29 protein-coding genes and 1 pseudogene are annotated in these 42090 nt (G+C 53.3%); 11 read left to right on the forward strand and 19 right to left on the reverse strand.

Annotated features, from left to right (window positions below):
* On the forward strand, positions 1 to 3380 hold a 3380-nt coding region (locus ACR0EN_RS20505), incomplete at its 5' end, for a PA14 domain-containing protein (protein ID WP_480588521.1).
* A 61-nt stretch (positions 3381 to 3441) separates the two neighbouring features.
* Here ACR0EN_RS20505 and ACR0EN_RS20510 read toward each other — a convergent pair.
* Positions 3442 to 4563 carry an acyltransferase family protein gene (locus ACR0EN_RS20510; RefSeq protein ID WP_170567819.1) on the reverse strand — a complete coding sequence of 374 codons (1122 nt, stop codon included), beginning with the start codon at positions 4561 to 4563 and terminating at the stop codon, positions 3442 to 3444.
* Positions 4564 to 5172: 609 nt separating this feature from the next.
* Here ACR0EN_RS20510 and ACR0EN_RS20515 point away from each other — a divergent pair.
* The 4 genes from ACR0EN_RS20515 to ACR0EN_RS20530 all read left to right on the forward strand — a co-directional run bounded on the left by ACR0EN_RS20515 (position 5173) and on the right by ACR0EN_RS20530 (position 11324).
* On the forward strand, positions 5173 to 7170 hold the full coding sequence (locus tag ACR0EN_RS20515) for an acyltransferase family protein (protein WP_480537304.1): 1998 nt from the start codon (positions 5173 to 5175) through the stop codon (positions 7168 to 7170).
* Between the two features lie 219 nt (positions 7171 to 7389).
* Complete coding sequence (locus ACR0EN_RS20520; protein WP_170819463.1) at positions 7390 to 8523, forward strand: glycosyltransferase family 61 protein; 1134 nt, start codon at positions 7390 to 7392, stop codon at positions 8521 to 8523.
* A 71-nt stretch (positions 8524 to 8594) separates the two neighbouring features.
* A complete protein-coding gene (locus ACR0EN_RS20525; protein ID WP_170819464.1) occupies positions 8595 to 9674 on the forward strand; it encodes a DegT/DnrJ/EryC1/StrS family aminotransferase in 1080 nt (359 codons plus the stop codon).
* A 3-nt stretch (positions 9675 to 9677) separates the two neighbouring features.
* Positions 9678 to 11324 carry a hypothetical protein gene (locus tag ACR0EN_RS20530; protein ID WP_170819465.1) on the forward strand — a complete coding sequence of 549 codons (1647 nt, stop codon included), beginning with the start codon at positions 9678 to 9680 and terminating at the stop codon, positions 11322 to 11324.
* Positions 11325 to 11391: 67 nt separating this feature from the next.
* Here ACR0EN_RS20530 and ACR0EN_RS20535 read toward each other — a convergent pair whose 3' ends face one another.
* Both ACR0EN_RS20535 and xrtD read right to left on the reverse strand, forming a co-directional pair.
* Positions 11392 to 12705 carry a glycosyltransferase gene (locus ACR0EN_RS20535; RefSeq protein WP_170819466.1) on the reverse strand — a complete coding sequence of 438 codons (1314 nt, stop codon included), beginning with the start codon at positions 12703 to 12705 and terminating at the stop codon, positions 11392 to 11394.
* A gap of 174 nt (positions 12706 to 12879) precedes the next feature.
* Positions 12880 to 14478 (reverse strand): VPLPA-CTERM-specific exosortase XrtD, encoded by a 1599-nt coding sequence (gene xrtD / locus ACR0EN_RS20540; protein WP_480588524.1) that lies wholly within the window; start codon positions 14476 to 14478, stop codon positions 12880 to 12882.
* Positions 14479 to 14927: 449 nt separating this feature from the next.
* Between xrtD and ACR0EN_RS20545 the strand changes: the two genes are divergently transcribed.
* Positions 14928 to 15854 carry a glycosyltransferase family 2 protein gene (locus ACR0EN_RS20545; protein ID WP_170399548.1) on the forward strand — a complete coding sequence of 309 codons (927 nt, stop codon included), beginning with the start codon at positions 14928 to 14930 and terminating at the stop codon, positions 15852 to 15854.
* Here the strand turns inward: ACR0EN_RS20545 and asnB are convergent.
* Positions 15851 to 17806, reverse strand: coding sequence for an asparagine synthase (glutamine-hydrolyzing) (gene asnB / locus ACR0EN_RS20550; protein WP_170627134.1), 1956 nt, complete (start codon positions 17804 to 17806; stop codon positions 15851 to 15853). The genes ACR0EN_RS20545 and asnB overlap by 4 nt on opposite strands.
* Before the next feature lie 104 nt (positions 17807 to 17910).
* The gene (locus tag ACR0EN_RS20555; protein ID WP_170819467.1) at positions 17911 to 19773 is read right to left on the reverse strand and encodes a PKD domain-containing protein; all 1863 of its coding nucleotides are present in this window, start codon (positions 19771 to 19773) and stop codon (positions 17911 to 17913) included.
* A gap of 272 nt (positions 19774 to 20045) precedes the next feature.
* Here ACR0EN_RS20555 and ACR0EN_RS20560 point away from each other — a divergent pair, with 272 nt between their 5' ends.
* The gene (locus ACR0EN_RS20560) at positions 20046 to 21560 is read left to right on the forward strand and encodes a hypothetical protein (RefSeq protein WP_170819468.1); all 1515 of its coding nucleotides are present in this window, start codon (positions 20046 to 20048) and stop codon (positions 21558 to 21560) included.
* Positions 21557 to 22522, forward strand: a complete 966-nt coding sequence (locus tag ACR0EN_RS20565) for a glycosyltransferase (RefSeq protein WP_170819469.1) — start codon at positions 21557 to 21559, stop codon at positions 22520 to 22522. The genes ACR0EN_RS20560 and ACR0EN_RS20565 overlap by 4 nt, the downstream gene beginning before the upstream one ends.
* A gap of 4 nt (positions 22523 to 22526) precedes the next feature.
* Here the strand turns inward: ACR0EN_RS20565 and ACR0EN_RS20570 are convergent, their stop codons facing one another.
* The 11 genes from ACR0EN_RS20570 to ACR0EN_RS20620 form a co-directional block, all read right to left on the reverse strand.
* Complete coding sequence (locus ACR0EN_RS20570; RefSeq protein WP_170819470.1) at positions 22527 to 23894, reverse strand: oligosaccharide flippase family protein; 1368 nt, start codon at positions 23892 to 23894, stop codon at positions 22527 to 22529.
* Between the two features lie 476 nt (positions 23895 to 24370).
* A complete protein-coding gene (locus ACR0EN_RS20575; protein WP_170819471.1) occupies positions 24371 to 25243 on the reverse strand; it encodes a class I SAM-dependent methyltransferase in 873 nt (290 codons plus the stop codon).
* On the reverse strand, positions 25240 to 26814 hold the full coding sequence (locus tag ACR0EN_RS20580) for a hypothetical protein (protein ID WP_170819472.1): 1575 nt from the start codon (positions 26812 to 26814) through the stop codon (positions 25240 to 25242). The genes ACR0EN_RS20575 and ACR0EN_RS20580 overlap by 4 nt, the downstream gene beginning before the upstream one ends.
* A gap of 75 nt (positions 26815 to 26889) precedes the next feature.
* The gene (locus ACR0EN_RS20585) at positions 26890 to 27864 is read right to left on the reverse strand and encodes a polysaccharide deacetylase family protein (RefSeq protein WP_170399591.1); all 975 of its coding nucleotides are present in this window, start codon (positions 27862 to 27864) and stop codon (positions 26890 to 26892) included.
* On the reverse strand, positions 27861 to 29066 hold the full coding sequence (locus tag ACR0EN_RS20590) for a glycosyltransferase family 4 protein (protein ID WP_170819474.1): 1206 nt from the start codon (positions 29064 to 29066) through the stop codon (positions 27861 to 27863). Before ACR0EN_RS20590 ends, ACR0EN_RS20585 begins: the two co-directional genes overlap by 4 nt.
* A gap of 198 nt (positions 29067 to 29264) precedes the next feature.
* The gene (locus ACR0EN_RS20595) at positions 29265 to 30002 is read right to left on the reverse strand and encodes an SDR family oxidoreductase (RefSeq protein WP_170399603.1); all 738 of its coding nucleotides are present in this window, start codon (positions 30000 to 30002) and stop codon (positions 29265 to 29267) included.
* Positions 29999 to 31222, reverse strand: a complete 1224-nt coding sequence (locus ACR0EN_RS20600; RefSeq protein ID WP_480588527.1) for an FAD-binding oxidoreductase — start codon at positions 31220 to 31222, stop codon at positions 29999 to 30001. Before ACR0EN_RS20600 ends, ACR0EN_RS20595 begins: the two co-directional genes overlap by 4 nt.
* A 98-nt stretch (positions 31223 to 31320) precedes the next feature.
* Positions 31321 to 31743, reverse strand: a complete 423-nt coding sequence (locus ACR0EN_RS20605; protein WP_170819476.1) for a GtrA family protein — start codon at positions 31741 to 31743, stop codon at positions 31321 to 31323.
* Positions 31740 to 33179 (reverse strand): UbiA family prenyltransferase, encoded by a 1440-nt coding sequence (locus ACR0EN_RS20610; protein WP_170399612.1) that lies wholly within the window; start codon positions 33177 to 33179, stop codon positions 31740 to 31742. Before ACR0EN_RS20610 ends, ACR0EN_RS20605 begins: the two co-directional genes overlap by 4 nt.
* Before the next feature lie 326 nt (positions 33180 to 33505).
* Entirely contained in the window at positions 33506 to 33832 is a 327-nt protein-coding gene (locus tag ACR0EN_RS20615; RefSeq protein WP_480562764.1) for an endonuclease/exonuclease/phosphatase family protein, read from the reverse strand.
* A 124-nt stretch (positions 33833 to 33956) separates the two neighbouring features.
* Positions 33957 to 34385 carry a hypothetical protein gene (locus ACR0EN_RS20620; RefSeq protein WP_170819478.1) on the reverse strand — a complete coding sequence of 143 codons (429 nt, stop codon included), beginning with the start codon at positions 34383 to 34385 and terminating at the stop codon, positions 33957 to 33959.
* A 241-nt stretch (positions 34386 to 34626) separates the two neighbouring features.
* Here ACR0EN_RS20620 and ACR0EN_RS20625 point away from each other — a divergent pair, with 241 nt between their 5' ends.
* Positions 34627 to 35340 carry a polysaccharide biosynthesis/export family protein gene (locus tag ACR0EN_RS20625; protein ID WP_170819479.1) on the forward strand — a complete coding sequence of 238 codons (714 nt, stop codon included), beginning with the start codon at positions 34627 to 34629 and terminating at the stop codon, positions 35338 to 35340.
* 674 nt (positions 35341 to 36014) lie between these two features.
* Positions 36015 to 37028, forward strand: a complete 1014-nt coding sequence (galE, locus tag ACR0EN_RS20630; protein ID WP_170819480.1) for a UDP-glucose 4-epimerase GalE — start codon at positions 36015 to 36017, stop codon at positions 37026 to 37028.
* A 390-nt stretch (positions 37029 to 37418) separates the two neighbouring features.
* Here the strand turns inward: galE and ACR0EN_RS20635 are convergent, their stop codons facing one another.
* From ACR0EN_RS20635 to ACR0EN_RS20645, 3 genes and pseudogenes are all read right to left on the reverse strand, one after another.
* Positions 37419 to 38831 carry a hypothetical protein gene (locus tag ACR0EN_RS20635; protein WP_480537309.1) on the reverse strand — a complete coding sequence of 471 codons (1413 nt, stop codon included), beginning with the start codon at positions 38829 to 38831 and terminating at the stop codon, positions 37419 to 37421.
* 20 nt (positions 38832 to 38851) lie between these two features.
* Positions 38852 to 39451, reverse strand: a complete 600-nt coding sequence (locus tag ACR0EN_RS20640; RefSeq protein ID WP_170819482.1) for a polysaccharide biosynthesis/export family protein — start codon at positions 39449 to 39451, stop codon at positions 38852 to 38854.
* 1106 nt (positions 39452 to 40557) lie between these two features.
* Positions 40558 to 40874: pseudogene (locus ACR0EN_RS20645) on the reverse strand (transposase); the annotation flags it as partial.
* Positions 40875 to 41108: 234 nt separating this feature from the next.
* Here ACR0EN_RS20645 and ACR0EN_RS20650 point away from each other — a divergent pair.
* Positions 41109 to 41762 carry a 4'-phosphopantetheinyl transferase superfamily protein gene (locus ACR0EN_RS20650; protein WP_170819483.1) on the forward strand — a complete coding sequence of 218 codons (654 nt, stop codon included), beginning with the start codon at positions 41109 to 41111 and terminating at the stop codon, positions 41760 to 41762.
* The last annotated feature ends 328 nt before the right edge of the window (positions 41763 to 42090 follow it).

A 42090-nucleotide genomic window follows, 5' to 3' on the forward strand; every position in this document is an offset into this window, starting at 1 on the left:
AGACGCCTGTCGATGAGACGCCGGTGAACGAAGATCCCGTTGAGGATGATCCTGTTGATCCGACACCAGGTGATCAGGATGACAACTCGGAAGGCTTCCGCATGGCCTTCTTCGCGCTTGATTTCAGGCCTTCGAGACTGTCGCAGATCGATTTTTCTGCCGCAGCGGATGAAACGACGCTCACCAATGCACTGAACTACGATGGAAGCACTCAGATCTGGGAGGGCGGCCGTGAGGACGTCTTTGCCGTGCGTGCCACGACCGATTTGCATATTGAGCAGGCGGGAAGTTACACGTTCTATTTGCTATCGGATGACGGTTCCAGCCTGCGGCTCAATGGTCAGGACCTGATCGACAACGACGGGCTGCATGCGACTGAGCTACAGACCGCCACGATCGAGCTGTCGGCGGGTACCCATAGCCTTGAGGCGCTCTACTTCGAGGCCTTTGGCGATGCGACCCTGATGCTCGAGTGGGCTGGCCCCGATACTGGTGGTAACCGCGTCCTGCTGACCGGGGATCATGTGGCAAGCCCTGGCGACGGAACCCCGCCCCCCGTCGATGAGACACCCGTTGATGAGACGCCTGTCGATGAGACGCCGGTGAACGAAGATCCCGTTGAGGATGATCCTGTTGATCCGACACCAGGTGATCAGGATGACAACTCGGATGGTGGCGGAATCCCACCCGTAGACGTGGATTCGGCCTTTTCCGTGGCCGGCGGTCGAGTGACAACGCTACAGGTGGAAAATAGCGAATCCGTTGAAAGTATTTCTATTCTGGAAGGCCCGGATCACGGGAACCTGACCGTGAACCCGGACAATACACTGGCGCTGGTGATGAGCCACGAGCAGGAGTTTTCGGGTCAGATAAACTTTACCTATGAAGTCACTTATGCAGGCGGTGCCACCGAAGTGCATGGTAGCACTGTGAACGTGCAGCCGACCACGCAGGGCGATGGCTGGGGAAAAGGTGACTTCTACATGCTCGAGCAGGATGAGAACGGGAATGTCGTTGTCGAGCATGGTGACAATCACCGTGAGGTCTATGTTTCGGGCAGCAATGATGCGCTGAGCATCTCGGATATCGCCGCCATTGAGGGGCTGCGTGCTGACCAGATTACGGCGCAATGGCTTGTCAACAATCCTGAATACGGCGGCAGTGAAGGTATGGCGCTGGACAGTCAGGCCGGGATGATGCTGTGGCGTCAGATCACGGGTTCCGGCTCCGAGCCGTCCTCGCACTGGCTCCTGTTTGAGCGCGGATATGAGTATGAGGGGCTGGGCGGCATTATCGATTGGGGCACTCAAGGTGAGAGCCCACTGCAGCCGATCCACATTACCGCTTATGGTGACGGAGCCCGCCCAACCCTTCATGACAACATCGCAATCATTGGCGAACAAACTGACTATATTGTCTTCTCCGATCTGGAGATGACGGGTGGGATCACGTCTCTAACTGGGTCTCACCTGTTGTTCGACAATATGGATATCAACAGCAATACTCTGATGGTTGACGGTGCCGTTGGATTTACCCTGAATAACTCAACAGTCACAGATGTTTATCGTACGTCACCATCGGAAGGCGGGTCTTGGACTGGCTATGAGGGCACGACAGGAATATTAATGAGCAATACTGATGGTCTGCTCATCCAGAATACCCTGTTTGATCAAAATGGGTTTGCTCCGGACTATGACCCGAATTTGTCGACCTCTGGTGGCCAACCACCGAGTGTGTTCAGTCACGGTGTCTACATCGATTATAACAATTTGGATGTCACATTCCGCGACAACATTTCAATGAATGCGGCAAACAATGCGATGATGATCCGCTCAGGCGGCTTCATCGAGGACAACGTCCTCGCAAACAGCAACGCCGCAGGCAACTTTGCCGGGGGCAATTGGAACGGTTCGGGCTTTATTGGAAATTACACGCTTTTTGCTGACAACGTCGTGACCTCTGCAGGCTATCACGTGGCAGAACATACTTCTGGACCATCTCTAGGGGTCAGCAACATCGGCCTGGATACAACGATGATAGACAACATCATCGCGCACTTGGCCAACCCCGACAATCCGGAAGAGATAGCTTATAAGGAATGGGCAGGCTATGCTGTTGGTCACACCCAGAACCCTTTCTATGACGACACCATCGTATATAACTGGGATGGTTCAAGAGAAGAGCAACCAGACCAGAATATTGATGGTCTCAACACGGACATTCTTAACGCGACCACGATTCAGAATTTCACCCAGCAACTTCTGGGCGATCCGAATGCAGATATTCCGGATCTGGTGGCGTTTCTGCGGGCTCAGGCCGACGGCGAACTTGATCACTATGTGGACGCCGACCTGATCATTGACTTCTTCCAGACCGGCTTTGGCTTGGCCGTCGAGGAGCGCGTCATCGCTGAAACCGTGCGGTTCGTGCCCAGCGATCTGGGGGATGGTATCCGCTGGGACAACAGGCTCAACTGGACGACCGAAGACCTGCCTGGCAGCGTTGCCGGCGACAGTGTCGATCTGGGCGGCAATTGGGTCAGTTACGGTGGCACAACTGTCATTGCGAACCTCGAGTTGGGCGACGGCGGTACGCTGACCGTTGGTAATGGCAAGCTGACTGTCACTGGCGACACCACGGTCGGCGAAGATGGCGGCACGATTCAGGTCTCCAATGTCGGCCAATTGTGGATGAATGGCTATGGCGACGACGATACACTCGTGCTCAATGTCGACGGCGGCCGTTTCGTCAATACCGGTGATATGAGCGGGAGTGCCCAGACCACCGTCACGGATGGTCAGGCGATTTTGGCCACAGATGGTGCCAATTACGATGTCGAGGCTGGTGCGATCCTTCATGTTGAAGGCAACGATGCCAAGGTCGGTTTCGATGGAGAAACAGGCGACACCGCCGTGCTGCGCCTTGCCGAAGATGGTACGTTGGCCTTCTCGGCCGAGGATGGCGACATCGGCGGGATCGGGGAGTTCCGCTCAGGTGCCTTCGGTGACGACCCGGACGTCGCTTCGGGCGCGAACCTTGGTCTGGGTACGCTTGATCTGGACCTCTCTGGCCTTTCCGTCGGCACATATGAGCTGTTGTCCGTCGATGAGATAATCGGGGAGTTCTCCGACGTGTATTTCAATGGTTTGGCAGGCAACCATGACGCCGATCTGGTGGTCGATTACACCAATGATACGATCACCCTGTCGGTGACAGAGGGCTCGGGCTCCGTGAATATGTCCTATGTTGGTGAAGAGGGTGATATGGACGACCATGGCGCTGCACTTTGGGCGGCCTTGACAGATGGTCATGATCCGCATTCCGATACCCTGCCGACGGAAATCTATAACGAAGCCGAATTGGTCTATATGATTGGCTGAACCGGCCACTCAGATCCTCAGGGCGGTTGAGCATTCCTCTACCGCCCTTTTTCTACAGAAATCAGGGCTTCTGTAGCAGGCCGAGGAATGGCTTTCGGCGCTTGAATGACAGGAAGTAGTTTTCATAGGTTCTGAAGCTTATTTCAGCGATTGCGATGGAGATCGGAATATAAGCCAGAGTGACCAGAAGCGACCAGCTTGGATCACCCGCGGAGACGCCCAGAAATGCCAGGCCGCGGGTTGTGAAATCCAACCCGATCAGATGATACAGGTAGACGCCGTAACTGATCGCACCTACCCGCGCGACGGGTGGTAGTGACAGAACAGGGGACAATGCGTTGTCCTCCCGCACGACCAAAGACCCCAGCAGGAGCGCCATGATCAGATGCACAACAAGCTGTGGCCAACCTGTCAGGTTTACGGGTAGAAATTCCAGAGCAACTATCAAGACACCGAGCCAGATCAGCGCGCTCCATCGACCACCAAGGCCGCGTGACAGTACCATGTAGCCACGACGATTATTCAACAATACAGCCAGAAATGAGCCCAACAAGATGGCCTCATAAGCTCCCCCCGGTAGTGCCCAGACCGCGTTCTCGGTACGCAGCGGGCCTGGCCACATCCCCCATTGTTGGGCATAGGCACAAAATACGATGGCCGCCGCCAAAAGCCAGCCGCGGATATGGCGCATATGCAGGGTCAAAAGCAGGACCAGCGGCCAGAGCAGGTAGTATTGTTCCTCGACCGAAAGTGACCAGGTTGGTGCTAGAAGCGGGATTTCTTCGGTCAGGAAATTGGCCATAAAAAAATAGTAGAACTTGACCAACGGCACATATTGGGTCTCGCCTTTCAACGCGATGTAATAGATCGATAAGGCTGTCACGATCAGGAAATAGACCGGCAGGATCCGCAGCGCCCGACGCCAGTAGAAGCCCGCAATAGAAAATTGCCCCTTACGGGCCTCTTCGCGCAGTAGAAGCGTCGTAATCAAGAACCCACTGAGCACGAAGAACAGGTCCACACCAAGGAAGCCGCGATCCAACAGGCGTAAAGGTTCCTGACCCGGATCAAAGAGCGGGCTGTGGTGCCACAGTACTGCGCCGATGCAAAGACACCTGAGCCCGTCAAGCGAGCCGAAATGCCTTCGTGCAAGATAGTCGTCGTATAGATCTTTGGCCTGCATACAAAATAACCGCTCAAATTGCGCCGCTAGTATTACGAAACACCCCAAAAGAACCAGTGCCGGATTTGGTTTTAGGCCAAATGTTTAGCGGCGGCCACGCTGAAGGCCGCAGAGGATGAGACATTTTTTTGCCGCTGGAGCAAGAATAATGATCCCGTGACGCTCTTGCTGCAATTGTGCGACGGTCGTTCAAAATCCAAAGCGCCTAATAGACACTGTTCTGTGTTGAGAACATTTGATCACTTCAGCCCGCATATCAAAGCGCATCCGGTGTTGCGAATGCTCGTTATGGTCGTCTCAGGGACTTCTGCAGGCAATTCATCGACACAGTGAGAACATCACCAGTCGAACACCCGCTGATGTCTGCGACGGCAGAACTGTGCAGAGTTTAAAAATGGAAGGAGATCAAGAAAAAGACACCCTAAAAACAACGCTTGCAGCCCTGATTTGCCGTCGCCTAAACTGAAACCGAACCAGATCGTACTGTACGAAATCACCGACGTGTTCTGAAAAGCTCTGATAACAGACGAACGCGGCTTGGGTTTATCTTGTGTCGAAAGGTTGGGTGTATCGGTAAATTTGATTATTGAGTACTTCTAGGGACAAAGGATGACGGTCTCATCATCTGACTACAGACGTGAAATCGATGGCTTGCGCGCCTTGGCGATCCTGCCGGTTGTGTTTTTCCATTTTTCGCTCCCCGGTCTGGGTGGCGGGTTTGTTGGCGTTGATATCTTCTTTGTCATCTCCGGTTTTCTGATTGGCGGGTTGCTTTGGTCGGAACTCACCCAGACGGGTGGAATCCGATGGGACCAGTTTTTTCTCCGCCGGATACGGCGACTGGCACCAGCCTATTTCACGATGGCGATCAGTTGCCTTGTGGTCGGCTGGTTTGTCCTTCTGCCGTTCGAGTTTCAAGAGCTGGGCAAAGAGTTGATCTCTTCTACGGTCTATTTGTCCAACGTTTATTTCTACCTGTCTGCGGGATATTTCGACACCGCAGCGGACGAGAAACTTTTGTTACATACGTGGTCATTGGCGGTCGAAGAGCAGTTTTACATCATATTGCCGCTTTTTCTTTTGCTTTTACGACGTGCCCAAAAATGGCTGCCAGTTATCCTGATTAGTCTTGGGCTGGTGTCATTGGTGGCATGTATTGGCTTCACCTTCCTGTCTCAGTCCGCGGCTTTCTATCTGTTCCCCTTCCGGGCCTGGGAGCTTCTTGCTGGTGTTTGTCTGGCGATCTTTGGGCATCGCTATGGCTGGCGATGGTCCATACATCCGCTTGTCAGCTGGATCGGCTTACTGCTGATTGTTGGGTCCGTGACGCTGATCCCGTCGGACGAGAGTTTCCCGGGGTTCTGGCCCCTTGCGCCGGTTCTGGGCGCAGTTCTGATCATCGGAAACGGTAAACATGACAATCCCGTCAATTGGGCATTGAACCATCCGGTGCTCGTCTTCATCGGGTTGATTTCCTATTCCCTCTACCTTTGGCACTGGCCGGTGATCGTGCTGGCCCAATACTATTCGGGTGAGGAATTGAGCCTGCTGGTACGAGTGATGTTGATCGGCGTCTCTGTGATATTGGCTTGGGCGTCCTTACGGTTCATTGAAAAACCTGTTCGTTTTGGCAATCTGAAACCTCAGGCGCTTATAGGAGGCGCCGCCGGAGCCTCGATAATCACCCTAGGCGCTGGCGCGGCGATCTATCTTGGGAATGGAATAATCGAACGATTCCCCTACGATGTACGTACCCACATTGAGGCTTCGCAGGATATGGAATGGGATACACCGACCTGCCGCCCATCAGAGAGTTACACGTTTCCAGGTAGCACAGTTTGCCATATTGGTCCGGAAGGCGCGCCTGAAGTGTTGATTTGGGGCGATAGCCATCTTGTTGCAGTATCGGCTGGATTAGAGGCGGCGGCAAGATCGGCTGGTGTGCCTGCATTGGTTGTTTGGCAATATGGCTGTGTGCCATTGTTTGGGGTTGGAAAGAACGAAAGCGGTCTGTCAGCATTGGCAAACAAGAAATGCGAAACAGCAAACATGTCACTCCAACAAGATTTGGCGAAAATACCTGATTTGAAAGCGACACTTTTGGTTAGCCGCTGGGCTTATTATGTGGAAGGGAAAGGTGTTGGCGTGGACGAAAGAACAACGGTCGAGTTGTTTTCAACAATTGGTGAGCTTTCTGGGGCCGATCAGCCACAGCAATTTGCAAACGCGCTTCACCGGACTCTCGACGAACTGGAAACTAAGTCGGACAGGATATTCATATTAGAGCATCCGCCGGAGATACCAAATTACCGGTCGTATTACTTGGCGCGAGATGCGGTTATACGTGGCATGGATGACAGCCAACTTATGGCCCGTACACTGGTTCAAAGCAAAGATTTGAAACAACGAATGCACAACACGAACCAAGTGCTCGAGCCAGTTCTGCGCCGCCCGAACGTCACACTTTTGGAAACCTGGCCGGAGTTTTGCGCCGGCGATATTTGTTCAGCGATGAAGGATGGAAGAGCCGCATACTACGACAACAACCACGTAACCAAAACCACAGCCCTGGGTTTGCAACACCTGTTCTCTCCTGTTTTTGAATAAGAATGGATTGGCGAGAGAAAGGTCTATTTTGAGAACCTTCTGGCCAGAAGGCAACAATCGCGGCATAAGCCCCAGATTTATGATGAAATATAATTTGGTATTACCAGACGCGGACCAAAATGCTCATTCCTCGTATACTGAAAGGGAAAAACCCTTCATTATAACAGCACTCGCTCGCGATCAGTTTTTTTTAGGGACTGAGCCCCGCCTGATCGCTGTATGTTTGATGACCATGCCAAGCCTTGTCTGGACAGCTGTAAAGTCGAGGATTCCCAACCAGAAAGGATCGCTTTTGTGGTGATCGACACTATCAAAATGCGTTGGATGGCCGCGCGCTTGATGCGGGGGCGCGGAGGCGACTTTCTGAGCAAGGCAGATCGTGTTCACGAACTGGCCCCAGGTGAGTGTTCCTCAAGCCAGCCTGCGGTGTATTCGGAAGCGGAACTTAAAAAAATACAAAAGATTGCCCCCTGGCGCAGCTGGGATATCGAACAGGTTTTGATCAAGGGCGCGCCAATGGACCACGGGCCGACCTTGTCTTACGAGATGTCAGATGTACTGGTTTCAGGCGCGTATCTTTATAAGGGTGCATTGCGGGGGCGCTATGGGGCGGGCAACGACAGATTGTTTGGGAAGCCCCAGAGAGAATGGCAGGAGTTGGACAGTGCACAACTTGTGACCTGCAGGGTCGGAAGTGAGCATTTCGGTCATTTCATGTGGGACAACCTGCCCATGGAGTTGTTGCCCGGGCCGAATGATCATCCAATCACCTTATGCGCGTTACCCCGCTGGCACGAAGAGGGATATCGTAAGGTCTTCGGTATGGCTGCACCGCCTGTGGTTATGCGTGGCCGTGTCAGGAATCTGACCGTTTACTCAGATGTCGGACAAAATGCATTCCGGGCAGCGAGGTATCAGGAGCTGCGGGCGCGGGCGCGTCGGTTTGTGTGTGCTGATGGACCTCTTCCGGACCGACGGGGCATTTATATCCTGCGTGGGCGCGGTGGCGAGCGTCGTGAATTGATTAATGAGGCTGAAATTGCCCAAGAACTGAAGGCCGAGGGCTTCGTGATCATCGACCCTGACAAAATGGATGGGGAGGAAATTACCCGACTGTCTATGGGGGCTCGTGTCGTTGCTGGTGTCGAAGGCAGCCATATCGCCCACGCGCTTTTTTCCGTTGCCGATGGTGGTGCCTTTTTGATCATACAGCCACCAGATCGTTTTTCGATGGTATATAAAGAGTTTACTGACAGGATGGGCTTGTCTTACGCTTTCCTTGTAGGAGACCCGGTCGACAACGGATTTCAAGTTGAACCGGATAGTTTGAAACGCCTACTGGAAAGGCTTTGAAGCAGATTCCTCGAGATGTACGAACAATTGAAGAGTGGTTAAGTTATAGTATTACCCTCAAGGGAATTGGGATGGAAAAAGCTGAAAAAAATGCCGGAAAATTCACCACGCCACACTTAGCCGTTAAATTCGTCGAGGCGAAAAATCCGGACATGCCCTTGGTCGCCAGCTTGTTGGAAACCTGCTCGGCCATGAACCAATGGGCCAACTTTGGACCTCTTTATGACCAGTTGGTCGCCGATTACTCCACGCATATGTCGCTGGGTTCTGAACTGACGCTGACGCCGTGTGCCAATGCTGGGATCGCGCTGGAGATGGCTGCACGAGCCCTGGCGGCTGACATAGGGGTGCCGAAACTGAGGTGGGTTGGGTCTGCCTTCAGCTTCAAGAACCTCGGGCGAGGATATTTCTCGGACATGTCTTTCGTCGATTGCGACGAACAGGGCGTCATGGACCTCGACGATATCCTGACGCTGGAGGTCGACAGCTATGATGGCATTATCGTTACCAACCCTTTTGGTCTGGTACGAGATTTTGACCGGTTCATCGCTTTTGCCAAGCAAACTGGCAAGCAGCTCATCATAGACAACGCTGCAGGGATGGCGCGCAACATTCCGCCTTGGCCGTGGCAGGTTTTCAGCCTGCACCACACGAAACCCTATGGATTGGGTGAAGGGGGGATGGTGCTGTCGCCAGCTTCGGCGGCCCAGTTTCTGCGCCTGCTGATCAACTACGACCGGATACCAGAGGCGCCAGAATACTGGCTAAACAACGGCAAAATCTCTGACATCTCATGTGCGTTTCTGATTGCGCGGCTTGCAAACGTCGCTAAGTGGAAACCCGGTTATCTCGAACAGCGTACCCGCATTGCCGCCCTCTTCACGGATGCGGGCGCCGCATCGCTTTTGCCAACGGATGGAGCCCCGGTCACCAACAGCATACCCGTATTGTTGCCACGTCCGATTGATCATGCACGTCTTGCCAATCTGAAGCTTGGTGTGGATATCGCCCGGCAGTACCCGCCGCTTGCACCGCTGCCACAGGTCAGTGCCATTTACGAGCGGCTGATCAATTTCCCGACCCATCCCGATTTGAGCATTCTGACGGATGCAGAGATTTCAAAGGATATCGAACTTTTGCTCGAGCATTGACATATGGCCTATTCTTCAAGTGCGGATCATGGACTGACGGCGCTGGTGGCGCTTCTGATCACCATGCTAGGTGCCGCTCTGGCATATTGGGTTCTGATGCCGACGGTTGGCATTGACGATGCCAACATCACGCAGGTTTATGGTCGCAACCTCGCGGCGGGGCATGGCTATGTCTACAATATCGGCGGCGAGCGGGTCGAAGGCTCAACCTCGCTTATCTGGACTCTGATCAACGCAGTGGCCTTCTGGATCTCAAGCACGCCTGAAATAGGCCTGGCAGCGCTTAGCGCCGTGTTTGCCTGGGTTACACTCTTTAGCGCCATGCGGATCACCCGGGAGTTGACAGCTGAAAGTGGGCCGATCCCCGCGCTTCTGACCGGGGCGGCCTTTCTGGCCTTCCCGGCGTTTTTCGGCTGGATGATCTGGTCGCTGATGGATGTCACGCTGTGGGTCATGGTGATCGCAGTGATGGTTTGGCTCTTATGCCGGATCGACAGGGCAGGGCCGCGCGGTAATCTAGTTTTGGGGGTAGCGGTGCTGGCCGCGCTGTTGCCTGTGACGCGACCTGAAGGGATCGCACTGACCATGGCGCTTGCGGGGTTTTACGTATTGCGCTGGCTACTTTTTGCTGTGCCAGGTCTGTTGACCGGGCTTGTGATCGGATTGGCAGGCGCGGGGAGTTTTGCCGCCGCCACAGCGTGGCGGCTGAGCTATTTTGGTTATCCGGTTCCCAACACCTTCTATGCCAAAACCTCGACTGATCTTCTGGCACAAGCTGAACTCGGCGCGCGCTATGTGTTGTCTTACTTACAAGAACCGCAGAATGTCTTGTTGTTCGTCAGTTTCTGTCTGTCTGGTGCGATGGTGCTGTCACGTGGGGGCTGGGCGCAAAGGGGGGCCTTCTGGCTTTCGGTCTATCTGATCGTAGGCGGTGTAATGGTCTATACCGTACTTGGCGGAGACCACTTCGGATCACATCGGCAGTTTCTGTATTTTCTGCCGCTGGCTTTGCCCATCATTGTGGCTGGGTTGGCGAGCTGGGTCCCCACAGATCGGCCGCGGTGGCAGATTTCAACCTTGCTGATTGTACCATTCGTCGTGACTGCCTTGGTGGCTGGAGCCCGTTTTGTGCAAACAAAAGGCAATATGATCATAGAATTTGCGATCGCGGATGCGGGACGTGTGCTTGGAGACAAGCTTAACGAACTTCCGGGCACACCTTCCATAGGTGTGTTCGCCGCTGGTGCCATTCGCATGACCTACGATCACGAAGTCCTGGATTTACTCGGATTGAACTGGACGAAAATGGCCCATGCGCCCGATGATGGTTACCGATCAGACGTGCCCAATCAGCATGGGTTCAACAGCAACGTGTTTTGGGAGAGTCCGCCAGATGTGTTGCCGATTTTTCCATCCGACAGCACGTGCCCGTCCGAATGGGTGCCGCTTTCCGGGTATCTAGATGCGGCCTCTGATCAAATTTCCCAGACCGAAAGATTCCGTACGACCTACGATCTTTTTTGCGACGCTGGAGTGTCGTTTTATGCCGCGCGCGACTATGTCACCCAAAGTTGGGAAGGAGATGAAACAGGTGCTTTTCGGAAGATCCTGCCTAACCATTTAGAGGGTTCTCTGCCAGTAGCCGAATAACTGGATAGGATGTCCAACACTTGAGAATTAGTCTTTAAGAAGAAAAGTGAGGTTTCTTCATCTTTTGCTAAACAATGGGTAATTTTACGGGAAATGGGGTGGGTTTCTCGATTGAGCGTTTGGTAACCCAATCGTACACGTCGCTTATCTGTTGTGCCTTGGCTTGCCAGGTAAAGTGGTTTCTCACGTATTCTCTGATAACGTCTGATACTTCCACTAGTTCATCCAATTTGCTTAAAATGCTCTCCAACTCATCTCGAAACCGCTCGATTATCTCGTCGCGAGATCCTATCTGGACCTTGTAGCCCGTGCCAGAAATTACCAGTTCGCCCGGTCCAGCATAGTCTACTATAACTGGCACAAGCCCCATTGCCATTGCTTCCAATACCACACCTCCGCCAAATTCGCGGATGCTTGGAAAAGTTAATAACTGGCATTTGCTCGCGGTTTCTTGGACATCCTTGTGTTCAACCCAGCCATGAAAAAATACTGAATCTGTAACTCCAAGGTTTTGAGTGGTCGCTATCAAATCAGGCATCATCGGGCCATCACCGATGATATCTAGTGTCATTCGTCCGTCAGCAAGAAATGGGGCAGCGGCCTCTATTAGCATGTCAGGGCCTTTGTACGGTACGAGGCGCCCAATGAAGCATGCGCGCAAAGGTAAATTGCCAGAATGAGAAGCGACTTGGTTAAAGCGCGTCATATCGACAGCGTTTTCAGGAATATAAATGCACTTTGTTTGAAATTGTTTTGGGATCTCGCTTTCAGTGTATCTTGATCCCGTCAAAATAGCACTTGCCGAAGCCAATGTTGCAGTTCTTCCGGGCAGGAGTTTATAGGCTCCTCGCACATAAGATAGCCACTCACGTTCTCGTCTTCGCTCTGCATCAAATCCGTCAGGCCAAGGCACACCCCCGTTCAGTGGCCCTAGCACAAATGGGACGCCTGCCTTTAAACATCGTTTTGCCAGAGAGCTTGGGGTAGTTGGTGTAAGAGGTGTAATACGATGGACAATATCATACTGTCCTTCTCGAATGCGGCTACCGAACTCTTTCCAAACGAGTTTTTCAAAATAAGGATAAATGATGGCACTAATCGCTGTCGTCGTGGTCCAGCCCTTCCCTTCACCCATACGTAATACATTTGCGATTTTCCACATGGGTCGTGCCAATGTCTCTGAATCAATGACGGTGAAATCGGTGCCTTCTTGTAGCCCCGCCCTCGCTATTGCTTCCCGATTTCGTATTTGTGTCACTAGATGGACATCCGCAATATCTCGTAATGCGTTGTACAACGACCACCCAACAAGAGGGACACTCACCCATTCAGGGTTTGCGGCTTCAGCAATAACCAGTACCCGCAGTTTCTTTGCACTCATATGGCCTTGTTTTCCTCTGTATATTGGCGGAGTGTTTGGGTTTCGAAGAAGCTGTTTTGTCCTTTTTGTACTCGCGCTATGACCTTTTGATTTAACCAAACTATATTCCGCCGGGTAGTTCCAATCTTGGCAAATCCTAGCTCTTTAGTATGGCGCCGACAGCTTAGACTCCGATTACCCCGCGGGAACGAACCGAGGCAATGGCGGTTCAATCGCCATCAGCGCATCCAGCAGCCTTTCTTCCGCTGCTGCATCACTTTCACCTGGTCTAATCGGCGTGCTCAACCGGATGAGTGCCCCATCTGTCCGCCCTTCTCGGATGCCGTCCACCATCAGCCAGAACTTTGCTGCTAGATCCCATGCTACCTTTCGGCCTTTTTGGTCGAACCAGTAGAAAACCATCATCCGCGCCTCGCCGTGCTGAACGATTGCGCGGTTGATCATGAAGGGCGTCGCGCTGCCGACTTCTGCAGCGATGTCGGTTCGTTCCAGCCAGGCGATCTCCCAGCCGCTACCGGGCAGGCATATCTCAGGCGAATGAACGCCACCCCGACCCTGATCCGCATACCAGGCCATGAAAAGTCCGACCTCAGCGCCATCCGCTCGGGTCATATTGACCTGGCGGTAGTCGTCGGCGCCAAGCGTCTCCTCCACAACTGGGTCAAGCCGTTGATGGGGGGTTGTGCGCCAGTCGCCGAGGGTTCGGGGAAAAAGTGCAAAGCGTTCACGGGTCACTTCGATCTGGCCGCGTTCGGGGATCATCTGCCATGTTGCGACGGCCCCGACGGCCAGAATGGCGGCCGTGATTAGTGCGGCTGAAGGCTGAACCAAACGTATGCGTTTGGCTTGAGTCCAAAGCCCGTCCGTTTCCAGATCCAGAGCCTCGGTAAGGCTCATCTTCACGGGGTTAAAGAACAGCATGATCCGGGCAAGAACAAACAGAAGCAGCACACAGGCAACAAAGATCACCCATCCTTCGAAGAAATGGGTAAACCCGTCCAACCAGTCGAGCCCGTAGTAGTTGACGACGGTTCCCGCGATGGCGATGCGGACCGAGTTCATGATGACGGTGATCGGTGCGGCCGCGATCAACAGTATAGCTTTGTGCCACATCGGGCCCTTGTAAAGGATGGCAAAGATGTAGCTGAAGCTGAGGATCGGAAAGAGGTATCTGAGCCCAGAGCAGGCCTCGGCCACATGCAGTTTGGTGACGCCCAAATCAATGATGTTGCCGTCAAGAAAGACCGGTACGGACAGAAGCCCCAGCATCCATACGCCCAATTCGGATGAGATCAGCTGCAGCCAGGTAGACATCTTGTAATAGAGCGTGTCGGGCAGCGGTAGCATGTAGACAAGATGCAGTACCGGCGGCCAGAAGTGTTTTCCGGTGGACCAGCCAAAGCTGATCAAAAGAATGCCGCCGACCCAAAGGATCAGCGCATAGGCGGCCATGTCGTCGATATTAGCCAGCCGTGCCAACGCACCAAAAACGAGTGCCAATGCCACGACTGCCACTCCGACCCAACGATCACCAATGGGTCCGGGCCGTTCGGGGTAGTCTTTGAGTTGGCGGAGGAAAAGAAGCCCGGACAGAACCGGGATCAACGGAGCGTGTGAGTACTCTGGCAGGCCCCAGGCAATGCGCAGCGCATCAAGTCCTGGTGATAGAAATATGAACGCCCCCACCGTCGCCACCAAAAGCCATAAAAGGCCCAAGTGCAGGCTTTTACCTACACGGTGGTTCAGAACGGTTTGGGCTGCGGATTCAGTCATGAGGATCTGTTTATCTGGTCGGGCCGGGTTGCCGTATCTTGCGGAAGCTATGTCATCCTAAGCGTAGTCATTAAAGCTTTTCAAACGCCCACCAGACAAAATCATGTCATAGATCTTCATCGTCTAGGCGGCTTTTGTGTTAGAAGTACATAGATTGACAGCATAGCCTTCGCGGCGGTGGAGAAATGTTTCAATGGCCTTGAGCTTGGTTCGAGGCTACGATTTACTCAGCACATGGCGAAATTTGTTCCTCATTGCCGGAGAGGTCACCATTGCGCGCGAGTATTTGTATCCGACCGCCGGTAATGAAGGCCATATAAAGTTACAGTCTCCTGCAAGGATCAGAACACGGGGGCGAGATATAAAAGATTTAATAAACCTATATACCTCACACATTATGGATAGGCCGGACAAAACGCTGAAAGATTTTGCAAACTGCCTGATTGTTTATGACTGACCGCACCTATGTCCTAATCTCTCCATGCCGGAACGAAGCGGCCTATATGCGGCGCACGCTCGACAGTGTGGTGGCGCAAACCGAGACGCCGTCGCTCTGGGTGATCGTCGATGACGGCTCAACCGATGGGTCGATGGATATTCTTACCGAATATGCCGCAAAGCATGACTGGATACGCATCGTCTCCGCGTCCGACCGCGGGCATCGGGCCGTTGGTCCTGGTGTGATTGACGCGTTTTATGCAGGGTTAGACACTGTTTCGCTGGAAAATTATGCCTATCTTTGCAAGCTCGACGTCGATCTGGACCTGCCGCCGCGCTATTTCGAATTACTGATCGAACGGATGGAGACTGACCCGCGGCTCGGCACCTGTTCGGGCAAGCCCTATATTCGTCAGGATGGCAAGCTGATCTCGGAGCGCCGTGGTGACGAGATGAGTGTCGGTATGACCAAGTTCTACCGCCGTGAATGCTTCTCCGATATCGGCGGCTTCGTACGCGAGGTCATGTGGGACGCCATCGACTGTCATAAGGCGCGCCAGTTGGGTTGGATTGCGCGTTCGTGGGATGACCCCGACCTGAGGTTTGAACATCTGAGGCCCATGGGGTCGAGCCAAACCTCAATCTATACCGGTCGCCGCCGCCACGGGTTCGGGCAGTATTTCATGGGGTCCGACCCGCTTTTCTTTTTGGCGACGGCAATCTTTCGGATGACCGACAGGCCATATGTGCTGGGCGGGTTAGCCACAGTGCGGGGTTATCTGGGGGCCTGGTTTCGGAGGGAAAAGCAGCTCGATGACCCCGAGCTGCGCGCTTTCATTCGGGCCTATCAGCGTCGGGCGTTGTTCAAAGGCAAAGCTCGGGCGATTGCAGAGCAGGAGGCCGCAAAAGCCCGGGCGTGGTCGCTCGGCTCAACTTAGTCCGCATACATCTCCAGCCAGCTCTGGAACATCAGCACATTCCACAGCTGATGACCCCAATTGTGGGTCCCAGCTTGGTGTTGGGACCAAAGCTGCCCGATCAGGACGGGGTCCAGGTATCCTTCTCGGGCCAAGCGCTCGGGGGCCAGCAGGGCAGCGGCCCAGTCCTTGAGCCCTCCGCGCAACCATAGGCCGATGGGAACTTCGAAACCCATCTTCGGGCGCTCGATCAATTCTCGGGGGACGTATCGGTGGAGCACCTGTCTGAGCAGCCATTTCGATTGGCCGCCGCGGACCTTCATGTGAAGGGGCAGCCCCCAGGCAAACTCGGCCACTCGATGATCGAGCAGGGGCGCGCGGCTTTCCAGTGCCACAGCCATGGTCGCCCGATCGACCTTGGTCAGGATGTCGTCAGGCATATAGGCCAACATATCCAACTGCATCATCCGTTCGATCACACCCAGATCGCCACGCGGAGGGAGATGATCAGCCAGGATCGAAGGCGGGTTGGAACCGCCAATGACTGCGGCCTCTGGGAAGCGCCAAACCGATACCATCTTGCGGTGCAGTTCATCTACGTTGTGGCTCGCGGCATAATTGGCCAAGCGATGCAGACGCTGACCGTTGGGTTCCTTGCCTTGCGGAGTTGCGCGGATGGGCTCGATCAACTGGTTCAGAAGCGTTGCGGGGAGAGCGCGAACGGCCCCCGCCCCAAGACGACGTAATTGGGAGGGCATCAATGCCAGCTTTCTGAGCAGCGCCGCGCCTTGCTGATAGCGGTCGTAACCGCCGAAAAGCTCATCTCCACCGTCGCCAGAAAGCGCCACCGTAACGTGTTGGCGCGCCAGTTCGGCAATTAGGAACGTCGGAATTTGAGAACTGTCGGCGAAAGGTTCGTCATAGATAGTAGGCAATCGAGGGATCACGTCGCGCAGGTCTGTGTCGCCTACATAAAGTTCTGTGTGGTGCGTGCCTAGATGTTTCGCCACATCGGCGGCGAATACGGCCTCATTATAGCGGGCTTCGTGGAAACCGATGGAAAAGGTATGTACCGGCTTGTTTGATAGGTGCTGCATCAGCGCCACGATGGTCGAACTGTCGATGCCGCCCGACAAGAAGGCTCCAAGCGGCACGTCTGACATCATCTCGTTGCCGACAGCATCCAGCAGGAGTGCTTCAAGCTGGTTGATGGCCTCAGCATCAGTTGGCACCGGGCCGCGGGGAGCGGCAGCAATGGCACCCCCGTTCCAGTAAAACTTGCGGGCGAAGCCGGGGGCTGTCAGCGAGACTTCGGCCATCTCGCCCGGACGCAGCTTCATCAGCCCTTCATAGATCGTCAGGTCTTCGGGGACATGACCGTGGCGCAGCATCGCCACCAGCGCGTCGCGGCGCACTTCGGCGCGGAACGCGGGATGCGTGCGCAGTGCTTTGAGTTCTGACCCGAACAGGAATAGTGCGTCTTTTCCAGTGCCCTGCCAGCCATAGTAAAGCGGTTTTTCCCCCAAACGGTCGCGCGCCAGCAGAAGCTTCCTCTCCTCGCGGTCCCACAGCGCGATGGCAAACATGCCTTGGGTACGCCGGATCGTTTCTTCGACCCCCCAGACCTCGAAGCCACGCAGCATGACTTCGGTATCGGATGTACCGCGCCATTCCGGCGCCTTACCTGTGTCTTCCAATTCGGTTCGCAGGGCTCGGTGGTTGTAGATCTCGCCATTGTAGACCAGTTGGTAACGCCCGGTTGACGACACCATCGGTTGGTGTCCCGCAGGTGACAGATCGACGATGGCCAGTCGCAGATGGCCCAGGGCAACGCCTACCTCCTCATCGACCCAATGGCCCTGGCTGTCAGGACCGCGATGAGCAATGGCACTCATCATCGCCTGAACGCAGGTCGGAGCGTCCTGTACCTGAGGGCGACCCGGAGGCCAGAGAAAACCGGTGATACCGCACATAACGTGGTCTTAATACCTTAACAAATTTCCCTAGTCTTAATGCCCGCGTCCGGCGTAAGAGATTGTGAGGAAAGTGCACAGTCTCTTCGGCGGGTAATCTGTTCCTATGATGCTTCCAGCGCGCCGCGAGACGGGTATTGTGGCCGCTGATTGCCAAAAAAATCATCATATGCCATAGGCTGTGTTTCGTCGGCATCTCCAAGCGCTGAAGAGCCAGACAGGGGGGCATAAAAATCAAACATGCCGGGTTTATTTAGTGTAGCTGTTTGAGAGCGAAAATCGGCTGTAGATGACCGATAGCCTTTCTCGCGCGAGCTAAAAAAGTGATTGACTGAACTGGAAAGCGGAGCGTCGTCGAGCATTGGTTTGTCAGTTCCAGTTTGGTAGACAACGTTGTTGGCAACTGTGATGTTATCGAAGTGCCCCTGCCAGTTCCCAAATATAGCCATATTATCAGCAACGTCCCATTGATATGCGTCTCGTCGGAGCCGGTTCACGAAAGTATTGTTGAAAATAGAAATCGGGGCGGAGTTGTTATCAGGGGATGTGGAAGAACCGCCGTTATGCCCATCCAATGCAATAAACGCAGCAGGGTTCGTGGTTCCAAGAGATTGCTCAGAATCCGGAAGAACAAAAATGTTGTTCCGGATGGTTGTGCCTCCAAAATCGAATTTTACGATACTGGCAGTTTGATATCCCCCAACCACGTAATTCTTTTCAAACAACGCATTTATTGGGAGTTTTTTCTGACCTTCTCCCGGGCCCATTGTCACAACACTGTAACCTCCTTCAAAGACATTCGCCTGACAGTTGATTTTGGCGCCTTCAAAGGAACTCCCATTCAATCGTAAACAAGGTTGCGTCGCAATAATTTCACCATTTCCAGACCACCCTTGCCGGGTAAAGAAATCAGATTTCTGAATGATCGAAACAACAGCGTTTCCCGCCAGTCGAGCGCCCCACCCTCCATTAGCGGTTGAATCGATCAGAGCATCGACATTGGCTATGATAGAGGAGCCGGTGATGGCAAACACTTCAAAGCTGGCGTCCAGAATCGCCGTATCAAAGTTGGTGACAACTGTGTCGTTCAAAACGACAAAGTGACCACCCTCGGTTTGGCCTACAATAATCGCGGACAGAAACCCTGAAACGGAGCAACCATCTAACAACGCCAAATTCGGTGGATTATCAAACCAAGTGAATAGAGTGGGATACTCTCTCCCTGAAATTGAAGTTGAATCAAATCCAGACCGAAGAACCAAATTTTGCCAAACCATATCTTTGGACAGTTCTTGAGCTTTTGTTCTGTTGTCGTTCCAGAAAACTCCGTCTGTACAAAAAACAAGTGGCCTATCAGCGTCGCCATCTCCTGCGACAATTTGGAAAGATGGAGTAAGCCCGCTAAATCCGGGTGCGATTCCCGAGAATGTGTACTTCTCGCCTCTATTTAACATGATCCTTTTAGGCGCCGCTTCTTGCCCAAGAATATTGTCGTTAAAAATACTGCTTATATCGCCAGTTGCAAAGCGCCGAGCTCTGGGCGGAGAATATCCAAAATTGCCGGAAGGGCTGAGAAAGATCGTGTTTCTAGCTGGAAATACGGCGTCGGGGTCTCCGATCACGATATCGGTTGATGCGACAGCTGTTTTTCCAGAGGACGGTTCAACGATGAGAACCGAAACTCGATAATTGCCCGGCGAACGAAAAGTATGTGAAACCCAAGGACCGTAGGCAACACCAGCGTTTAAATGCTCATTAGGCAGGTTCTCTGGAGCTTGGAAATTGTACAGGTCATCAAAGTCCCAAAAATAGTATAAGTCATGAAATCGACTATCGTAGATTTGGCCAGCGTTAGGGGCTGTCGCATCAAACCCATCGACATTTGCTTCGAAAAAGAGGGCATCGGGGGCCACCTTCCAAACGGAGCGACGTGTAATGGCAATTTCAGCTGTAGCACCTTCAGACATGTTTGGACTCTCGGCTGGTGAATATTCGATGGGCGGTGAATCCGCCTGAAAATCTTGCTAAGGCAGCAAACGCAAATCTGATGAAAAAGACAACCCTATTTAAGTCGCGGGTGCATATGAAGCAATTCGAATGCGCGTGCTTCTTGATTGCGTCAGTGTCTGAAATGGAGCCATAAGCTGGCATTGCGATAGACAGGATCGCTGACAATGTCTAAATCTTCGTGTACCCACTGGGCATTGCATTTGAATGCCGGACGCGGAGCGGCTCCAAAATGTTCGGATATATTGTTCTCTATACGTGGCCGCTTGTAGTCATCGCCTTCTTTCGTGCATGGTCTCCACCAGTAGCACTACTAGCAGCAATCATTGGGGGGTATCTTTTTCTACCATCGGGACTGTCTCTCGATTTGCCCGGTTTACCTGCGTTGAATAAAGATACGATACCAGCTGCAGCAGCGTTTGTAGTTGCATTGATGGCTTCAAGAGTGACCGCACCATCGAGTCTGCCAGGTTGGTTCCCTCAAAGTCGCTTGCCAATACTTTTGATCGTGGTTCTGGCCTTGGGTACATGTTTGACAGTTTTGGCAAACCGAGACCCACTGTTCTATGGCCCACTTGCCTTTCCGCCGCTTCGTCTCTGGGACATTTTTTCGACATTACTATCGACTTTGATGATGCTTCTGCCTCTCTTTCTCGGACGGAAGTACTTAGCACGTCCGGAAGAACAATGGCTTTTCCTGAAGATGTTCGTCGTTGCCGGTGTGGGATATTCGCTCCTGGCTCTATACGAAGTCCGGATGTCGCCGCAACTCAATTTCATGGTCTATGGATACTTTCCGCATGCATGGGAACAACATGTTCGTGCGGGTGGCTATCGCCCACTTGTTTTCGTGAAACACGGTCTATGGTTGGCGATATTCTTTGCCATGTGCATTTTGGCCGCCGGAGGACTTGCCCAATACGTCAAAGAGAAAAATAGGCGTATCTATCTCCTGCTTTGCATTTGGTTATTGCTGACGTTGTTTCTGTCAAATTCTTTTGGGGCGTTTTTAATTGCAACAGTCCTTATTGTTGCGGTGTTTGTTCTGAACGTCAGAATGTACTTTGTGATTGCAGCGGTATTTTCAGCCGTTGCGCTGCTATACCCGATGTTTCGTGGTGCTAATCTTATACCAGTCGACACGATTATTGATTGGGTGACAGCCTTGAGCGTCGATCGGGCTAATTCTCTAGAATTTCGGATTGTCAACGAAAACTATCTTTTAGAAAAAGCTCGCGAGAGACCACTTTTTGGATGGGGCGGCTGGGGTCGCAGCTTTGTCTATGACCCAGCCACTGGCACAGGCATCAGCCTCGTTGCTGATGGGTATTGGGTGGCGACACTAGGGGTAGGTGGATGGGTGCGATACTTATCAGAGTTTGGCCTGCTTTGCCTCCCGGCCTTCGTGCTTTTTCTCAGAGCCCGACGTTTCGAATTGGGGCCTGAAACGGCTATTCTTTCATTAGTTTTGGTCGCCAATGTGATGGATATGCTTCCCAACGCAACGGCAACGCCGATCACCTGGCTTCTGGCGGGGGCATTATGGGGTCGATTGGAGCTTGCACGTGTGGTGACCGATGCAGAGCAGGTGCCTGCGGCAAAGCCGAAGCATGTGCTGACCCGCACCCGACCAACGGCACCTGTGCCGGAACCATCAGCTAGGGCACCAAAACCTGCCAGTCGCTATACCCGGCAAACCAATCGGATCACCCGAAACGGTCGCGGAAGGAAAGGAGCTGGCGCATGACAGGGCGACCAACAGTTGGGGCCGTCGTCATAGGCCGTAATGAAGGGGATCGATTGGTGCGGTGCCTGGCCTCAGCCACTGAACAAGCAGATAGGGTTGTTTATGTGGACAGCGGTTCAACTGATGGCAGTCAACAGGCCGCGAAAGCCGTAGGCGCAACATGTGTCGAATTGGACCAAAGCCAACCCTTCACAGCGGCGCGCGCACGTAATGCCGGGTTCGATATCTTGCAAAAAGACCCGGTGCCGGTGCAATTTGTGCAATTCATCGACGGAGATTGCGAATTGCAACCAAGTTGGATCGAAGCCGCGCGATCCTTTCTGGCGGAAACGCCGACTGCGGCCGTCGCCTGTGGTCGCCGCCGTGAACGCTTTCCCGAAGCGTCGGTTTACAATCGGCTTATTGACCAGGAGTGGGATACGCCGGTGGGACAGACCAGAGCCTGTGGTGGAGATGCGCTGATGCGCAGCAAAGCCTTGTCGGCTGTTGGCGGTTTTGATCCGGCACTCATCGCAGGGGAAGAGCCTGAATTATGTGTCCGCCTACGCGCAGCGGGCTGGTCGATCTGGCGGCTCGATGAAGAAATGACGTTGCACGACGCGGCTCTGACCCGGTTTGCGCAATGGTGGAAGAGGAACCGTCGCGCGGGTTATGCCTATGGAGAAGGGGCCGCCATGCATGGTGCCCCTCCGGAACGGCATTGCGTGCGGGAAACCCGATCAGCGCTCGCCTGGGGAGTGGTGCTGCCCGTGATTGTTGTGACAGGTGTCTTTGTGACACCTTGGTCGTTCGCATTGCTGTTGGCTTGGCCCGCTCAAGTACTACGTCTGATATCGCAGAGCATGGATCCGACCCGTGCCTTGTTTATAACTTTAGGCAAGATCCCTGAAGCACTGGGCGTCCTAGGTTATTGGTGGGACCGATTGCGCGGACGCCGTACAAAGTTGATTGAGTACAAATAGGTTCTCATCGCCCGGCAAAAGGCAAAATGTCAAAAACGCTTGGATTCATCCAGACAGCGGCGAAAACAATGCCACAGAGAGCGACCAAAAACGCGAGATCCTGTTTGGGGTACCACCCCCTATAGGGCCGTATAAAATGCACGAGTAGCGGATAGGCAAAGACATCAACGACAACAGGAGCTAAAGCAGCGCCGACCAGACCAAACGCGCTGACCATAGGCAGCAATGCCAGAATCTTTGCTATCGCAGTCATTGTTGTAAAAATGGTGAAATCGCGCGAGTTGCCATTCGCCAACAATATCTTGTCATAACTCATGATAATCAGCCTTGGGATCATCGCTAAACTAAGAATTACCAGAACTGGACCTGCAGCGTGATATCGAGGATCGTACAGAAAAGTTACGGCGAGAACGCCAACCATGGCCAAGACACCGGCCATTCCGATCGTTCCTATGGTCAGGAGCATTCGAGCGCGTCCAATACTCCGTCGGTTTGCGTCATTGGTGGCGGGCGGTCTGGAACGATAAAGCGGAAACAAGATCCGCTCCAATAATTGCGTGCTAAGCGTAAGTGGGACAGAGGCAAGCGTCAAAGCGATAGTGTAGACCGCAAGATCTTCAAGACTCACAAATTTCCCAAGGACTAATCGGTCACCTTGCTGCACAAAAAAACCCGCGACGGTTCCAAGAAAAATGTATTTCCCGAAGTGAAAGATTTCCCAAAACGCGGATCGATTCCACGCGAGTTTGTTCGCGGGTCCTGGCAGGATCAAGTGTGAAAGCACAACCCGAACAGGAACCCCTACAAGGGCACCCATTACGAGCGCCCAGACTGAGTTTAACCAAAGCGCCATGGCAATCATAAAAATTGTCCCAGAAACTTGCGACACCAACTCCATCACAGTCAATCGGCCCAATGTTAGATGTCGGTTGGCGAGATACATTTTTGTCGACTGACATCCTTGGATAAGTGACGATAGCGCCACCACCGGGATAATGAGAGCAAGTTCTGGCTGTTCATAAAACTTAGCAATCGAGCTCGCGATTAGGCAGGCCACGAACCAAATCACAACACCCCGCATGACCTGTAAGGTCCACGCGGTATTCAGGAACTTGGGATCATCGCCTCGCGGACTTCGTATGACTGAGGGGCCTATGGCCAGATCGGAAAACATCTCGAGACCAGCAATAACAACCTGCACCAACGCCATCAGGCCGAAGGCTTCAGGAAAAAGAATGCGAGTCAGTATCAGATTCGCCCCCAGCCGGATCAACTGGCTGCTGCCAAAGCCCATGACGCTAAGGACTGTTCCGCGGATTGCCCGCGCTTTTAAACCATCTCCATTGAGAACGGAAATTAGTGCTGCTTTCATGACGGGAGAATCCGGTAATTGGATTTATTTACGGTATCCAAATCTACGTACTGTGCCAGCTTATTGGTTTTCATGATCCAGGTCGAGCAGCCTTCATGCACCCAGATTAACATGTGATAAACCCATTTTTGGGCAGCGATTATCGTGCCATTCATATCGACCACAACCGCATCAATTTCCATAACCAAGATACCCCTTTGTCGCTTTCGGATAGCCGCCGCAACACGGAGTGTTTTTATGATGGGGCGCTTCCCATCCGCAAAAGGTTTGCAGGTATGCCCTTGAAAACTTCCGTCCAAATCGGATGATGCAATACAGACGCACTTGCTCGTACTCAAGTGCAATAAGCCATCCCACAAGTCTGCCAAAGCATATCCAGCCAGATGAACTCGAAATATTCGTAAGAGGGAAGGTCCGGTTCGACCTCGGAGAAGCGGGAAAACCGAGGTTTCGGCGTTGACCCAATGCAGCGTATCCTACCCGGATTTTACATGAAAACAGGTCTCAGTTCCAATCTGCGTGGGGGCAGACGCGTTTTTCAAACCAGCACGTTGCAGTATCCGCGTCAGTGCACTCCGCCTAGGGTAAATTGGGCGGGACGTCGAGAACCCGCTGCGCGCTGGCACAACCCGTTGGCCCAGCCAAGAATAGCTCAGTGTGTTGAGCGTCGTGATTGCCAACTCTTTCAGTTTTCTCGGATTGGAGGGAAGTTCTGCGATAGTGCCCGCGAAATAAGGCCAAAGCGTACCTCCAATGATGATGGCTTCTCCACCCGGGGTCAGAACGCGGTTGATCTCGGCAAAAGCTGGCGCCAAATCAAAGTATTGATGAGCCGAAACGCACAAAGCGAGATCAAACTCGTCATCGTCAAAAGGTAAGGACTCTGCTGCGCCTTGTCGTACATCTGGCGGATCTATCCCTTCGCGTTCGCTGAAGATGGTTCCCATTTGAACATAGGCTTCGACAGGTTCGACACCCGTTACCTTAGCCCCTTGAAGCGCAAACGACATCAGGTTCGTTCCCATGCCAGACCCAATCTCGAGCACGCGACGCCCGCGAAAGCGCTCGATCGCAAGCTGAGGCGCGGCTTTTTCGAAAGGCAGATCTTTGTGACGGTCTATCCAGAATTGGTATTCGCGACAGGAATCTGCGGCGCAAATACCTAGTTCCGTCCTGCGTCCGTCAGCCTTAAGCCATTCTAACTCGCGGGCCTTTGCCTGAGACTCTTCTTCTCGGCACCCCGTGCCTTTTCCAAGCGCCATGCTTTGCATGAAACGGATTAGATCGTCACCCTCAGAGCCAAGAAGTGCTACGCGGATACTTTCGAGTGCTTGTGCGTCGAATTTCATTTGACCCGCTCCAGAACGCCGAGATTCAGGACCGGATCATGCACGACCACCTCAAAATTTTCGGAAAAGGCCGTGACACCCAGATATCCAGGAGCCATCCACGTCAATAGTCCCTGCCAATCGGCCAATACCTCAATCGGACTTTCGAGTACGTAGTCTAATATATGGCCCTCGGTCAGGATCGCCTGAAGCGCCGCCGGATTGACCTTGCCATCCAGATTGATCGTCCGGTCGTGCCAGTATCCCAGTGTCCCCGTTTGCACCGCGCCAACCCACGTTTCGGCGGGAACGTTTGTGGTCACCCAGTCGACGACCTGAAAATGCCCCTGATCGCGCACTCCCGGTACAAGGGCGCGGCCCAGAAGGCCTATGCAAAGCACCAAAGCTGCCAAACACACAAAACTAGATATTGAAGTACGCTGCTCAGGGGCTTTACCCCCGACAACTGTCAGAAAAACCGATACCACAGCGGTAATCGTGAACGGCGCCAAGGGGGACAGATAGCGACTTAAAAACCAGCCTGCACCGAAATATAGTCCGTAATAGATGCTGAGTACGGTGGCGAATATTAGGAATGCCACGGTCACATACCGCGCCGGACCTCCGCGTTTCCAGGTTTGGATCACAAACACTGCAACGATGAGCAACACCAACAGCAACGCAATGACTTGAAACGCCGGTATAGATTGCAATACCGCCGGGATTGGAAACATCGGAAAAGTATTTTCAAACAGGATAGCGGGCAACAAATCAACGTTCTTGGCAAAGCCGCCACTCAGAGCCTGCGCAGTGCCGCTGACAGGCACGATGGAACCGAAGTTGACATAGTTGTTGATCAGCCACGGTGCCGCAATGATCAGGCTCAGCACACCGGGTGGAAGCAGGTCGGCGACAACTTTAACGAACCTGTCTCGCTGCACGATCAGGTTATGCAGGCCCCAGACAAGGAAGATAGCAGTCACCAGGAAGGCACCGTCATTACGGGCCAGGAAAGTCACGCCGCAGGCCGCGCCCAAGATCATTCGGTCCGCAAAGGTTGCTCCCGGACCCTTTGCCAACACTTCGCCGAACAGAACGAGCGTCAGCGCAATCATAGCGGTGTAAAGTCCGGTCTCCAGCCCGTTCATCGTATGAAACAGCAACAATGGCCCGAGAAACCAAAGGGCCGCCACGAACCAGGGCCAAAGTGGATTGTCGTCTTGCCCCCGCAACAGATCTCGCGCCAATGAGCGAACTGCAAAAAGTCCACCTACCGATATGGCTGCCGCGATCAGGTGCACGCCAGTCAATCCCAAAACCTTGTCGCCGTTGGTCAGCAGATAAGGAACCGAAAACAGGAACGTGGCCAAAGGCTGCACACCATTGCTCGCGGTTGTGCCGTCTGAGACCGACATCCCCAGGCCGATCGCCATATTGCGGGCGATGGTCAGCATCAGATAGCCGTCTTCAGTCATGAAGAATTGGGCCAGCGCTGGGGTGCCCGCCACAACCGGCCACAATCTATAGGCCGTGCCCAGGATCAGAGACGCCACAATAAGGCGAAATGTGGTTTTTTCGGTTAGAATAGTCATGGCCTAGCGCTATTGCCTGAAAAATGTGTCATCAATATTGCTATTGCTTATAACAAACCCAATTTGCGCGAAACCTCACATCCCCACCATCCGCAATCGAAATCTAGCTGTCCCATCATACCGGCCTATACCGATCCGGGGCAGAGCCTGCTGCGGATCGTCAGGCGTCATATGCCTATCCTCCAGGATCGTGGCGCTGACAAAACCCAGATCATAAAGCATTTTCATTAAGTCGGGCGTGTAATTGCCATTGGGGTAGGCGAAATGACGGATCTCTTGCCCGGTCCAGCCCTGCAGCAGATCGCGCGATCGCGCGACGCTGGCGCCTGCGTCATCAAGTGATATCTGGTCCAGCAATTCATGGCTGTGGGTGTGTGATCCGATGGTTACGAGAGGTTCCGCCGAAAGTTCCTGCAACTGTGGGAGGCTCATGGGTTGAAGCGGAGTGAAGCCTTTGGTCTCCTGACCTGTCTGCGCGATAATTTTGTCGGCTAACGCGTCTCTGTCTCTGGTATTTACCGCCTTCAAAGCTTCTAATACCGGGCCGATCTGAGCCCAACGCAGCTTACTGCGGTCAGGTCCGATCTGCCAGGATCCAATGCCATCCAGTTTGATCTTTGTGGTGCCCGCACTCTGCAATGCATTCATCACACGATCGAACCAGAAGGCCCGGCCGGTTTCGATCTGTTTGGTGGCAACATAGACAGTCACCGGCAGGGCTTCAGCTTGGACAATCGGCAACAGGTGCTCGTAGAGCCCCAATTCCCCGTCATCGAAAGTCAGCACCACACGGCGGCGGTCGCTAGTGGCAGGAGCCAATGCATCGTCCAGAGATACGATATCATAGTCCTGCCGCAGCAGATTGATTTGCGCACGAAACGCATCAACCGACAGCGCAGTCCATGCATCCAACTGCTCTCTGGCCGGCCGGAGTGTGTGATAGCACAGAATTGTCACGGGGTTTCCATGAAACGCCCGACGACGTAGCAACCCATAGACTGGTGGCGTGGTCAGCGCCCAAAGCGCTCCCCGTTTCAAAACCGCCTTCATGACCCGAGGGCCTTGAACAAGGCTTTCAACTTGGCAGCTTCGACAGACGCATCGTGGCGCGCACGCACCCGGTCGAATCCGGCTTGACCCATTGCCTCAAGCTTTTCAGCGGGCATGTCTGCGCAGGCCAGCATCGCCATGGTTAGATCCTTCACTTGCCCGGCCGGTACCAACCAACCTGTTTGCCCATCCTGAACCAGTTCCGGAATGCCCGCTATATAAGTCGAAATGACTGGTCGGTACTCGGCCATGGCTTCCATGATCACAACGGGCAAGCCCTCGGTAAAGCTTGGATGCACCAACGCACGGGCACCGCGCAATTCCGCACGCACCTGATCTGATGTCACCCAGCCGGTGATCCTCACCGCTTGCTCAAGGTTCAGCTGTGCAATGCGATCTTCCAGCATCGCGCGCATCGGCCCGTCGCCTGCCAACACCAGCCGCGCCCCGGGGTGAGCGGCATGTACAGCGGCAAAGGCTTCAATCAGCAGTAAATGTCCCTTTTCAGGGCTGAAACGTCCGACGCTCAGGAAAATCGGCGCATCCGGCAAAGGTGTTGCATCGTTGGCAAAGGCCGTGGCCGCCAACCCGCAATGCACAACATTAACTTTTGACCAGAGCGCGGGTGGCACATTGTACATCATCTGGCTGCCAATGTATGCGCAAGAAGTCACCGCAAACCGCGCCCGGTCTACTTTCAGCGGTAGGGCATGGCGTTTGGGATCATCAAAAACTTCTGACCCGTGCGTTGTGAAGCTGAAGCCCGGGCCGCTCAAAGCCTCTACTAAGGCGGCGATTTCCGCTGAATTAGAGCCGAAATGCGCATGCAAATGGCTCACTTCCTTCCCCTCGAGCCAAGTCATGATTCGGCAAGCATGGGCGAGGTAGATCAGGTGATAGGGCCAGGGGCGAATGGCCCCCTTCGACATCAAAAACGCCAACTTCAGGCCGCGCAAGAATGCCTGCGGATGACGCAGGCCCCAGACAAGCGCCCCCAGTATCAGCCGGGCGGTTCCATCTTTCAGTGTGTGACGGGTCCGGGCCATCTCTTCGCGGTCCAGCGTATCAACAACATCGCTGTCCCAGCCCCTGAGCGCAAAACGTTCGACCTCGACTCCCATGTCCTCCAGGGCCCGGATCTCGCGACGGATGAAGGTATGGCTGATCGCAGGGTATTGATTGATCAGGTAGGCGATACGCACTCGGTATTACTCCTTGCCGCAATCAGAAAAGGCACAGCTGCTTTGTACGTCAACCAAAGCCATTGAATCGCTGCGAACCCAGACGTTCCCGATCCTAGCGGACATCGGCAAAAGACATGGCCGCTTCGCCCGACAATTTCATACAGCGCGTCTTAGCTCGAAATGTCATGATAGGTTTCAACCGATGTGCACCACCCATCAAATATCCATCTTCTTAAATACGCCTTCCGGGATCGCACCAATAATCGCCATGATTACAAACCAGATGCGGCGCACGTAGATGATGTTCCGGCCTTTGCGTAAGCCCTTGAAGATCGCATCAGCCACCTCTTCGGGTTCTGCCGTCAGTTTTTCGGGCAGGTCCATACCTGCGGTCATCTGCGTATTCACGAACCCTGGCAGCACCGTCATTACGTGGATCCCGCGTTTGGCCATCCGGTTGCGCAGGCCGGAGAGATAGGAGGTAAAGCCTGCCTTGGCGGAGCCATAGACATAATTCTTGGCCCGTCCGCGATTGCCCGCCACGGAACTGATGCCCACGATCTGCCCGGAACCCCGCGCATCGAACCGTTCCGCCAGAAGACCCAGAATGTGCGCCGGGCCCTCATAGGTGCTCCGCATCACGCGGGTAGCAGCCTCGATGTCACGTTCATTCTCGATCTGATCCCCCATCAGTCCGATGGCGCAGATCACCACGTCCGGCAAGACAGGCAGAGCGTCGACGAACCCGGTATGCGCGGCACTGTCCAGCACGTCAAAGTCGTGTAGGCTTACCTCCACGTTGTGACGCAAAGCCATATCCGTCCGGGTCTTTTCCAGCGCGGTACTATCGCGTGCAGCAAGTTGGATGTCATAGCCTTCTTTGGCAAAGCGATGCGCTGTTGCACGACCGATATCGGAGCGCGCGCCGAGAAGCAGGACTGTTCCTTTGCTCATAGATCCAGCCTTTGTGATTGATGTGACTGAAATGCCTCCGCTGCACCAAGTTGCGTTCGCATCTGCCGGAATTGCTCAGTACGGGGATCGGAGGCATGCAATGTCTGTGCGCTCATGCGGCTGTCCTTGGCGAGATAAAAACGCCCGCCATGTTCCAACGTGATTTCGTCCAGCTTGCACATCAACGCGATCATCTTAGGCGTGGCGGGGAAGTCGAGGGCCAGTGTATAACCCAGCATGGGAAAGGAGAAGGCGCTATGCTGCGGCCCAAACCGTTTGAGTACGGCAAGAAAGGAACCGGCTTTTTCCTGCGAGGTAGTCTTGAGCAGCGCGTGAAGTCCCTTGCGCGATGTCTCCAGCGGCAGAACGCACTGGAACTGCATGAAGCCGCGTCTCCCATAGATCCTGTTCCAGCCGTGGATGGCATCGAGCGGGTAGAAATAGCTGTCATAATCGAGAAAGCTGGTCCCGGATTTGCGGCATCCATTCCAGTAATAAAGCGCGTTAAAAGCCCGAACCGTGAGGCCGTTTAACGGGCTGAAGGGCGGCGCGAAGGGGACGCTGCGCCGCATCTTTTTCGGGATTTCGAACGGGTAGCGTGCCGCGTCATCGGACAACTCTTCCGGTATGGCATGCTCCCCCAGCATCAGAATGGCTCGCCCAAGGGCATCACCAGATTGCAGGCAATCGATCCAGGCAACCGAATAGGTGGCCTCATGTGCCGCTTCAAAAGCAGTGATGACGGCGTCGAGATTGGGAAGGGCCTGCGCGGTCTGCCGGATCCATGCAGAGGGCACCGCTCTCAACCGGATTCCGGCGCGCAAGATAATACCCGTGAGCCCCATGCCACCTATTGTCCACTCGAACAGCTCGGGTTTCTCATTGCGGCTGCAGCGATGCACGACGCCTTCGGTATCCATCACGTCCAGCCAGTCCACGAAGTTGCGGAAACTGCCATCTTTGTGATGGTTTTTGCCATGAACATCCGCTGCGATCATGCCTCCGAGGGTGACAAATTTCGTCCCCGGCGTGACCGGGGGGAACCATCCATGAGGCAAAAACGCCGGGATGATATCACTGAGCAGAACGCCCGCCTCAGCCACCAGAATTCCGCTTTGCCGGTCAAAGCTGAGCATGTGGTTGAACCTGTGCATATTGACCGTGCTGCGCAAGCCAATCGCGCTGTCACCATAGGCCCGCCCATTGCCGCGCGCGATCACCGCTCCAGCCGTGACAGCTTCGACCAATGCAGTCTCGTTCACAGGCTCTGTTGCCACCCCATAATGTTTGGGAAAACCGCCCCAGCCCGAAAGCTCTGTCATACCGCCGCCGCCTTTTGGGTATTCTGAAAGACAAAGCGTCGATCGAGGAAATATTTGACGACATAACCCACCGAGAGCCCCAACACAGCGCCAAGTTCACGCATCATATCCGTGTCCCAGATCAGCCAAAACGCTGTTTCCGTACCCCAAAAGATCGCTGTCGTGACAATTCCCATGATCGTGTAGAGCGTAAATTTCTGGCCGTGCGCTTTGAGACCTGTACTGAAATCGGCAAAAATCCAGCGTTTGTCGAGGGTATATTTGACGATGAGGCCCGCGAGCGTGCCGCAAAAGACCGCCAGCACAAAGCCAGTTGCGTCACTGTTCCACGACAGAACCAGCCTCTGGACGCCGAGGTTGATCACTGTCGCGATCACGGCAAACAAGGCATAGAGAACCGCTATACGTATGATGCTCACAACAGCGTCCCACCAGCGGCGACGAGGATGATCAATATAGCACAGATCCGACTTTGCCGATCTCGTGCAGCAAAGACGACCGGGTCCTCGTGCATTTGGCCACGATGCGCCAACAGGATGACCCGGGAGATCCAGTAGAGCAGGATGCCGCAGATGGCGCCCAAAAATTTGGGGTTTGTGTAAAGCTCCGAAACCGAAGGCGACTGGATGTAGAGCGCCATAACCAGGACGGCCACATAGCCGGACGCTACAGCCATCATGACCAGAACAGGTAGGTCATCGACAACATAGCCTCTCCCGGCAGCTTTGAGCTTGCCGCGCGCAGCACTGTCCATCAATTCCGCCTGCCGTTTCACGATGGCCAGCGACAGGAAGAAGAAAATCGAGAAGGCCAGAAGCCACATCGACAGCGTAATACCCGTTGCCACGGCGCCTGCGATGATCCGCGTGGTATAGAGCGCAGCCAATGTGCCGATATCCATGATCGCTTTGCGTTTCAGCCAGAGCGAATAGAGCGTAGTGACAACGACATAGAGCAGCATAATCCCAATGAAGGCTCCACCGAGAAACAGGGACAGGATCAGGCCCAGTCCCATCAACGCGGCGATCAGGTAGGTGGCATGAGCGATCGGGATTGTGCCCGCCGCGAAGGGGCGCTTGCATTTCGTGGGATGCGCCCGGTCGGAGCGCAAGTCGAGCAAGTCATTGAGAACATAGATGCTGGAGGCCACGATAGAGAAGACCACGAAGGCCAGAAGGCTTTGCAGAAAGGTCTCGGCGTCGAGCTGGTGGGCCGCCAACATCGGCAGAAAGACCAAAAGGTTCTTCAGCCATTGATGCACCCGGATCGCCTTGAGATAATCCCGCAGGCCGGGTTGGGCGGTGGACAAATGTTCAACTTCCAACCCCAAACCGTCAACACGTTGGCGCAGGGGCGCAGGTAGGTTGACCGTGACCGCCCTATTTGCGCTCTCCCAGACCGGCAGATCCGCCTCCGCATCCCCCATATAGGCATAGCCACCGCGCCCGAATTGGTCGGTCAAAAAGGCGGCTTTTTCACTGGATTTGAGATTGCGGACCCCGTTCGAGCCGTAGACGCCATCAAAAATATCAAGATGCTGGGCAATCTCTTGGGCAATCGTCTCGTCGGACGCCGTGACCAGAAAAACTGTTCCCCCCTCCGACCGCCATGCATTGATATAATCGATGACCTGCGGGTCATAAGGCAGCGTCGTGACATCTATATCCATCCGCCCCGCGAGACTGCGTTTGAGCGCCGCCCGCCCTCCAGCCAGCGCAAATGCAGCACCCAGAGGCGCGTGCCAGTCCCGGCTGGTCGCTGACCAGAAACTTTCAAACAACATGTCAGACCGCAGAAGCGTGCCGTCGAGATCGACAGCAAGTATGCGCTGGTCTTTCAACTGGTCCAGTTCCATACTGTTAATCTCCTGAATACGCCACGAGAACAAGCCTCCATATTAAAGTGACACGAGGTGGTATCTCAGACAAACGGAGCATTCTTGGTATCCGGTACAGAATGAGGCAAAAGAACCTATACTAAGAGAAATGGGGGGCTGGACGCGATCGCGTAATTCCGCAAATGCCTGTAGTATCGCAATGTTTCCCGTAATTTAAACCCAATCATTGTATAGGCCATGCCTTGAAGTCCTGCAAGATTGCGTCCTTCATCATCGTCATACTTCATGACGCTCGCAAAAGACCTCATATACGTCTGGTGAACCCGCGAAGGTCAACTTCCAGTCTATGGCACAGCAATGTCTGCAACGAACCCCCGATGGTTGGAACCAAGTCCATCGCCACAAATCTCCAGCGCTACGACTCGCGCTCCATTGTGGATGAGAACATGGTCGATGGGTACACCCAAGCGTCCCAAACTGGCAGGCCAGCTTCCGAAGGTCCGTCGCAAGGTCCGAAATCCCGTACGGACCAGACTATCACGCATCGATCCGCTCCAGGGCGCAGTATTGAAATCACCAACCGCAACGACTGGATCGTCGAACCAATCATATTGTGCCACCAGATTCTCATGCTCAACCTCTGCCAATCCGGTCAGCCAGGCTGCGTTCAACTTCAACGCCCAAAATCGGAGGGGAGCGTTGCGTGCTGCCACGACCAGTGAGCACGCTTCTTGTGTACATTCAGAGAGAAGAGTGTAGCGATGGCTAAGAGCAGGCAAAGCCGCTTTTACCGCATTACCCTCCGCAAATATCTAAAAGATCAGGCTCTTGCATCAACGCGGCCTCTACGATCCGCTCCCCTTGTGCATGATTGCTATCAAGCGCGTTGAAGAAAAGCACCCGCAGATCTGCTGGCTCCTCCGATACGAATGGCAGACTAAGGTTACGATGCTGCCAAATCAGATGGCCGCCGCTCAACACTCCGCCCACTATAAGCATTGTTCCAAGACGCCAAAGCCCCAAGCGGAAGACCACCAATGCAAGCAGAAGCGCTAGCACAAGCCAGCCGGGGGCGAGATTGTCGAATAAACGTGCTCCAGCGCTCCAAACACTATGTTGTGGGGCAAGTTTCAGAACTGTTCCGGCAATCAGACAGAGTACCAACAAAGCCGCCATGGCGCCGGCCCAGGCCGTCATTCTTTCCAGTCTCGGTTGATCCTGCATGCAAATGCTTCGCCATTAGTCCGCGCATCCACCCCTGTCACAGCTTTTCATGTCGACCTAACGTGTCAAATAAAGAGCAATTTGCCGACAAACCCCCGAATTGTGACAATTTTGACTTCACTATAAAAGCCGCAGCGCCCGGGAAAAGTCAAAGAGCATGATCTGAAACGGGGCACAACCTGTGACGCGCATATACCTATTTTTTTGCTGGCAATGGCTACGCTTTTTGGCTCGATAACACTTGCCGAGGCTCAAAGCAACTATCTGGCGCGCCCCGCGTAATACGCTAGAAATTCAGATACTGGAAGTTCCTAATCTCTACCGTTCGGTTCGGGTTTTGCCCGATGGTCGCTTTATTTTTCCATTTGTAGGCCCAGTCCGCGCCGCAGGCCTGACGATCACAGAGATTGACCGCAACCTTGCACGCCGGATTTTCAGCAACTTTGCAGCCTCGCCCAATGTCTTCGTCTCGGCTGTCCCGGAAGAGCGCGAGCCACTGGAGCCGGGGACGATCAATGTCTTTCCTCTAGGTAAGTTCGAAGAACCGGAGCTCACTGAGACGCCGCCCGGTAAGACGATCCTGCATGCGCTTTCCACAGGCGGGGGCATGACGCGGTTCGCGGTGGTCAAACGCGTGTGCAATTGCGCCGCGCTGACTCAGCCTCCCATAACCAGCGACAAAAAGGCTGAGACGGTCATCAGCGCACTGACCGCAATTCTTAATCAAGAACTGACCAACCTTTCCGAGTTCGATATAATCTTTATTGTGCTAGACAGTGATGAACGAAGTGACGGAGGCGATGACTTCCGGCGCTACGGTCTGGAGCTGGAGTATCGCTACTACCTCGCACAGGATTGGAGCCTCGTGGGCCGGTTCTCAACGGTTCTTATTGAAGAAGACATCAGTGCCAATACGATCTTCATCGGGCTGGAGAAGCGCGTCGCGTGGAATTGACAGGCATGGAATCTACTTCTCTCAGCCGAAGCGTTCCGAATAGAAATGCAAATCTAGCAACTGTATTTCTCATGCGCTCAGAAAAGACCATCTTTTACTGAGATTTGAGGAGTGCGTTGGTGATTGTGGCAAATTTTAGAGCGTCAGCAGTGATGGTCACTTTGTGCGGTTACCTGCGTTACACAAACGGTCTGCGAAGATTTTGAGAACCGGATTGTGATGGGTAGCGACGAGAGCGGCCTGGAACATGACGTGACCCGCGGGCCGCACTTGCAAAATATCAATTTCGAGTTGGAGGCTCGGCCGACCGAAAGTTCAAAAGATTGTTGGTACTACAATCTGTATTATCCCGCAAAGAAACCATAGCTTGGATTGGTAGACCAGCGGGGCATCAACTGCTCCTACCCATAGCAGACCGACCGACAACTACTGTTGATCAGGCTGAAGCAATCCTCTGAGGTACAAAAGAGATTAAAAACCAGTCAATCGAGAAACCCGCATGCTGCGTCAAGGGAATGCGGCGCAGATTGAAACAGCGTCGCCCCTGATCCCACGATGCCGGCCATCCGCTCGTGCTCCAAATCATTTGATGGCTAACACGATTGCGTTGGTATAGGGTCTCCTTTGGCTGAAAGACCGTGCAACGATAACAAGGCGACAAGGAATTAGGCGGTATGCGTGTACTGTTGACCGGCGGTGCCGGATACATTGGAAGCCATACGCTATTAAAACTGCTGCAAGATGGCATTGACGTGCTGGCGCTGGATAACTTCTCCAACAGCTCGCCCGAAGTGTTGCGCCGGGTCCAGAAACTAACCAACTCGAGCTTTGCAACTCACGTTGGCGATTATCGCGCCCCAGATGTGCTTGATGAGGTCTTTGAGAAATTTCGCCCCGACGCGGTCATTCACTTTGCGGGATTAAAAGCGGTTGGTGAGTCCAACGAAAAACCACTGACCTATTACGCGCAGAATGTTTCGGGCAGCATAAACCTGCTGGACTGCATGCAGCGGCACGGCTGCCAGAATATCGTCTTCTCATCTTCTGCCACGGTTTATGGCGAGGCGCAGTATCTTCCGTATGACGAAGATCACCCACTAAACCCCACCAATCCGTACGGTCGCACAAAATACTTTATCGAAGAGATTATCCGCGATTGGATTACTTCACGACCGCACGCGAGTGCCGTCCTCTTGCGGTATTTTAACCCGGTTGGGGCGGATGAGTCTGGCGATATTGGAGAGGATCCACGCGCGATCCCAAATAATCTACTGCCCTACATCTCTCAGGTGGCAGTCGGCAGACTCAAAGAGCTCAGCATTTTCGGCAACAATTATGAAACTCGGGATGGCACGGGCGAGCGTGATTATATCCATATTGATGATCTAGCGGCAGCCCATCTTGCCGCCGTCAAATACGCTCACGAGAACCATGGATGCGAAGCCATTAATGTCGGTACCGGAACAGGAATCACTGTATTGGAAATGGTGAAAGCGTTCGAGAAGGCATCAGGCAGAGAAATCCCATTCAAAATCGCGGAAAGGCGCCAAGGTGATGTAGCACGTAGTTTTGCCGAAGTGTCCAAAGCACAAAGGTTACTTGATTGGACCGCTAAGCGTGACTTAACTGATATATGTAGAACAGCATGGAACTGGCAATCTAAAAACCCGTCGGGCTTTGAGCATTAATCACTACCTTAGGCCTTGATGCTGCCTGAGAGGCAGTGAGCAAATCACCCTGCCTTTATGTCACTGTGCCCTTAATTCTCTAATATCCATAGACCACTAATCAGCTACCTCGCACACATTCGGTGAAGGGCCATTAATAAACCGATTTGAGGCTATGAGTTTGAGTGCGGATTGCCAAATAAAACTAGCAAGAAATCTTAGTTTCTAGTTTTTCAAGCAAGCCTGGGTTGCAAGACTTGACCTGCACACGAATAAAATAGGTGGCCATTAGCGTAAAATTTCCGGCCTGTAAGTTCCTGATCGCAGGGAATCCGACCTCAAGGTATGCATTAGCAGATGTAAAACGATAGCATAAACAAGTACACCGACCCAAGGAGCTTCAGAAACGTATTAAGGTCGCCAAGCAAACTCTCTACCAATGGAAAAAAATGCTAAAGGGCTTGTAGCGCGGCCGAGGCCGTCTTCGTCTCGTATACGGTAGTTAAGGCCGGCATTTAAGACCCACTCGGACTCGAGTTCATAACTATAAACAGCATTCAAATCTGTCCGCTCAACGCGTGGGTCAACGATAGTATCATCGGTAAGGACTTGAGTTGCGGAAAGCCCAAGACGGGAAGAAGGACCAAGGCCCAGGATATAGACGATGTCTAAGATGTACTCATCGCGAAAAACGTCATCATCTGTAATAACAACATCCCGGTCAAAAAAGACACGGATTTCGTTTTCTCCGAAAACTTGAGCGTAGCTTAACGACCCGATTGGCTCAGTCTTTCCATCATTTGTGTGTGCAACACCGAGGCTTGCCGAAAAGTCCCCATCAAGGACTGCTATACTGCGGCCAACCCTCAAACTATTGAGGCGCCCGGCTGTAGCGAGTTCGGTTTCCAAATCGAATGTTGCCGTGCCGTTTGGCATATCATGTTCGATACCAAAACTGCCAATCGGGCCAGTGGTAAGCACATCACCCTCAATATCGCGCCTATCATCAATGTCAGTATACCCAAAGGCAAAATTGACGCGAGTACGTGACGTGAGTTCGTGGAGCAATCCAAGCGTTATATCCTTGGTAGTCCGATGCCGTTGATCCGGATCATCTTCTTCAAATCGCTCCGCGCTGACATCAACGGTAGCGGTGGTTATCGGAGACAAAGCAAAGCTGGCTCCGGCTCCCGCGCTGATAGTGCTGTTGTCAAAAAGACCTGAGCTTGTTTGATCAGTATATCTGAGCTCCCGGGCATCTACACGAAAATAGTATCCAATTAAATCCCTGCGACCAAAGTCCATTTGGAAGGCCAGGTTGTATTCATTGCGCGTACCATCGCCTGTAAGATCGGGGAAATCGGACGGTATTTCCAATACACCCTCATCATCAACGAATGTCTCCAAAGACCGTGAAAATCCGATATCATAGCTGGAATAATCGATGCCGAGATCAAGACCGGCATTCGCGCCATCGCGGATGTAGTCAAAATCAAAAATGGAATCACCAATATCGAACTCATTGCCCCTGTCCGGCAAATCTGACCAACGCAGGGCCGTGACGGCATCCAGGCTGAGGCTTTGAATTGGGGTTTCACTGGATAGTCCGAAAGATAATATCGTCGAAGCGATTGTGCCATGGCCCTGTTCGGGAACATCAAGAGTCAGGTTTTCTCCAGCTTCTATACGTTGGGCCAGGCCCAGAGTCATTTGGAGGCCACCGGGGTCCAAGTCCACGCCTTGAGCGTAAGCACGATCGTTTACATTTACAACAAGGCAAACAGCGCCCCAAAACGCCGTTTGTAGAAGTAGCTTTTGTTTCACTGCCCTGCCCCTTTTCGGGGTTACTCGAACAAGCGCCGTTGTGGGATTACAATTACATCACCGTCGGCCAGCTTTGTCGATCCCCCCATTCCTGTGCCGTCCAACATCGCATCGTAGTTAAACTGATATACAGTTTCTTTACCTGATTTGTCTGTACGACGCAGCATTATCCGTTTTGTAGCCGCAAATCTAGAAAATCCACCCATTTCGCCGAAGAACTGCAGCAACGTTGTACCGCGCACTGGCGCATGCCGACCAGGTGTTCCGGCTTCGCCGATTACATAAACATCTATTGTGCGCTCCGGTAAGGGCTCTTGTGGTACATTGAGGGCCCCCAGCGATACAAAAACATTGGGAGGTGAAGCAAAGTTCGGAGCCAGCAACTGCTTGAGTTCATTGCTAACCTGTTCAACGCTTCGGCCGCCGGCGCGCAATGAACCTGCTAATGGAACGTTGATCCGGCCATCCGGCCGCACCAAGACCTCGCGGTTCAGACTTTCATCTTCCAACACCTCAATAAGCAGCGTATCACCTGATTGAATGCGATAACCCTGCGCCATGGCTGGCAACGCCGTGGCACCAGCGATGATTGAAACGAGCAGCGCAACAATAGATTTCATATTCAAACTCTTTCCATTTTGCCTTGATCTCTTCCCGGCGACCCGCCGAAAACTCAGCAACCTCTTACGGCGTCATTTTGACCTTCTTTTGGTGGAATTTCTACGAATTCTTCTAGGTTGCATCAAATTTACCTTTCTTTGACGCAACTTGGCTACGAATCCTTTTGGTTGCGTTCTGCACGGGCATGATTGCACCACATTTGTGCTTTTGGTTCACTTCATTGGCGTGATAGCGTTTCATTTGCACAATACCCTTAGGGGCGAAGGGCACCCTGTTTGTCGGGATAATCTTGTTGGGAATGAGTTTGGGAAGTGCCGCGCTGATATCAGATGTATTCTATAGGTACGGCTTCTACAGTCTACTTGGGCCTCGGCAGCTTTTAAGTTTTGAGTGTAGGCACACCATTCTGATGATACGATCCACTTCAGCAGTCCACCCATAACCGGAACAGGTGACAGCGCATCAACGGTGCCCTTTTTGCCAAGCCTTCTGGCTTCACTCATCCGTAGAATGCCCGAGTGCCATCTATATCACTGTGCCTTTAATTTCTGGGCACAGTTACATCCTGGTGCATTTACCAAGATTTTGTGCCCTGAATATCTCGGATCTCCAAAGGTCACCAACCAGCTACCCCAAATACATTCGGTGAAAGATCCCATGGGTCGCTGTACCTGTTCACGTCTGTCGGACACACAGCATATTCTCAGAGTGCACGGTCTCGGAATTTAGAGCCCAGTCCAGAAATTAAGGGAATAATTCGGAACTGATTTTGCTCACCTTTTGAAGCGAGCGTCCAGCAATTAAGGACACAGTGACAGCTACGAAGGTCAATGGTCAAAAATTACAACATGTGTAGACGCCCAAAACGCAAGAGGTAATTTAGTCGGTCTTTAGCATCGGTTCGGTACTGACATGCGTTCGGCCTGTTGAGCGGCCTTTGTATTTGCCGCTGGCCCGTATGGAGTTGGCGGATTCGGTCCAATTCAAAACCACGTGCTCGAAGCACTCTGTTGCAAGCTGGTTTTCCTGATCCGGTTTCACTATCCTTATGTCATACCGTCCATTGTTCTCTTCCGTTTCCGCCGCCTCGCAGCCTGCGTATGCGTTATGCGCAGGCGACTGGAGCCCGGTAGGCTTCCCTTTTGCTTGTCGAGACCCAGGCGATCCTTGCCATCTTGTTGGCCAGGGCTTCGCGAACCAGCAGTGGTGGCTTGCGTTCGATCATGCGGACAAGCCAGGGATCGCTTCCTGGCCTTTTATGTGAACGCCACATAACAACGCTGTTGGCGCCGATGATCAACAATCGCCTGAGCGAGCGTGCCCCCATCTTTGTTGTTGCACCGAGACGTTGCTTACCCCCGTCGAATGCTGTCTGGGGATCAGTCCGAGCCAAGCCGCGAAGTCGCGTTCTCGACGGAACGTCTACACCTACAGAGCCTCCTGCCTCTATTGGAATCCACACCAGTATGAAGACGGAGCAATCCGTGTCCTTCTGCTCACATTTTCTGATGAAATTGTCTACATTATATATGTGATTGCGCGTAATCAGGATGGCCGCGAATAATGCAGCATTACCAACACAAAATCTCTCGGTGGCAAACACGCTCGAATGGTTTCCTAAGCGATCTTCGAACCCTCGAGATTGGTGAAGCGGCGGTGACCGCGCTAATTGCAAGTTTCGACAAGCAGCGTTTTTCGGATGCACTTTTTAGTGAGTTGGGCGTCGATCGCCCAAACGCCCTCAACACCGCTGTTTGCAAAAGACGCGCCGAATATTTAGCTGGTCGCGCTATGGCGCGCGCTGCGTTGTCTGCTTTCAGAAAAGACCCTGCTCAAATTACGATAGGACCGAACCGGGAACCGATCTGGCCCAAAGGGATTGCCGGGTCGATCACTCATACCAACCAGCGCTGTGCTGCAATGGTATCAAACCAGTCTGGTGCTCTGGTTGGCATCGACATCGAAGATGTAGCCCACGAGTCTGTGTTGGATTCGATATTCCACTTGACTTTATTACCAGACGAAACCCACCTGATCCGCAATCAGGGTGTGTTGCCGCCAGCGGATTTGGCCACTCTCGTCTTTTCCGCTAAGGAGACCCTTTACAAAGCCCTTTTTCCGGCCGTGCGTCAGTTTTTCGGATTTGACTATGCCGCGCTTGATGCCGCGCCAACCGAAAACAGCCTGAACCTGCGCCTGACAAAACCACTTTCGGATTGGTTATGCGTAGGCGCGATTTTCAACATTGGTTACCAGTTGACCGGAAACATCGCCATCACCTGGCTTGTTACCAGCGCGCCTGGGGATTGAACTCTTGAAGTTCTATCGCAAACTCTGTCCAACCACTGGGTCTTGCCAATATTCTTACTAGGCATAGTTTTGTTTTAGCACAAATATCTACACATGTTACGCGCAATATTCTCCACTTCTGCTCATTACCTTCTATCTTCCAAAGTCACAATCTCATCTGATAAATATCCCTTACCATGTTTATTTGATTTTGCCGCCAAGCGGTGCAAAGTACATTCCATGAGGCCCCCAGCCGCCTAGGCTCTGGTTTCATTGATTTGGTTGCAATTTCTGGACCGGGCTGACTCAACTTCCTGGCCTTCAGGAGGCGTGATGAGTGGCTTGTTTT

The sequence above is a fragment of the Ruegeria sp. AB7 genome (assembly GCF_056542625.1).

Coding starts and splice junctions, on each gene's coding strand:
- ACR0EN_RS20510 (WP_170567819.1), bottom strand. CDS start 4,563: ATGCAGGCCAAAGATCTATACGACGACTATCTTGCACGAAGGCATTTC.
- ACR0EN_RS20515 (WP_480537304.1), top strand. CDS start 5,173: ATGACGGTCTCATCATCTGACTACAGACGTGAAATCGATGGCTTGCGC.
- ACR0EN_RS20520 (WP_170819463.1), top strand. CDS start 7,390: ATGTTTGATGACCATGCCAAGCCTTGTCTGGACAGCTGTAAAGTCGAG.
- ACR0EN_RS20525 (WP_170819464.1), top strand. CDS start 8,595: ATGGAAAAAGCTGAAAAAAATGCCGGAAAATTCACCACGCCACACTTA.
- ACR0EN_RS20530 (WP_170819465.1), top strand. CDS start 9,678: ATGGCCTATTCTTCAAGTGCGGATCATGGACTGACGGCGCTGGTGGCG.
- ACR0EN_RS20535 (WP_170819466.1), bottom strand. CDS start 12,705: ATGAGTGCAAAGAAACTGCGGGTACTGGTTATTGCTGAAGCCGCAAAC.
- xrtD (WP_480588524.1), bottom strand. CDS start 14,478: ATGACTGAATCCGCAGCCCAAACCGTTCTGAACCACCGTGTAGGTAAA.
- ACR0EN_RS20545 (WP_170399548.1), top strand. CDS start 14,928: ATGACTGACCGCACCTATGTCCTAATCTCTCCATGCCGGAACGAAGCG.
- asnB (WP_170627134.1), bottom strand. CDS start 17,806: ATGTGCGGTATCACCGGTTTTCTCTGGCCTCCGGGTCGCCCTCAGGTA.
- ACR0EN_RS20555 (WP_170819467.1), bottom strand. CDS start 19,773: ATGTCTGAAGGTGCTACAGCTGAAATTGCCATTACACGTCGCTCCGTT.
- ACR0EN_RS20560 (WP_170819468.1), top strand. CDS start 20,046: ATGTTCGGATATATTGTTCTCTATACGTGGCCGCTTGTAGTCATCGCC.
- ACR0EN_RS20565 (WP_170819469.1), top strand. CDS start 21,557: ATGACAGGGCGACCAACAGTTGGGGCCGTCGTCATAGGCCGTAATGAA.
- ACR0EN_RS20570 (WP_170819470.1), bottom strand. CDS start 23,894: ATGAAAGCAGCACTAATTTCCGTTCTCAATGGAGATGGTTTAAAAGCG.
- ACR0EN_RS20575 (WP_170819471.1), bottom strand. CDS start 25,243: ATGAAATTCGACGCACAAGCACTCGAAAGTATCCGCGTAGCACTTCTT.
- ACR0EN_RS20580 (WP_170819472.1), bottom strand. CDS start 26,814: ATGACTATTCTAACCGAAAAAACCACATTTCGCCTTATTGTGGCGTCT.
- ACR0EN_RS20585 (WP_170399591.1), bottom strand. CDS start 27,864: ATGAAGGCGGTTTTGAAACGGGGAGCGCTTTGGGCGCTGACCACGCCA.
- ACR0EN_RS20595 (WP_170399603.1), bottom strand. CDS start 30,002: ATGAGCAAAGGAACAGTCCTGCTTCTCGGCGCGCGCTCCGATATCGGT.
- ACR0EN_RS20610 (WP_170399612.1), bottom strand. CDS start 33,179: ATGGAACTGGACCAGTTGAAAGACCAGCGCATACTTGCTGTCGATCTC.
- ACR0EN_RS20620 (WP_170819478.1), bottom strand. CDS start 34,385: ATGCAGGATCAACCGAGACTGGAAAGAATGACGGCCTGGGCCGGCGCC.
- galE (WP_170819480.1), top strand. CDS start 36,015: ATGCGTGTACTGTTGACCGGCGGTGCCGGATACATTGGAAGCCATACG.
- ACR0EN_RS20640 (WP_170819482.1), bottom strand. CDS start 39,451: ATGAAATCTATTGTTGCGCTGCTCGTTTCAATCATCGCTGGTGCCACG.